Raw genomic sequence first — 55426 nt, forward strand, 5'->3', positions numbered from 1 at the left:
GAAAGAGGCGGTCTTCGGGCCGCCTCTTTTTTATTGCGCACAGGGACGAGACGCGCTGACATGACGACCAGTCATCATGTTTCGAAATCGGAGCCCTTCATGTCCTTCCGCACCGCTTCCGTCGCCCTCGCCGCCTCAGCTCTCGCTGTCAGTGCATGCGCGACCTCAGCCTCCGAGCCCGTATCTGAATTGCAGGCTCCGCCGCTGGAGTGGTCCATTGTTATTCATGGTGGAGCTGGCGTCATTACGCGCGACTCTATGAATGATGAAACTGAGGCGGCCTACACTGCAGCGCTGACAGAAGCGCTCGCGAGAGGTAGCGATATCCTGTCGAACGGTGGCGAATCTATAGACGCCGTTGAGGCGGTCATCCGCAGTTTGGAAGACAATCCGCTCTTTAATGCCGGACGCGGCGCTGTGATGACAGAAACAGGCGGCTTCTCACTCGATTCGTCCATCATGCGTGGCGACACGCTCGACGCCGGTGCTGTCGCAGGCCTCTCTAACATCCAGCACCCGATTTCCGCGGCTCGCGCAGCGATGGAGCACTCGCCTCACGTTATGCTGGCAGGTGAAGGTGCTGACCAATTCGCAGCTGAGCAAGGGCTGGCGATCGTCGATCCGTATTACTTCTTCACGGAACGTCGCTGGCAGAGCCTGCTGCGCATGCTGGAACGGCGCGGCGTAGACGCGCCGGACCGCATGCAGCCAATGGCGCCACAAGAAGCCTCTCTCTCGAATGAATGGCTGTCATCTCTGGCATTTCCTGACGACCAGAAATTTGGGACGGTTGGCGTGGTCGCTATGGATATAGATGGAAATATCGTCGCCGGCACGTCCACAGGCGGCACCACGGCGAAACGTTGGGGCCGCGTTGGTGACAGTCCTATTATCGGTGCAGGCACCTATGCTGAGAACAATGTCTGCGGCATTTCTTCGACCGGTACGGGTGAGTATTTCATCCGTCTGGCTATCGCCTATGCGATTTGCAACCGTATCGAACTACTAGGAGAAACAGCGCAAGAGGCAGCCGATCACGTCATCCATACTGAGCTCACTGGGCTCGGTGGTGACGGCGGTATTGTGATGCTCGGGCCGGACGGTTATCCGGCATGGTCGTTCAATACTGAAGGCATGTATCGCGCCTATGAGACATCTGAAGGCCGTAGCGAAATCGAGATCTACGAATACAATGAAGGCGCCTTTTAGGGCGCCTTCTAACTAAATTCGTTGTTCGAAAAATCGCTCTAGAACGCCAGTTCCATGCCTTCAATACCCGGAAGCTTCAGAAGGATGAGCAGGTCACGCAGTTCCTGACGAGCGGCGACGTGGCTCATCGTGAAGGTGATGTTTGAGCCTTCTTCTGTGAGATCAAGAAGTGTCAGGCCCATTGGGAAGAGTTCACGGTAAATCACACGCTCGGACAGGCCTGGCGCAAGACGGAAGCCAATACGGCGCGCCAGATTATCGAGGGCCTCGCCAACACGCTGTTTGTTACGTGCTTCGAGCGGCGACATGCGGTTACGCATGACAACCCAGTCAATCGGCTTACGTGTCGTCTGCGCTTTGTGCTTACGGCAAGCCCAGACCATTTCAGCATAGAAAGACGGACGAACGACTTCGAGGCTTTGCGGGTTCACATCGCCAAGAAGGTCGAAGTCAACAAAGCTGTCATTCAGAGGCGTAATCAGCGTGTCAGCCGAAGCGTGCGCTAGACGGGACAGGAATGTGTCACCCCCCGGCGCGTCTACGATGATGTAATTGCAGCTGGCTTTGAGACGCTTCAGGCTATCGAGGAAGCGTTCGCTTTCTTCCGCCTCTGCTTCGTCCAGATTGCGCGCAACGCTCGCATCCACACGCAGTGATTCTGGCATCGGGATGTTGGAGCCGGTTGATTTGACCCAGCGTGTGCGGTTCTCAAGATAGCGGGTGAAAGTGCGCTGGCGAACATCGAGGTCGATGACACCGACCTTCTTGCCCATACGCATGAGAGCCACGGAAAGGTGCATCGCAACGGTAGACTTACCGGCGCCGCCCTTCTCGTTACCAATAATGATGACACGACACTCATGTGCATCAACTGTCGTCTTGTTCGACGTCAGGTCCTGCGCACGATCCATGAGATTAAATCCTTCGGGTTTCACGAGCACGCTCCATACAACATTGGACTTACCCTCCCCGACACAGTTTCTGTCGAGCTCTGGTCTGCCCCCAGACCTTTGAGCCTTCCAGTCTGGCTGGCTGCGATAATCTGATTCTGCGAAGCTGCTTCCGAAACTCCTGGGGAAACATCAAACAGAACGGCCTCCACCGCCTCTGTTTTTGCTGCGCTGTCGAACAGAAAGTCTGAAACGACATTATCAGAAACTGGTTCAACCGCTTGCGTCTGCGCGTCGCCCTGAGGCCGCAGAAGGTTAGCGATTTGAGCTGACAGGTCTTCCAGCGCGCTACCGAGCACATCATTGCGTCCGGCTTCGCCGTTCAGTGCGGCACCCTCATGCGCATGAACAGAAAGAGATGTCAGGGACTGAGCCTTACGCGCCGTTCCAAAAAGTCTGTTCTCCAGCTCCCGGTCAACGTTGCGGAAAGCTTCGCCTTCCGCTGCATCTTGAGGAAAGCTGGCGTGAACATGGCTCTGAGAAGGACGTAAGAGTCGTGTAAACATATTACCAAATTGAATGGTTTCGGTTAACCAAGTGTTTAAGCCGATTGCCAAAATCTTAGCGCACGCTATTGCAGGGGTCGGAATTTCACACTTCGTTCACACAGGACTTCCCCATGCAGGTTGTGCGCTCTCTTGAAGAACTTCGCGGTATTGTGCGCGGCTGGAAACGCGATGGCCTGACGGTTGGCTTCGTACCAACTATGGGTGCGCTCCATCAGGGTCACCTGTCTCTCGTGGACCTGTCCGTAGCCGCATGTGACCGCACAGTGGCGAGCATTTTCGTGAACCCGACACAATTCGCACCACACGAAGATCTGGATGCCTATCCACGTCAGGAGCAGGCCGATCAGGATATGCTGGAAGCGCATAAATGCGATCTCGTCTTCACGCCGGAAGTCGCAACCATGTATCCGGAAGGCGAAGAGACGCGTGTCTCTGTGCCCGATCTGGGTGCAAAGCTTGAGGGACAATTCCGTCCTCACTTCTTTGGTGGTGTCGCGACGGTTGTCGCCAAATTGTTTAATCAGGTGCAGCCGGATAAAGCCTTCTTTGGAGAGAAAGACTTCCAACAGGTTCAGGTGATCAAACGCATGGTGATCGACCTGTGCTTCCCGATTGAAATCGTGCCTGGCGCCACGCTTCGGGCTGCAGACGGCCTCGCCCTCTCTTCGCGTAATGCCTACCTCACACCGGAAGAGCGCCGGATTGCGCCGTCTCTCCATCTGGCGATGCACCGTGCGTCCATCCGCATCAGAAACGGCGCAGACCAGACGGCAGCGATCGCCGAAGCGATCAAAACGCTTGAAGAAGCTGGCTTTAACAAGGTCGAGTACATCACAGCCGTTGACCCGTCGACGCTTGATCCGATTGAAGGCGCAATCCCTGACCGCCCATGCCGCCTGATCGCAGCGGCATGGCTCGGTAAAACACGCCTTATCGACAATATCGCGCTTTAGCGCAGGTCTTCCATCTCTGGATAAAGATCATCCATCGGAACAGACCGGCCATTCGCCTGAACAATGCGAACATGGCTGCGGCGAAGGAAGCGCGCGTGCTCCACACCGCAGCTATGCGCGATCATTTCAACATCCTTCTCCATACGCTTCACATAGAATGCGACGGATTTTGCCTTTGTCTCTGGCACGATACCGTCCTGAAGATGCGGCTTGTGTGTGGTAATGCCTGTCGGGCAATTATTTGTGTTGCACGCCATGGCCTGAATACAGCCGATGGAGAACATGAAGCCACGCGCCGTGTTTACAGCATCCGCACCCGTACAATACGCCCAGGCAACTTCGGCAGGTACAGCCAGCTTGCCTGAAGCGATGACTTTTATCCGCTCGCGCAATCCATGCTCGCGTAATGCATCCACCAGCATGGGCAGCGCTTCACGGAGTGTCAGGCCGACATTGTCCATCAGCGCCATAGGAGCAGCGCCTGTGCCGCCGTCGCCGCCATCTACCGTGATAAAGTCCGGTGCGCTTTCAGGCCCTCTGGCATTGATGCCTTTACAGAACTCATCGAGCCAGCGCTTTGAACTTACGACTGTTTTGATACCAACCGGCTTGCCGGAAACCTCTCGCAGTCGAACGATAAAATCCAGCAGATCATCGACAGAATCAATCTCGGGATGCCGGTTCGGCGACACAGAGTCTTCGCCCTCGGGAATACCGCGCACGTCCGCAATCTCGGACGTCACCTTAGACCCCGGCAGCAGACCGCCTTTGCCTGGCTTTGCACCCTGAGCCAGCTTGAGCTCTGTCATTTTCACTTCCGGATGGCCCGTCACCTCGCGGTATTTCTCCTCGGAGAACTCACCGTTCTCGTCACGAACGCCATACTTTGCCGTACCGATCTGAAAGATGATGTCGCAGCCACCTTCAAGGTGATACGGCGACAGACCGCCCTCACCGGTATTCAGCCAGCAACCAGCCAGTTTTGCACCGCGAGACAGAGACTGGATCGCTGGCTTGGAGAGCGCACCATAACTCATACCGGAAATGTTGATCAGCTGACGGATGCGATACGGCTGCGCGCAGCCTTCACCGAAAGTCAGCTCCGGGCTTTCATTCGTCTCTTCAAGAATCGGGAATGGCGCATTGGCGAATATGGGCGTGCCGACGATATTGAGCGAGCGCGTCGAACCGAAGGGCTGGGTGTTATCTTCGCCGCCCGCCGAGGTATAGATCCAGTCCCGCTCAGCGCGGTTAAATGGCATCTCCTCACGGTCAAGCGCAAAGAAATACTGGCGAAAAAACTCGCCCAGCCGCGCGAACAGATCACGAAATCGACCGACCACCGGAAAGTTGCGCCGAACGGCATTCTTCGACTGGTTTGCATCGATGAGAAACATGATCACGATGAGCAGAACGCCAAAGCCGATGGCCAACACAAAGACCGTCGAAAGGATACTGAGGCCCTGAACGGTAATGCGCGTTAGAAATTCCATAGCCTCAGTCCTTATCTAGAAATAGGTCAGCCCGACCATTGCACCCGCTGCAATCACAACAACACCCAGAAGTATCCACGGTACAATGGACAACCGTTTCAGTGTTTTCGTCATCCGGCGGAACTGGCCTTTGTCATTCGCACGCGGAAACGGTGTGTCCGGCTCAGGAACACCAAGAAACACACAGAGCGGCGCCCATCCGTCTTTGACTTCCATGACCAGAAGGCGCTCTTTCGGAATGGCCGCTTTCACGTCATCGACATGGCGTTCAAATTCAGCGCGCGCATAGGATTCGTTTTCGAAACGGCCATCGAAAAGCCCCTGCCAGACGAGCCTGTCTGCCAGCTCGGTGAGCTTTCCAATGCGAGGAAAGCACCATTGCACCCAGCGCGGCACGGAGGTTTCGACCTTATAAATTGTGTCGCGCATTGAAGCGTACCAGTCAGCGGGCGGGCGCACAGTCAGAATGACTTTTGCATCCGGATTAGCCGCCGCAAGCTCTCGAAAGTACAGACTGGACGGAAAGTCGACACACGCATCATAGCCCTGGAATACGTCATCCCAGTCCGGCGTTTCGCCTTCCATAATGTCGTGCCACTGATTAACCTGACGAGAGCTGAGCATCACATCGAACATGTGATGACATTTGCCATAGCCCAGCTGCTCGAGCGCAGCCTTGAGCGACAACGTCCCTGTCCGCGGCAAACCCGCACCAATAATTCTGAGACTCATCCCCTGCCCCGTCGCGTCCTCGACGCTTCTTTACCACACACCTGCGTCGCGCAAAGCCCGCGTCAGCTCGGGAGGCACTTCAGCAGAATGACTGCCCGTTGCATCTTTTGGAGCATCTTCAGGCTTGAGATAGCGCCAGCCCTGAAAAGCTCTACGCCCCTGCGGCTCCGTCGGGTAAATTTCAGGGTCCAGAACCAGTTCGCAATAATTACGACCGTTCATGTCCTCCATGACATTCACCTCGACGATTTCCTGTCGGGCAAGAATAACGCCTTTGATCACCCAATAGATCGAACCGCCATCCAGCAGTTCGTCTGCACGCTTTGGCGACTGACGGGTTTCGTGGACGGGGTTTGCAGACAATCCAAGCGCCTTGCGATGCGCGATAACGCGCTTCTGCCAGTTTGCCAGATCGTCCACGCTTTCCGCGCCGACACAGAGTTTAACAAGGTGAATCATACCCGTAATGTAGTGGGTCGTTGGCGTCTGGGCAGCCCGTCTGCGAAAAAAATTACTGGCGAACCATCACGCCAATCACAGGCCCGTTTCCGGCATTGCGCTGGCGCAGAAAGCGAGATTCTTCAACCGGGCTGGAAAAGAAGAAATCAATATCGGTAATGCGCGCCCGGTAAGACCGCGAAATGTCTTCCCGCAAAATCTCACCCTGCACATCGACCATGAACGCCGAGATGAAAGAGACGCCGTATTCAGGATCCTGATGCAGAATATACTGATGAGTATAGGAATCGACACGGCCACCGCCGGGCGCGTCAAACGGACCAAATGAATGGTATTCCACACGCACCAGATTCTGACCGACCGGATCAAGCCAGGTGTAGCCAATAAGGTGCTCGCTCGCCCAACGGTCGATTGGACCATCATTGCTCGACGGTTGATGCTCAAACTCGATACGCCATAAGCGGCCCAGATCGTCAGCTTCGACGACTCCGCCCATGCTGGCTTCGAGATCATCGGGGATCAGCCAGCCGTCAGGGGAAATTTCCTCACCCCATTCTTCAACGACACGGTCCAGCTCGTCGCTCGTTCCATTCGCTTCAACGACAGTCCAGCGCGGCTCAGGCAGCTGAATTCGCGGATCGTACCGGATTTCGCGGAATGCTTCGCCGTCCGTCAGCTCGACGGTAAACGCGGCACGGAGACTTGGAGGTGGTTCAGTGCGCGCCAAAGCGGTTTCGAGCGGAGGTCTCCCCGTCGAAATCAAAAACGCCGCTGCTAGCACTGCGAAACTCATCCCATCCTCTCACCGCCCCGATTTGCCGGGCCGAAGGATGTATCAAGCGATATCCCGTACGGCCATCTCAGAATCGAGGTCCACAACAAATGTGCGTGGATTATGGTATTCAAAGGCTTTACGAACCTTCAAAATTTTAAAGATTCTTGCCAATCCGGCTTTGGAATACTGCGAAAACATTCCGTCGCGCGCAATTTGAGGCGACATTCCGAAGTTTCGGCGAAGTACGCCATTCGCATAAACAGCATTCGCGCGCACGACAGATTTAAGCGTCTGGAATTCGCAAGACAGCGAGACATTCACCATGTCTTCGTTGACGATCCGGTGCGGGCCGTTTTGCGGCCATGTCGCTACCATTCCTGGCTCAAGGCGCACTTTCATGGCCGTTTCATCGAAGTTTGGTGTGAACGGAATTTCTTCTTCGGACTCTTTGAGAACAACCGTCTCAAGGTCTTCATCTGTGAGGTATGGCGCTTCAGCCGGATAGAGCCAGACATTCTTCACACCGCGGATTTGCCAGAGTGTCACGAGCGGCACATCGAAGTGATAGAAGACCTGTGCATTGGGTGAAGAAATCAGGATGGAGGTATCCTGCTTCATCGTTTTTACGCCGGGGTTCACTTCTTCCAGTGCATCAAACATCTCTGCCGTCAGATCCGCATACTCAGGCAGATACCGGTTAGACTGGCGCATATTGATCCAGATGCGGCCGTCATGAATAGCACGGAAAAGCTCTTCACCCGACAAGTCAGGCGCATCACCCGACCGGAAGGATTCCCGATCAGTGACCTCATAGCCCATGGTATAGATGCCCATGCGATCACGCGGATAACGATCAAGCAGATCAATCAATCCCTCATCAGAAAACATGTCCCGATGCTGAAGGTTGTGATGTGCAACGATGTTTTCTTTTTCAAAAGCCGCAGCTTTGTCCGCCGACCAGTCCGTCAGTACTGTCTGAGTCATAACGATCCCACTGAATCCCTCTAGATTGCGGGAAAACTAGCAGCGAAGCCTCAAATTATATCTGCCAGCGGGACCCAAATTTCTCTTTCGGCGTTAAGACTGGGCAGGATGGATGCACGTGCAAATCTGCGCGCGGAAGAGAAAGGCCCGAATTGACTAAATCAGTACGTAAATGGGTTTCACTGATCTTCTGGTGCGTAATCGCCGCAGCAGTTGTCTGGCAGGTTCTTGTCCGCCTGCCACCGCAACACAACCCGTTCACAGATTTATCTATCAATCACCCGATCGGTTTTGCGACGGCGAACAAGGTTTCAAACCTTCAGGGCAATCCGGATGTCTGTTTCGCGTTCCTAGAAGAAGCCGAGACCGCTTTCACACGGCTTGAAAACACGACGGATGATGAAAATTGCGGCTTAACAGACGCGCTAACTCTGGACCAGTCTCGCTTCCCCTATAACGCCACACTCAGCATGACATGTCCGCTCACAGCCGGTTTGATGGTATGGGAAGAGCACTCGCTCATTCCAAGAGCGCGTGAAATTCTGGGACGCGACATCGAAGAAATCAGAAGCTTTGGCAGCTATTCCTGCCGCCGGCTTTATGGCCGTGAGAGCGGCCGCTTCAGCGAACATGCAACCGGCAACGCCGTCGATATTGAAGGCATCACTTTCACTGACGGATCAACGCTGACACTTTTGAATGACTGGGATGACGATAGCGAGGAAGCCGAATTCCTCCGCGCAATCCGTGATGATGCCTGCGAAATTTTCGGCACAGTGCTGGGACCGGAATACAACGCGGCGCATGAAAACCACTTTCACTTCGACATGAGCCAGACCGGCATTTGCCGCTAAAAAAGCGCTTGTCTGAGCCGCTGCGATTGCGCGCTTCGTTAACCATAATCAGCTAATCTGACGTTCAACTGGATGATGACCGCAAATTGTTCGACCTGATGCTTAACATCACGCGCCAATTTGCGTTACGCATCACATGAACAAGTTCGAGCGTTATCTGTGTCTAATCTGGCCCGTATTCCATTTCTGAAAGACATCCCTCTGCGCACACTGCGTGCCGCAGAAAAAGAGGCTGTATGGTTCTCGGTTCCAGGCGGCGGCACACTGTTCGACGAAGGCACAAGTTCGGATGCCATTTATTTCGTACTTAGTGGAACGCTTGGCGCATTTCGCCGTGCACCTGACGGGCGCACTGACTTTGTAGGCCATATCCGCCCCGGCGAACCCGTGGGTGAAATGGCGATGCTCGCGGGAGAGCCTCACTCAAACTCTGTTCTGGCCGTCCGCGATACGGAGGTCATCAAGCTTCCCCGCACGACCTTTATGAAGATGATGCGGTCCTCACCGGAAGTGATGGAGCGCCTGTCACGCATTCTGCTGATGAGGCTTCGCCAGAATCGCCGGCAGAACAACCGCGCGGAACCAAAAGTCTTCGCACTGGCTGCCTCCTCACCGACCATTGACTTGAAGCTACGTGCCCGCGTGCTTGCCGACGCTCTGGCACGCCTTGGCATGTCGGCCGCCATTGTAGGTGAAGAAGCAGAAAATCAGGGCGCTTCCTATTTTGACGCGCTGGAAGCCTCCAATGACGTCGTCATTCTTACCTCCACCATCGGTGACAATGCGTGGTTCAAGCTCTCGCTTAGACAGGCAGACCGCGTCTGGGTGCTCGCGCGGCCTGATGCGCGCCCGTCCGTGCCTCTCCTTCCGGATGACACCTCACCGGCGAAGACCTTCCGCCTTATCGATATTGTCCTAGTCGAGCATTCGAACGGTCGCCGTGTCTCTGAACCAACAGACTGGATCGACGCTGCCGGCGCCGCGCGCTGTTTCCACTGGAAAGGCGTTCAGGGCGGAGATTGCGACCGACTAGCCCGTGTTATGGCCGGACGCTCGGTTGGCCTCGTTCTGTCTGGCGGCGGCGCGCGCGCTTATGCACACATCGGCGCGGTGAAGGCGCTGCGCGAACACAATTGCCCGATCGACTTTCTCGGCGGCGCCAGCATGGGCGGCGTTGTTGCTGCATGCGTTGCCATGGGCTGGGATGATGACGAGATCGAGTATCGCATTCGCAAAGCTTTTGTGGAAAGCAACCCGCTGGGTGACTACACCCTGCCCGTGGTTTCCATGGTCAAAGGAAAGCTGGTCGATGAGCGGCTGAAAGAGCATTTCGGCGAGACGATGATCAACGACATGCATCTGCCGTTCTTTTGCGTATCGACCAACCTGACTGCCGGAGCGGTTCACTTACATACACGGGGAAAGCTTCGCGAAGCCCTGCGTGCGAGCATCGCGCTTCCAGGTATTCTCCCGCCATTTGTCGAGAACCGCGAAGTGCTGGTCGATGGCGCTGTGTTGAACAATTTCCCCGTCGATATAATGCGTCAGGCACATCGTGGCTTTATCATTGGATCGGACGTGGCACGCGCCCCTGAAGGCCTCGCAGCAGACGACTTCATCGATCCGCCAGGTTTCCTGGGCTGGGCGTTCAAGCACGGCCTGTCAGAAGCGCCACCGATTGCGAGCCTGCTCATGCGTACAGCGACTCTGTCAGTCGACCCGAATGCCGGGCGTGAACTGACGACCATTCTCGTCGCGCCAGAGCTTCCAAAAATCGACCTGCGAGACTGGGTAGAATTCGATCGCGCCGTCGAGGAAGGCTATAACGCCACCTGTGAGGCACTTTCCATGGCGAGCGGCCCGATTGTCAGGCTAATGAAAAACAACAGCGCCTGAGGTTCAGGCCAGTCTAGAACCGTTAGGCACGGTCTTATCGGGTGAGAACATCACAATCGCACCAGCCTCATCAGCAAAGCCAAGCGTCAGCACTTCCGACATGAAGGGACCGATCTGGCGCGGCGGAAAGTTCACAACAGCGGCGACCTGTTTTCCAACGAGCGCTTCAGCATCATAATGCACGGTGATCTGTGCAGATGACTTTTTCACGCCGACCGCAGGACCGAAGTCGATTTCCAGTTTCAGAGATGGTTTACGCGCTTCAGGAAACGGCTCCACTTCGACAATCGTCCCGACACGAATGTCGACTTTCAAAAAGTCTCCGAACTCGATCTCCGGCGCTGGTGGCGCATCTGCGGTGAAATCCATATGCATTGGGCATTCCTCTGTCTTCGAGACGAAGGCATAGCCCTCACCCGCTTGAGCTTCCAGCAATCACGCTCAACAGGGCGGCGAGATATCCTCATTGCTGAAACAATTATCACGAAAAGTGATCCGTCACGCACACGTGAGCTTGAAACGGCGTGTTTTGCTAAATTGATGTCGAGCCGTCAGATAGGGTCGATCCAATGCAAGCAAGGGACGCATGCGCAATGAAAAAGATCATCGGCTTTATTCCACACGTCATCGCCGTTTTCGCAGCGGCCGTCTTTCTGGACAGTCTGCGCTACAAATTCACTGATGCACCAGAGACGCAAGAAATCTTCGGACGCCTCGATGGATGGGCTGGCACCCTTGGTTTGGGCGGATTGTTCTCTCAGACCGGTTTGTTTTCTCAATACACAATCGGAACAGCGGAGCTCTTTGCCTCGGCGCTTCTTCTCATCGGGATTATTCCGGCTCTGCGTCGCCTGCAGGCACTCGGCGCACTTATCGCGCTGGCCGTTATGTCCGGCGCTGTCAGCTTTCACCTGTTCACGCCGCTGGGCATCGATCCGAACAATGATGGCGGCGGCCTCTTCATGTCGGCGGTTATCATCTGGGCCACGTCGCTTGTCATGCTGGTCATTCGCCGCAAGGAGCTGGCAGGTCTCGTTGGCGATGTCGGTGCGGCTCTCGTTCGCAAAGACTGATTACGAGCCAATCTCACTGTAAAAATACTGGCAAAGCCTATTCCCTGGACCGAATCCGTGCGTCTAAATGCGCAAGGTTACTTGGGGCGCGCATGGCGCGCCCGAATTTACGGGGATAGAGATCATGGAAGCGATTCTGGAGAATTTGCAGAATGTGTTCGGCGGCAGTGTCGATCTTGCAGCACTCGCGTCGGGCGCAGGCTTTTTCGGCGGCAGCGCCAGCGCTATCGCCGTAGCCTTTTTCCGGGGCGCTATCATCCGGTTCGTTATCCGCACGATTTCGACGGCTCTGCTGACAGGCGTCGGCTTTCTGTTCCTGCTCGATTTCCTCGGCTTTGAAATTGTGCCGCCGGAAGAATACCGCGATCAGTTCCAGTTTGGTCAGAGCATGGATTCAACAGAGACGATCGAGAAAACAGATGAAGACGGCAACCGTCGCCGCATCATCATTCACTCACCCTATCGCCGTCACGGCTGATCAGGCTGCGATATTGTCGCCGGATGTACGGAACGCCTGAGTTTCGGCATCACGGCGAAAACGCTCATACATGCGCATTACAGCTTCAGGACGATAATTAAAGCCGAGGCTCGAAAGATCTGCGTGGACTTTTTCCACCGCAAGATCAGCGCCCGTATTCGCGATTGAGCTCACGATACGTTTGTAAGCATTCGGTTCTGTCCGGTCACCGAAATGAGCCAGCGCCCATTCTGCAAGCTGACGGCACGACCATGTGTCGATGCGGTGCTCGCGGTAGAACAGTTCCTCGGATGAAAGCGTATTATTGTTGTTATCAGTCATGCCACATCTCCAAACGGGTTTCTCTTCATTCGAACCCTGCCTGAAATGTCGCAGACCCAGCTTAGGATCAGGTGCAAAAAAGGTTACGAAACCTCGCGGTATTCGTAACCTTTCAGAAAGCTTTAGCCGGATGAACCGGCGAAGTTTTTACACGGAATTAGCCCGCTTTAACTTGCTCGACCGCAACAGGCATAAGTTCTGCAAGCTGGGCAACAATGTCTTCGCGTGAGCGTGCAACGCCCTTCGCATCGAAGTCACCAAGAACCTTACGGATCACGTCTTCATCGCCCGGTTCTTCCAGATCCGAAACAACAACAGATTTTGCATAAGCTTCCGCTTCGTCGCCCGCCAGACCGAGAACGTCTGCAGCCCAGAGGCCGAGAAGTTTGTTGCGGCGCGCAGTCGCTTTGAAGAGTGTTTCCTGATCGAGGGAGAACTTCTTTTCTTCTCCGCGCTCGCGATCCTCAAATTGTGCCATGTTCGGGTCACTTTCCTGACTGACTTCGTTACAATGATTTCTACCCCGTTCTTTGCTAGGTTTTCCACCCTATCGCAAACAGAATCTCCGGGTTTTTCGCCGCAGATATGGTATCTTGCCTCGAAACCGTGTAGTGCCTCGCAGCTTGAAACACTCTATTCCATACAGAGCGTCGTAACCGGAGAGCCGAATGATGTCTCGTCGCCGCAAAATTTACGAAGGCAAAGCCAAGATTCTTTATGAAGGTCCTGAACCAAATACACTGATTCAGTATTTCAAAGATGACGCCACAGCTTTCAATGCGGAAAAGCATGCCGTTCTTGATGGCAAGGGCGTACTGAACAACCGTCTGTCAGAATACTTTATGACACGCCTTTCAGGCATTGGTATTCCGACGCACTTCCTCAAGCGCCTGAATATGCGTGAGCAGCTGGTAAAGCAGTGCGAAATCATTCCTCTGGAAGTGGTTGTTCGCAACGTAGCTGCAGGCTCCATCTCCAAACGCCTCGGCATCACTGAAGGCGAAGCGCTGCCGCGTTCACTCGTCGAGTTCTATTATAAGAAAGACGAACTCGGTGACCCGATGGTCTCCGAAGAACATATTGCAGCCTTCGGCTGGGCAACCCCGCAGGAAATCGACGACATGGTCTCAACGACCCTGCGCGTAAACGACTTCCTCGCAGGCCTGTTTGCCGCTGTTGGCATCCGTCTCGTTGATATGAAACTGGAATTCGGTCGCCATTTCGAAGGCGATATGGTTCGCACAATCCTCGCCGACGAAATCAGCCCTGACAGCTGCCGTCTCTGGGACCTCGAAACCAACGAAAAACTCGACAAAGACCGCTTCCGTCGCGACATGGGCGGTGTTACCGAGGCCTATGCAGAAGTCGCAACGCGACTCGGTATCTTCAAACAATCCTCAGACATCGCGTCTGTGATTGATATCAACAGCGAGCGCAACGGAGGCTAACGCTCACATGAAAGCTATCGTTTATGTGGAACTGAAGAACGGCGTACTTGACCCTCAGGGCAAGGCTGTTTCTGAAACGCTCTCCCGTCTTGGCTTCGACGAAGTCAAAAGCGCGCGCATCGGCAAACGTATCGAGCTCGAACTCGAAGACGGTCTGGCGAAGGATGCTGCTGAAGCCCGCGTGAAAGAGATGTGCGAAAGCCTTCTCGCAAACACCGTGATCGAGCGCTACCAGATCGAACTGGCAGACGCGTAAAATTATCCGGCTACGGCATTTTTTTAGTGCCGCGTCGTGAAATCGTCATAGCTCCGCGATACTGGCTGACCCCAGCTAAGATCGCGGAGTTTTTTTATGCTGAAGACTGCAAACCTACTCGTCCTGTCCGGGCTTGCGCTTTGTCTGGCGGCCTGTGGAAACGACACCACCGAGACAGCGGCTGCAGACGCGCCCGTGCTGCCGCAGTTCGTCTTTCCCGGCGAAGAAATTCCTGACCCGTATCACCGCGCCTATACGTTGACTGAAAATGCGGAAGGCACCGTTCGTGTTTTCACGCGTGAAACACGCGACGACACCGACCTCTATGAGATGTTGCTTCAGGACGACGGAAGCTGGTCGGAGCCGGTCAAACTGGACTGGCCAAAGCTGCGCTCTAACGTTGCCCCGCACTTCAGCCCGTTTGACGGCCGCCTTTATTTCGCATCGGATCGCTCCGCTCCCGGCCTCCAAAACCGCGATGACATGAACATCTGGTCCATCGAACGTACCGAAGATGGCTGGGGTGAAGCCGAATATGTGCCCGGAAACATCCATTATGGTTCGGACGAGACTTCGGTAACCACAACGGCGAATGGCGACATGTATTTCGTATCGCAGCGCCGCGAAGGTCCGGGCGGCCACGACTTCTACGTCGCCCATTATGACGAAACCACCGAGGGCTGGATTTTTGACGGCCTGCTGCCTGAGGGCAATACGTCGCTCGTTGAAAGCCATATCGCGGCAACGGCTGACGGCCGCCATCTGGTGTTCTATTCCCGCATGCGTCCAATCCTCGGTAATGTGGATTTGAAAGTGCTCACCCGCGCAGATGATGGCCGCTGGATTGGCCCTTACACGCTCGGCCCGAATATCAATTCGCGCGGCATCGAATTTGGTGCGAGCTTCTCTGCAACCGGCGACACATTCTTCTATTCTCAGGAAGGCCGCCTCGTTCAGATGCCTATGGACGCCTTCATGGCCGAAATCGATGCGGCTCGAGCTGCATACCTTGCTGACGAAGAGCTTCAGTTCCTCGGTTTTTCTGACAACTAATTAATGTAAAAGCAGGCGACGGAGCAGACGGAAACCGAAACCGCCCGCGTTTTACTAACATGAACGCGGCCGAAAGCGGCTGGAGCTCCCCTTAAAGGACACCACCTGTCCGCCCCTGAAAGCTCCACGGCCCCGATACTGCGATTGGTCGCGTTCATGCGTTTAAGTTCCTCCACGAACTTACCCAGACTGAGGACGTTCGCTTTCCCCCTGCCCTTTTAAGCGAACGTCCTTTTTTTGTGTTTTCGGCCCGCCTTCGGGATTTTCATTTGCTGCAATTACGGCTAATGCGAACGCATGAAAGCAGGCGTCATCATTTTTCCCGGTTCAAACTGTGATCGCGATGCGATTACGGCTCTGAAGGACATCACCGGACAAGATCCGGTGCAAATCTGGCACAAGACAACGGAATGGCCGAAGGGTCTCGATTTTGTCGTCGTTCCGGGCGGGTTCTCTTATGGTGACTATCTGCGCTGCGGCGCGATGGCTGGTAATTCTCCGATCATTCCGGAACTGAAGGCTTTCGCAAATTCAGGTGGCCATATCCTCGGCATTTGTAACGGCTTTCAGATCCTGACGGAAACCGGTCTGCTCCCTGGCGCGCTTCTGCGAAACGCCGGCCTGAACTTTGTGTGCCGCAATGAACGTCTCATCGTCAGCCCGAACAGCTCTGCTTTCACATCAGAGTATCAGTCTGGCAGCGAAATCATCGTACCTGTTGCACACCATGACGGTAACTTCTTCGCAGATGACGCTACGCTCGACATGCTGGAAGGCGATGGCCGTGTGGCGTTCCGCTATGCGAACAACCCGAACGGTTCAGCACGCGACATTGCTGGTATCCTTTCTGAGAACCGCCGCGTCCTCGGCATGATGCCTCACCCGGAGCGCGCAATCGGCGGCCATGAAGGTGGCAGCGATGGACGTGCGATGTTCGCAGGCGTTATGAACGCTCTGGCGACTGCTTAAAGCCTAGATCAGCCCGAACCCACGCATCAGATAAACGACACCGATCGCAGTGAGGATGTATTTCGTCCAACTGCGAAAGGACACGTCTGTCATTTTGTCGAGAACCTTGCCGCCCACCCAGGTGCCCGTCATCGCCACGGGCAGCACGGCAATGCAAAGCCAGATAGGCGGCAACGCCCCCTCTTCTGCTGACATAAGAACCGGCAATGTCCAGAAACCGATTTTGGTGAGGTGGGCGATAACCTGCGTTGCGCCTTTTGTCGCGACGATCTGTTGACGCGTCATAACCGACTTCACAAAGAAAATATCGAGCACAGGCCCAACGACGCCTGCCAGCGTGTTCAGCGCCTGTGCAATGAAGCCAAGCACTTCAGCCTGAAACGGCCGGTTCACATCCAGCGCAAAAATCGTCTTGGGTATCCACGGCACAAATGCGAGCACGCCCAGCATGACGAAAACCGCCTGCTTGTCCGGCTGCCAGAACACCAGAAGCAAGCCACCAATCGCGATCACACCGCCGATCAGATAGCGGCCAACGATTCCCCACTGGATATGCTGACGGATCAGAAAGGCGCGCCACCCGTTTGCAAACAGCTGAACAACACCATGCAGCACCATGGCAAAGGATAGCGGGAAAATCGCCGTAAACACACCCATCAGGATGAGCCCGCCAGCCATGCCGAAAATACCGGATAAGAGAGACGTGACGAAAACAGCGGAAAAGACGATGACCAGTAATTTGAAGAGAGCTGCCGTACCCGTCACTCCCAACATGCCTGCCTCCAAACTTAGCTTCGCCGTCTGGGTAAGCGGCTTTCACTCGGGTCGCAATATGTAGCGATCGATATGATGCAACGTTTTGTCACACAAAAAGTATGGTTTTGAGGCATTCTGTCCAATAGGCATATTCCTCAAAAAAATTATGGTCTCTCTCAAGATTATGGGAGAAACCAGATGAAGTTCGATTTTTCAGACAGAACAAAAGACTATATTGCCCGCGTGTCCGCCTTCATGGATGAGCATATTTATCCGAATCAAAAAACCTATGAAGATCAGCACGCTGCGTTCGAAAACCCGTGGAACGTGCCTCAAATCGTAGATGACCTGAAGGCCAAAGCGAAGGCCGAAGGCCTCTGGAACCTGTTCCTGGCTCCAAGCCCTGAGCACGATGATGACGAGTTCCATGGAGCGGGCCTGTCCAATCTGGAATACGCGCCACTCGCAGAGATGATGGGGCGCGTCAGCTGGGCATCAGAAGTCTTCAACTGCAACGCACCGGACACCGGCAATATGGAGACCATCCACCGCTACGGTACGCGCGCGCAGAAAGAGCAATGGCTTCGCCCACTCATGAATGGCGACATCCGATCTGCATTCCTCATGACAGAGCCTCAGGTGGCCTCCTCTGATGCTACGAATATTGAGACCCGCATCGAGCGCGACGGCGATCACTATGTGATCAACGGCCGCAAATGGTGGTCTTCCGGTGCGGGCGACCCGCACTGCAAAGTCGCGATTGTCATGGGCAAAACCGATTTCAATGCACCGAAGCACGCGCAACAGAGCATGATCCTCGTGCCTATGGACACGCCGGGCCTCGAAATCGTTCGCATGCTGCCAGTCTTTGGATTCGATCACGCGCCACATGGCCATGCCGAAATACAGCTGACAAACGTTCGTGTGCCGGTCGAGAACATGCTTTTAGGCGAAGGCCGAGGCTTCGAAATAGCGCAAGGTCGTCTGGGGCCAGGCCGCATCCACCACTGCATGCGTACCATTGGCGCGGCAGAGCTTGCCCTTGAAAAAATGTGCAAGCGCCTCGTTGGCCGTGTCGCGTTCGGCAAATCCATCGCAGAGCATTCTGTCTGGGAACAACGCGTCGCTGATGCCCGCCTGAACATCGAAATGACGCGCCTTCTGACGCTGAAAGCAGCGTATATGATGGATACGGTTGGCAATAAGGTCGCGAAGAACGAGATCGCCATGATCAAAGTGGCCGGTCCACGAATCGCTTGTCAGATCATTGATGATGCCATCCAGGCCTATGGCGGCGCCGGTGTGACAGAAGACTTCGGTCTGGCTGATGCCTACGCCAACATCAGAACGCTCCGCATGGCGGACGGTCCGGACGAGGTGCATGCCCGGTCAATCGCCCGTAATGAATTCCGCAAGTATCGGGATGCCAATTACGGCAAATCCGTCGATTCTGAGAAATTCACTGAAAGCGTCGGCGCGCGCTAAGCCCCGCCACAATCTTCACAGAAGCAGCCCTTCGAAATCCTCGGAGGGCTGTTTGTTATAGCACGCTAGTTTCTTCGTGCTAACAGTTGAGCATGTTTACGCGCTTTGTCCGCCGGATTTCCCGGCTCCACAAAATCTTCGGCATGGTGATCGGCCTGCAGCTGCTCTTCTGGGTGGTGTCCGGCTTCTATTTCACGCTCTACCCGATCGAAACAATCCATGGGGATCATCTGCGTGAACAGATCGATCACGGCATACTTCGTCCTGAAGAGGTCGAAGTCAGCGTGCAGGATGCGATGGATGCCTCGGATATCTGGGTGTTTGAAGCGGAACTCTCCATGTTTCTCGGAGAGCCGGTCTGGAAGCTAAGCAATAGTCATGAGGTAAAGCTGGTCAGTGCGCGCACAGGCGATTTGATCTCTCCTATATCGGAAGAAACGGCGCTTGAGATTGCCCGCACAGGCGTGCCCGGCCTTGCCTCCTTCGAAGGCGAAATGCATCTCATCGAAGAGAACGCGCCTCGTGAATATGGCGGTCGTCTACCGGTCTGGGCGTTTGAAACCGCCGATAGCCATGAACGGGCCTATATCGATGTAAACACGGGTGACATTCGCGCCGTGCGAACCACGGAGTGGCGAATATTCGACGTGCTCTGGCGTTTTCATATCATGGACATCACCGGCGATGACCGAATTGATACATGGTGGATGAAGCTGGCCGCCTTCCTCGCCTTCGCGATGGTCATTACGGGCATCATCATTCTGGTGCAGCGACTTATGCGCGGAAAGCTGTTCAGCTAACCGCGCCAACGGCGTCAGACCGTATAGCTGACGACCTCAAATTCGATGCCGTCCTCATTATCGAAATAGAACCGGCTGCCTGGCTCATAGGTCTGGTGTGAATGGGTTTCATACCCCTCAGCCAGAACCGCTTTCTCGGCCGCCTCCAGATCGTCGACCAGAATGCCGATATGGTTGAGCCCTCCACGGGTGCGATAATGATCTGGCCCGTCAGATACGCCCTCTGGCGGAGCATAAATCGCCAGATATAGATCAGGTGTTCCGACATGGACGCTTTGCCCACCGTGAATGGATGGCCCCTTCCAGCGGATATACCAACTGAAGATACGTGCCAGCCGTTCTGCCGATTTCATCGGATCAGCCGCCGTAAAGTTCAGATGTTCAAGAGTTGCCAAAGACATGGTCCTCACTCCTTTTCGTTATGGATTGATATGTCGATGGGCCGGTTCTAATTTCTAAAGTTAAGTTGAGATCAAGAGATTTTTCAGAGAGGCAGATATGGCGCTGAAACAGGTATTGGCGATTGGAGACCTTGCCGCGCGTACGGGACTGTCTGTGTCAGCCATACGCTTCTATGAGGAGAAAGGCCTGATTACCCCGCACCGAAATGCAGGTGGTCACCGGCGCTATATGCGTTCCGATATCCGACGCCTCTCCTTTGTGATGATCACCCAGAAGCTCGGTTTTTCGATTGATGACATCGCAGCTGAAATGAGAACGCTGCCGAAAGGCCGCACACCAACGGCAAAAGACTGGGAGGCGATCAGCGCCCGCTTCATCACGGTGTTGGACGAAAAGATCAACGAACTCACCCGCATGAGAAATAATCTGAACGGCTGTATCGGCTGCGGCTGCCTCTCGCTGGATAAGTGCGCGCTCTACAATGCCGAGGACGAGAAAGGCGAAAATGGTCCCGGTCCACAAAACATATTCCCTTCGCGTAAGGAGAAGGCTTGATTAACGCTGCGTGACCTCCATTACTGCAATCGCAATAAGAGAGGGAGAAACGCATGGCTTACACGCCATTTGATCTGACCGGTAAGGTCGCACTCGTCACTGGTGGCAACCGCGGCATTGGTCTCGGCATGGCCGAAGCACTCGCAGCATCGAACGCTGATGTTGTGCTCTGGTGCCGTAATGCGGCGAGCGCAGATGAAGCTGTCGCAAAGCTAAAAACACTCGGCACAGGCGACGCAACCGCATTCTCGGTCGATGTGTCCGACGAACAATCTGTCGTAGACGGCATGGCACTCACGAACGCCTGGAAAGGCCGCCTCGATACCGTGATCGCAAACGCTGGCGTTTCCGCACGCGGTATTCCGTTCATCCAGCAGGACACACAAACCTATCGCGACGTATTGTCAGTGAACCTTGATGGCGCTTACTGGACTTTGCGCGAAGCGGCGAAAGTTATGGTCGAACGCGCCAAAGACGGCGACCCGGGCGGCTCTCTCATGGTGACCGCGTCTATGGCTGCTGTAGAAGGCGCGGCGCGCAATCAGGCCTATGCGGCAACCAAAGGCGGCGTGATCTCAATGGTCAAAGCGACGGCCGTGGAACTCGCCCGCTATGGCATTCGCGCAAACTCCATCCTGCCAGGCTGGATCGCGACGGATATGACATCGAATGCTCAAGGCGATGACAAGTTCGAAGAGAACGTGATCAAACGCGTACCTGTTCGCCGCTGGGGCAAGCCGGAAGACTTTGGCGGTATCGCGGTCTATCTCGCATCCGACGCGTCATCCTTCCATACGGGCGACACGCTGCTCGTCGATGGCGGGTACAGCATCTTCTAATGGCGCTCAGCGGGACCATCCGCATACAAAAAGAGCGCTGCCCTCCTCAAAGCAGCGCTCTTTTCAAGCTTTATAAGTCGCTCTTAATGCTCGGTGTGAGCTTCGACTTCAGCCTCGACATCCGCTTCAACTTCTTCAGCTTCGTCGGTCATGTCTTCAACTGCGCCTTCGACAGCTTCGACGCCTTCGTCGATCATGTCGCCAGTTGCTTCAAGCATTTCGCCAGTCGCTTCAGCAGCATCTTCGGCGCCAGCTTCGATCGCCGCGCCAGCTTCAGCTGCCATTTCTTCAGTTTCGGCAGCAACTTCAGCAGCAGCCGCTTCGATTTCTGTCGGCTCTTCGCCTTCACCGCTACAAGCCGCGAGCGCGAGTGCAGCTACCGCTGCGAATACAATGTTCTTCATCTGGTTTCCCCTAATGCAAGGTCGGGATTCGACCAGTGCCTTATATACAACCTTCGAAGAATTCGCGCCACGAAAACCTAATGCAGGTCGCCAGATATAAATATAGCGTCCTACTTTTAACCAATAAATACATGGGAAGGAAACAAGAATGGGCATCAAGACACCGCTAAATACTTTACTCGGAACCGAACACCCCATCATGCTGGCTGGCATGGGAGGCGTATCCTATGCCGAGCTAGTTGCTGCAATGTCTAACGCAGGCGGCTATGGCGTGCTCGGTATGGCGGGCACAGGGCCGGACTTCATCGAAGCCCAGATCGCCAAGGTAAAAACCCTCACAGACAAGAAATTTGGCGTAGACTTGCTCGCCGCCGATCCTGAAAGCCTGGAGCGTTCCATTGATGTGATCATTGAAGGCGGCGCAGACAGCTTTGTAGCGGGTCTTGGCGTGCCAATGCCGATCATGAAGAAGCTCAAAGACGCTGGCGTGAAAGTTATGGTCGTCGGTGGTGCAGTGAAACATGCCATTAAAGCCGAGGAAGCCGGCTGTGACGCCGTTATCCTGCAAGGCGGCGAAGGTGGCGGACACACAGGTCTTGTCGGCACCCTCCCCCTCGTCGCGCAGGCCGTAGAGGCTGTGAAGATTCCGGTGATAGCTGCCGGCGGCATTTATGACGGACGCGGCATAGCAGCCGCTCTCAGCCTTGGCGCTGTAGGCGTGTGGATGGGCACGCGCTTCATCGCGTCAGCGGAGTCCCATGCCGCAGACACCTATCGCAACGCCATTGTCGGCGCGACAGACGCCGATACGACCCGCACGCGCTGCTATTCCGGCAAACCGATGCGCGTGCGCACCAACCCTTACGTGCTCGACTGGGAAAAGCGCCCGGAGGAGATCATGCCGTTCCCGCATCAGGCTATCCATTCAAGACAGGTGGATGTGCTCAGCGGTATTGCAGGCGTTACAGACGAATCCCGTCTGGATATGGAAAAGTCGTGCTTCGCTATGGGTCAGTCCGCGGGCGGCGTGAAAGAGGTGAAGCCTGTCGCAGAGATAGTGGCAGACCTGATGAGCGAAGCTGAAGCTGCTATCCGCAAGACCAACACTCTGCTGGTCTGATCAACTCATCTCAATTCAAACTACAATCCCCCCGCGCGAGTCGGGGGGCTTTTTGTTTTTGGCTTCCGCTTCTTTGCGCATGACATAATCCATCTTCGCGCGGGCCAGTTGTTTGATTTCGTCTTCAGTCGCTGTCTTAGGAGCAACAAAACGGACCTCACGGCCCGTTTCGCTGTCTATGGCTGCGATTTCAAGCGCATGGCCGACAGGCAGGATCTCGATATAGATACTGCCCTTATCGGCCATTGGCGCTTACGCTGCTTTTGGCAGACCGAGCTGCTTCCAGATCGCAAGAAGTGCAGCGACGAGGTCATTCATCATCTCTTCTGTATGGACAGGAGACGGTGTGAAGCGCAGGCGCTCAGTACCTTTAGGAACAGTCGGATAGTTGATCGGCTGAACATAAACGCCGAAGTCGTGCAGGAGCGTATCAGAGAGCGCTTTGCAGCGTTCCGGATCACCAACCATCAGCGGCACGATGTGCGTGTCTGATTCCATCAGCGGCAGGCCCGCGTCACGGAATTTCTGCTTCAGCATTTCAGCTTTTGCCTGATGTTCGGCACGCAGACGGCGGCCTTCATCTGTGCGAAGTTTCGCGACAGATTTCAGAGCGCCAGCAGCCATGACCGGGCAAGTAGACGTCGTGAAGATGAAGCCCGGCGCCATAGAGCGGATCGCGTCGACAACTGCTTCGTCAGACGCGATATAGCCACCCATCACACCGTAAGCTTTCGCCAGCGTGCCTTCGATAATGTCGATGCGGTCCATCACGCCATCGCGCTGGGCAACGCCTGCGCCTTCATGGCCATACATGCCAACAGCGTGAACTTCATCAAGATACGTGATCGCGTTGAATTCATCTGCGAGGTCGCAGAGTTCTTTCATCGGCGCGACATCACCGTCCATGGAATAGACAGACTCGAACGCGATAACTTTCGGACGGTCAGGATCGTCATTTTCCATCAGCGCACGCAGATGACCGAGGTCATTGTGCTTGAAGATACGACGGTCGCAGCCTGAACGACGAATACCCTCAATCATGGAGGCGTGGTTCAGCGCGTCAGAATAAATGATAACGTCCGGAAGAATCTTAGCGAGCGTAGAGAGCGTCGCTTCGTTAGACACATAGCCGGAAGTGAAGAGGAGCGCTGTTTCCTTACCGTGCAGGTCAGCCAGCTCACGCTCCAGATCTACGTGGAAACGGGTTGTGCCGGAGATGTTGCGTGTACCGCCAGAGCCAGCGCCGAACGTATCGACAGCTTCGTGCATCGCGTTGATCACGTCATCATCCTGGCCCATGCCAAGATAGTCGTTAGAGCACCAGACGACGATGTCTTTCTCTTCGCCGTGCTCGAAACGCGCAGTCGCACGCGGGAAAGACCCACGGTGACGCTTCAGGTCAATAAATACGCGATACCGCCCTTCTTCGCGAATGGTGCTGATCGCTTGCTCGAAAGCCTCGAGATGCTTCATTATATTTTCCTCGCGGGTGGACGTCTGGTGGTCAGCGCCCAGTATCTGGCGAACACATTACCCAAATGATCACAAAAAGAAAAAGGCCGTTTCGCCGCATGTGACAATCTAAACGCAGCGTTTTTTGGACCCGTTTTGGGAATATGCCCGTTTCCTCCTCATAGACTACTGTTTTTTATATTCTTTTAGCCTCAAAACAGCAAGAGATACCTTACTGCACTAAAATGCATGTATGTGCAAAGAATTGCCCCGTGCGACCTTTTTACCGCTCAGAATCAGAAGTCTTCTACAAAACCGGGCGATTTTTCAGTAAAATTTGCGGTGAATACAAAGGGCGATGCAAACTTTGCATGTTACGACGTGAGCTGGAAACCCGGGTGGAGACTAAGCTATGTTCAGATTCATGACCGTGATTGCAGGTGTTGCTGCCCTTGGCCTGACGGCCTCAGCGCAGAATGCATCACAGATTGCGAGCGTTCAGGCCGGTCACTCCTGCGCCGGATGCAATCTGTTTCAGGCCAACCTCTCCTATCATGATCTGCCCGCGCTGGATCTCTCCGGCTCACGCCTGCGCCAGTCTGACCTCAGCCTCTCCACGATGAATAACGTCGATTTCGAAGCGAGCGACCTCTCCATCACGAATCTGTTTGGCGCACGCTTCACTGGCGCAAACTTTCACGATGCGAATCTCAGTCGCTCTATTATGGTTGGCGCGTATTTCGGCGGCGCAAATCTGACAGGGGCCAATCTTTCAGGCGCAAACATCTCCGGCGCTGAACTTGAGACAGCGCGCGGGCTCACCCAAAGCCAACTCAACATGGCATGCGGAGATGCAGCGACGACACTTCCAAACGGCCTGTCTGTGCCCTCCTGCGCACACTAAACCTGGATAACTGCCATTCCGCTGGTCCTTACATGGAATTAAGTCGACGGCCTTTCCCAGTATGTTATCAACAGCGCATGAAACTTTTCAGCGCTCTTGCCTGTACTGTTATTGCGGCCTCCGGGTTGCATGCTCACGCCTTCCTTTTTGATGGCGGGACAACGATCATGTATCAGCCGCGCATTGGCGGCCAGCTGAATGGAAGCAACTTCACCGGCGCCAATCTGAACGGTCGCACGATGAACAACGCGCAGTTCGTAAACTGCAATATGACCAACACATCGCTTCAGGGTGCCCATGCGCCGCGCGCACACTTCGCGGACTCACGCCTTTACCGGACAAATATGTCCCGCGCTCACCTTGAGGAAGCCCGCTTTACAGAACTCACGCTCGACGAAATTCAGGCGAACCAGATTGACGCGCCAGCGCTCAATATGATGGAAGTCGTGATAGCACGTTCGAACTTCTCAGACGCTTCGCTCGTCGCCGCGAACCTTGCTGGCGTGGACGTCTCTGAATCCAACTTCCGCAAAGTGAAGTTTATCAGCGCGCATCTGGCTGATGTCCACTTTGATACCTCGAACCTGAACGAGATCGACTTCTCGGCTGCATCTCTCACAGATGTAGGCTTTGTGAATGTCGACCTGACGCAAGCAAGCTTCATTGGCGCGACACTCGCCGATGTGGACTTCAACGCCGTTATCCTCGGCGATGTAAGCTTCCTTGATGCACGGATGTTCGACATTCGCTTTGAGAATGCCGAAGGCCTTACACAGGCCTCCTTCGAAGGCGCATGTGGCGTGAGCGTACACGGCCTGCCTGAAGGCGTGACACTGCCGGTCTGCCAGTATTCAGGCTTCAGCGCCGAAGACTAATCTTCAGGCGCTGTCCTATGCCGGACATCAAGCCCCCGACGGCCCCTCATCCAGCTTTGGAAACAATCCCACAACCGATACGCCAGAGAGGTTATCTCTTGCATACTGCCCCAGCGTCCCAATGACCTTGCGGGTATTTTGAGGCGCTGCATCGAGTTCCTTCACAAACCCGTCCAATGCAGACTTTGACTTCATTGACGCGATAGCCGCCCAATTTGCCGGGATACTCACAAAACCGCCCATAAGATTTCTCCTCTGTCAGAGCATCATGCCCTTTCGGGCTAACCACAAACCACTTGTGATCAATTGCTCACTAAATACCGGAGAATAAGGCGAAATTGCGGCAATGTGATCATTTGCTTACAAACTTTCTACTCACGGCAAAATTGACTTCAGCGGTTCGCGCAACGCGAAGAGTCTGCTACCTGTTTCGACATGTCCATTTTCGGAAGGGGTGACTAATGGCTGAACTTTTTAGCATTTCCGGGCTTTCGACCCTGCTGGTTCTGATACTGCTACAAGCCGTACTTGGCTTCGATAATCTTCTTTATATCTCGATTGAATCAAAGCGTGTCGGCGAAGAAGGCGGCAAAGCCAGCATGGTTCGACGCTGGGGCATCGGCCTGGCCGTTGCGTTCCGGATTGTGTTGCTAGTTATCATTGTGAGCCTGTTTTCAGTGCTCGCAGCGCCGTTTCTGACGATCCCTCTGACAGGTATTTTCGAAGCCGAATTCAACCTTCAGAGCCTCGTTACGCTGTTCGGCGGCGGCTTCATTATCTACACCGCGATTAAAGAGATTTCGCACCTGCTCGCGGTTGAACATATCGAGCACACTGAAGGCAATAAGAAAAAATCGGTTGTTCAGGCGATCACGATGATCGTCTCCATGAACCTGGTATTCTCATTCGATTCAATTCTGTCAGCCATGGCAATTGCGAACACCCGCAATGAGGCTGGCGACATTGAGTATCAGGTTTGGATTATGGCAGTGGCCATCATCCTGTCTGGTATTGGAATGATCCTGCTCGCAGATCGCGTCGCAGAATTCCTGAAAAAGAACCGGATGTATGAGGTTCTTGGCCTCTTCATCCTGTTTATTGTAGGCGCCCTGCTCGTATCAGAGGGCGGCCACCTGGCTCATATGAAGGTGTTTGGCTATGAAATTCACGCCATCGAGAAGTCTACCTTCTACCTTGTGATTTTTGTTCTGGTCATGACGGACATCATCTCCACTAAGTACCAGAAACGGCTTTGGGCTCAGCGGGAGGCTGAACTCCGCAGCGGAGGTAGCGAGCACGCAGCCGCCGAGGCGGCCGAGGCTGCTATGCGTGGAAAACACTGAGAGAGGTAAGATCATCAATCCGGCCTTATTTTATTATCAGATCGGCATACGCAGAATGTCCTGATAGGCCTTGATGACCTGATCACGAACGGCGACGACGGTTTCCAATGTGGCTTCGGCTGCGGCAACCGCCGTCACCACATCCACAAGGTCAGCGCGGCCTGTTGCCGCCTGCACCATAGCTGTCTCTACAGTCTGCCCGGCACCAGATGCTGCAGACACTGCCTGATCCAGCATATTTCCAAAGCCTGCGCCCTGAGCCTCCTGAGCCGAGCTACTGTTCGGTGAGTTTGCGATTGTACGCGCTGTATCGAGATAGGCGCGGGCAGCAGCTAGAGAATCAATAGCCATGAGATCTTATCAACTCCAGTTTAACCGCGACGCAGAAGGTCCAGCGCGCGATTGATCATCGCTCGTGAGCCTTCGATAATGTTCAGATTCGCTTCGTATGTGCGCTGCGCTTCGCGAATGTCAGCCATTTCGATCAACGTCTGAACGTTTGGAAGCTTCACAAATCCGTTCTCATCCGCAGCCGGATGTGTGGGGTCATACTCGACAGGAAAGTCGCTCTGATCCTGAGCCGTGCGCACAACCTGAACACCATGCGCACCGGTTTCGCGATCAACCATCTCACGGAAAACCGGCATGCGGCGCTGGTACGGGTCACCGCCTGGCGTGTCGGATGTAGAGTTCGCGTTCGCGACATTCTCGGCAGCAAGACGGATACGCACAGTTTGCGCACGAAGCCCCGTAGAGGCAGCGGAAAGTGCAGAAAAAAGATCAGCAGACATGTGTTCTAACCTTCACCTTAAACCGTCATCAGGTCGGAGACCGTGATGCGAGCCGAATGAGTGAGAGCCCTTTCTGATAAAGGCTCAGTGCCGTGTCGAAATCAGCGCGTGTCTGATTGAGACGCAGCATTTGTTCTTCAACCACAACCGCGTTGCCATCCATTGTGACTTCGCTGTCAGGTGTCGACAGAGTACGCACGAGCGGTCCTGGCGCAGCGGTGCCCTGAATGTGACCGTTTTGCGTGGTCGCCAGCCCTACACTTCCGACCGATGGCTGGCTGTAGCGACTCAGCGAACGTTCGAACGCAGCCTGATCGACATCGTTGGGGACGTAACCCGGCGTGTTCGCGTTCGCGACGTTCTCAGCAACGGTCTTCTGGCGCGTCTCAAGCATGTTGAGGCGGTTGTTCAGAAGCTGGAAAACAGAAAGATCGCTCGGCAATATCATTCCGGTAAATTATGCCGAGTCAGTTAATACCTGATTAAACCTACTTAACGGCGCTCCCGCGCAACCGGTTAACAGCCCGTTAACCAATGCGCCCCAGAACTCTTAACAAAGCTTAACGGCCAGAACGGCTTATAAGAGGCGTGGTATGGATACTGTTACCGCAATGCGGGCACTCGCGGCACTGGTATTAGTGCTTGGCCTGATCGGCGGCCTCTATTGGGGCCTGCGCCGTTTCACCTCTCTCACACCCGGCGTTTCAGACAGCGGAGAGCTGCGCGTCAAATCCTGGCGCCCATTCGACAGCCGCAAAAAGCTCGCCGTCGTTCAGTGGGGGGATGAAGAGTTTCTGATTCTTACCGGCCAGACGCAGGACACGCTGATCTCCAGCCGCAAGGTTCCGGGCGACGTATCCGCCGAATCCGGAGAAGAGAACTGATATGTTGCGTATCGTTGGTCTTCTGATTCTCGGCTTGATTGCTGCTGCGGGGCTTCCGGCTCTTGCACAGGAAGTCACTGTCGATCTTGGCACCGGTGCGGGTCTGAACCGCAATATCGTTCAGCTGATCGCAATCATCACTGTCCTTAGCCTTGCGCCGAGCATTCTGGTAATGACGACCAGCTTTGTACGTATCGTTGTTGTTCTGTCTCTTCTGAGAACAGCTATCGGCCTGCAACAAAGCCCGCCAAATGCTGTCATCATTTCGCTCTCGCTGTTCCTGACTGGCTTCGTCATGGCGCCGACATTTGGCGAGGCATATCAGTCTGGTATCGCGCCTTACATGTCCCAGGCTATCGATGTTGACGACGCCATTCCGCGTACGCTCGCGCCTGTAAAAGCCTTCATGGGTGAGCATGTAAACGAGACTGATCTGGAACTTTTTGTAGGCTTTGCGAATCTCGAAACCCTTCCGGATACGGCCGCCGAAATGCCGTTCGAAGTGCTGGCCCCTGCGTTCATGATTTCAGAACTGAAGCGGGCGTTTGAAATCGGCTTTATGATCTTCCTGCCCTTCCTCATCATTGACCTTGTTGTCGCTTCGATCCTGATGAGTATGGGTATGATGATGCTGCCGCCAGTGACGATTTCACTACCGTTCAAACTGATATTCTTCGTGCTGGTCGATGGTTGGCGATTGCTGACGGGATCTCTCGTTGAAAGCTTTATCGCGGGGCCGCCCGTTCCCTAAACGGACTTCCAGAACGCTTGAATGATAGCGCCGGCCTGTTCCGGCGCTTCGACGATGCCCCAATGTCCGCAGTCTCTGAGGATATGTAGCGGGTATCGCCACTCCCGTTTAAAGCGTTCGGCAACCTCAATCCCGACGAACGGATCATGTTCGCCCCAGATCACGCATCCCTTTTTCGGTAGATTGCGAAGGTCTGCCACCCAGTCGCCGGAGAATTTCAACCCCGTTGCCGAGCGATACAATTTCAAAATGGAGTTACGCATTCGCGCATCAATCGCGCTGGCTTCGTCGTCGACAATGCTTTCCGGCATGCCGGCTTTTTGCAGCACTTCGCCCAGCTTCATAAATCGCCAGGACGCCATTGAGGCTTCACCCAGAACAGGTGTCGCCCAGAGGCGTGCCATACGATGCCCCTTATACTGACCATCAATCAGTGCGTTCGCGACAACAAAGCTTTTTACGAGATCAGGTCTGAGACTGGCCGCGCGCAGGGTCAGAAGCGCGCCCCAGTCATGACCGACGAGGCGGACCTGACCGCCCTCGCCTGCATGGTATGCCATCTGCTCTATGAGCCAGTCTGCATACTCGTCTTTAGTACACCCAAAGCCATCTGGAATGGGCGCAGCAAACCCGGGTAAAGACAATCGGACCGTTAGCGCCTCTTCCAGCCCCAGATGAGGCAGAAGCGGCGACCACATATTCGCAGTGTCCGGGACACCATGAACGAACAGGGTCTTCATGCTTATTGTGCCGGGTTATATCCTCGTTATTCGAGGTCTTCCTTCAGAATAGTCATCTGGAACTGGTAAGACGTCTCGCCTTCTTCTTCGATACGGAAGAGCAGCGCGATGAACTCGTTGTCGAGATATACCTCAAGCGAGTCAGACGTTTTTTCACGCGACTCGACCCGAATAGCCGGATTGAGCTGGGCTTTGAGATAAGCCTCTACGCGGGATGTTTCTTCTGGGCTCATTAGAGAATCCTTTTTTTGAATCTGGGCGACACAATAGTCCGGTTTGCGTCATAAAAAAAACCAGCTGGCAGCGGATAATTTCCGCTTTCCAGCTGATTTTGAGCTTGTTTCGATGGAGTTCAGAGCCTGCGATCAGGCTTCGTCATAAAAGTTCTGGTTCATGCTCTCGGCTTTGCCGCAGCACGGACCACCAACCGGACGCGCAGGGACACCTGCAACTGTACAGTTCTCACTGACCGGTTTCAGTACCACGCTGCCTGCACCGATAACGGCGCCATCACCGATATTGATATTGCCGAGCACTTTTGCGCCAACGCTGACGAGTACGCCATTGCCAATTTTCGGGTGACGGTCATCAATCTCTTTGCCTGTGCCGCCAAGCGTCACGCCTTGCATGATGGAGCAATCGTCGCCAACGACGGTCGTCTCACCGATCACAATACCGGTCGCGTGGTCGAACATTACGCCCGAACCGATCTGCGCCGCAGGATGAATATCTACGCCAAAAAGCTCCGACACACGCGACTGGAAGAAAAACGCCAGCGTGTCGCGGCCTTCATTCCAGAGCCAGTGCGCAACGCGATGCGTTTGCAGCGCCTGAAACCCTTTGAAGAAGAGAAACGGCTGAAGGAAAGAACGGCATGCAGCATCTCGATCCAGAACCGCGACCATGTCGCGTTCGGCCGCCGCTTCCAGAACCGGGTCGGCATTATAGGCATCATCAAAGATTTCGCGGATCTGCAGCGCGTTCATTTCAGAACCGGCAAGCTTCTGCGCGAGAAAGTAGGATAGCGCATCGCGAAGATGGTCATGGCTGAGAATTGCCGCGTTCAGCAGACTGGCGAGCGTTGGCTCTTCAGCCGCACTTGCTGCAGCTTCAAATCGAAGCCGCTTCCACACAGGCGGCATAGCCCCCGTCGTTTCAGGCATTGCGGGGCTGATTTCGGTCTCAATAGTCATAGACCTCTCCTATCGGTTCAGACACGGAATGCCTGTTTGTCATGACAGTTTGCCTATGTGGTGACTCAATTTCAATAAGGCAAACCTAAACAAGTCTGTGAGGTTTAAGTGAATTAACCACCCAGCGATCACGCTGACCCTGGCAGGTATTCACCTTTTCCGTCACTCTCGGGAACGTTTTTTCCGCCCATCATGTTCCGCAGCTTCATACCAAGCGAGAACATGGCTGGCGAGAAATAGAGCGCCAGCAATGCCGATCCGCCGACACCCACAGCAATAGAACTCGCCAGAGGTAGCCAGAACATATCCTTGGTGAGAATAAGCGGCACGAACCCGCCCATCGTGGTGAGCGTTGTCGCCACAATATGACGGCTCGCCTGCACCACAGTATCCACCTGCGCATCAATATCGCCTGCACGTGCGGCAGGATTTACCTGCAGCGCAGACAAAACGACAATCGTACCGTTGATGGCGATCCCCAATAGTCCCATAGCGCCGATAATGGCGTTGAAGCCCATTGGCAGACCAAACGCCCAGACACCAATGAACGCGATCCCAATGGACAGGAAGCCAGACAAGAGAACCAGAAATGACTTGCGGAACGAGTTGAACACCAGTGCGACACACCCGGCCATGGCGATAACCAGCGGCAACGCTGCACCAAAGAGATTACCCATCGCATCGCCGCGCTCTGCTGCCTCACCGCCCAGCACAATCTCATAGCCTGGTGGCAGCTCAAAACCTGCCTCATCGAGTTGAGCCTGAAACTCGGTAAACACCGGCGCTGGCAGAGCATAAGGCTCGATAGACGCGCGAATGATATTTGAACGCACGCCATTCCGATGCGTGATCACCGCGATTTGGGGGGCAAGCTCAAGATCGCCTAGCGCAGCAATGGGCGTTCCCATCGGATTATCTGGCCCAACCCCGACACGCGCATCTCGCAGACTGGACAGTGTGCCCCGACGTTCTTCCGGTGCGATCACGCGGACAGGAATCTCTTCCACGCCTTCAAGTACACTGCCCGCACGAACCCCTTCGAGTTCGGCATTCATATCAGCGGAGATATCCTGCAGACGCACTCCTGCGAGGTCAGCCGCCGCTTCGTCTGCCATCAGACGAATGGTTGGCGCCCCTGTCTCAATCGTAGACCAGGAGTAGGTCACGCCGCGCACATCATTCAGAATACGGCGCGCCTCCTCACCCAGTTCGTTGAGCGTCATGATATCGGGGCCGTTCACGAAGAACTCGATCGGCGCGTTTACCGGCGGCCCCTGCTCGAATGGCAGCGACAGGAAACGTGCCTCCGGAAATTCGTCGCGCAACTCCATTTGCAATGTCGGTACAATCTGACGGGTCTGGGCCGCTGACGATGTGGTCACCCACCCCGCCGCAAAGCCGGACACTCCGCTCTGAAAATTGAACGCGTTATAGTAGACCCGCGGCGCACCTTCACCGATGGTCCAATGCACATCCTCTATGCCCGGGTAGCTGCGAATGATCTGGGTCGCGCGTTCGGTGAGCGCCTCGGCTTCGTAAATCGTCGCGCCAGGGGGCAATTGCACATCCAGCTGGAACTGATCGCGCTCTGTCTGCGGGAAGAATTGCGATGGCATCACCGCAGCCACGAGATACATGCCAAAGCCGAACAGAGCAAAGCTCAGGAATAATGGCCCGATCGGAAAACGAAGTGATTGGCGCAGCGTCCAGCGATAGCCTTCGCTGAGGATCGGGAAGCTGAAACCGTCCCGCCACCAAACTGACTTTTCACCTTCAACGCGGTCGCGGTCGAACCAGCCTGCAAATGCTGGCACGACGGTCATAGCCAGGAAGAAGGACGAGCAGACAGCGAAGATCACCGACACGCCAATCATGCCTACGAATTCGCCCGCCCCGCCCGGTAGCATCGCGATCGGCGCAAACGCCAACGCCGTCGTCAGCGTGGATGCAAACAGCGGACCAAAAAGGTGATGAAGTGACTGCTCGATAGCTTCAGAACGACCAAGGCCATGCGCCCGCTTTTGTTCAATCTCGTCAACAACGACAATGGCGTTATCGATCAACAGGCCAAGCGCAATGACCAGTCCGGTCACGGACATCTGGTGCAGCGGCATATTGAACATCTGGAATAGGATCAGAACCAGACAGACCGAGAGCGGCAGCGCCGTTCCAACGATCAAAGCGGCACGCCAGCCCATAGACACGAACAGCACGACAAACACGATCAATGCGGACACAAGAAGGTTCTTCGCGAGACCTTCCAACCGCTCTGTCGTGTAGCCGCTCTGGTCGAACAGAACATTCACCTCAATGCCGCGCGGCGCGTTTGCTGCGAATTCCGCGACAAGCTCGCGTGCACCTTCCGCCCACTGGTCCACCCGGTTGTTCGGCTCGATATAGGCAGACACCATGATTGCAGGCCGGTCATTCCGACGCGCCAGCACACCCGGTGGCGACTGTTCGGTTTTCACGACGTCTGCGACATCTCCCACACGAATGGCCGAACCATCTGCACGCTGGATCAATGGCACTTCGCGGATGCGGGAAATCGACGTGAACTCGCCCCCCACTTCGAGGCCGAGATTGATCTCGTTATTGCGAACCTGACCGGCAGGCGCTTTTGAATCAGCCTGCGCAATAAGACCGGCGACCTGACGCACGCTAAGCCCAGCCGCAGATAGCGCTTCAGTGTCTACAACAACGCGTATCTCTTCGGTGACGAGACCAAAAACTTCGGTCTCTTCTGTCCCCGCATAATTCTGGAAACGCTCTTCCAGATCACGCGCCATACGGTTCATCACAGCGAGAGGCGCCTCACCTTCTCCGGTCCACTCAATACCTGCTGTAAGCGTTGATGCGCCGACATACTGGCGTCGTACCGTTGAGGGTTGCACGCCCTGAGGCATGTCTGCTGCGGCAAGGCCAACCTGTTGACGGATAAGCGTCCAGGCCTCGTCCACACGAGACGGGCTCAAATCTTCGCGAATGCTCAGACGGATCTGTGAAACGTTACCGCGCGATGTGGAGATCAACTCATCAATTTCAGTGAGTTCCTGAAGCCGCGTTTCAATCGGGTCGGTGACTAGCGCTTCAACACGCTCGGCATCAGCACCCGGAAAATATGTGAGAACGAAGCCGTAGCGCTCAACCAGCGTCGGATCTTCCTGCCGACCGAGATTGAGCAGCGCGCCAATGCCTGCCGCGACGATTATCAACACCATCAAAGCGGTCAGACGCGGGGTCCTGAAAAACAGCGTAGCGAGGCGCACAGTCTCAGCCCCCCATTGCGAGGTCTGTGTGGACGACAGGCGTGACATTCATTCCCGGCACCAGACGGTGAAGCCCATCCATAACGAACATGTCACCGTCATGAAGCGCACCACGAACGAAAACGCGATCTGATTCTGAATGAATGATGTCGACCAGCTGTCGGTCAATCTGATGCGCGCCACCTTCGGCCTCACGCACAACATAAACAGCCCACAGACCGCGGCTCGCCTCTGTCAGCGCCGAAATCGGCACCCACACGCCGCGCTGGTCCAGCTCTTCGCTCATATTCAGGCGTGCTGTCGCACCCGGCGCGATACCGGTTGCTTCGGGAAGCTCGAAAATCGCGGTCACCGTACGGCCATTGGTCTCAATTACACCGGTGATTGCCTTGAGACGCGCAGACACCGTGCGCCCCTGTATGCTGATCGAATAATCGTCATCAACTGAAAGGCGGGACGCGACGTCAGGCGGCAAGCCAATACGCACTTCAGGAACGCCAATTTCGACAAGCTCGAGCATTGGCTGCCCCGGCGCTGCGATAGCTCCCTCATCCACGCGGCGCTCTGTAATTACGCCGGCGAATGGCGCACGGATGGACGCCAGCTCGATCTGTACCCGCAAAGTTTGCGCCTGGGCCTCGGCGGCTGCCAGACGCGCATTCGCAGCATCGACCTGCGTCTGCACTTCATCGAAGCTCTGGCTGGAGAGGAGATCGCGCTCAATCAGGAAGGCCTGACGCTCTCTGGTCGTTTCAGCGAGTTGAACGGCCGCCTGTGCCTCGGAGGTCTGCGCGTTAGCTGCGCGAAGACGCGCATTCAGAGCACGCGTATCAAGACGGGCAAGCACCTGATTTTCTGTGACAGAATCGCCAATATCGACATTGATCGACGTGATCCGGCCACCCGTCTCAAAGCCAAGGGCGCTGGAACGGCGGGCAAGCACAATGCCGGTGAACTGCTCATCAAGCACCAGCGTATCGCGATACACGACAGGCGCAGCATTCACACTCAGTGCACGGGCACGTTCGGTCGGAATATTGACCGGACTTTCCTCACCACGCTGAACGTAGATAAACCCCGCAACCGAGAGAACCGCCACACCGATGACAGCAAGAAAGATTAGCCCACGGGCAAAAGAAGGCTGCTTCGCCCCATCCTGTGACATCGCACAGCTCCTCAGAAATTTCTGAAGAACATATATACCACTGAACACCGTTAGAAAAGTGAACAGTGTTCTTTTTTGTTTGAAGAAAAGGGTATTACGCCTGCATTTTTGCCGGGTTTTGAATGCCGCGAACCAGCTGGTCTGCGGAAAATTCCAGCACTTCCTCAACGGTCATCTGAGAGCCGTCCGCACGCGTCATGAACACAGCAGGTTGATGTATAAGCGCTTTTGCAATGCCGTGCATAGACATAGCAATCGAGATAGCCGCCATATGACAGTCCAGATCAGGACGGAAAACACCCTGCGCGACGCCATCACGCAAACCGTCACATAAAAAACGGAAAGCGACTGCACTTGGCGTGTTTTCATCCTGCATCAGCTCCGACTCGTCGGCGCAGTCGTCAACCGGACCGGACGTTGGCGTGAAGGCCGCAACATAATGGTGTGGCTTCTCCATCGCCGTACGCACATATGCTTTCGTGCAGTCTTTCACGAAAACCCAGCTGGACGGCTCGTCGCCAATCGCAGTTTCGATGTTACGCACGAGACGCATGAAGAACGCCTCTTTGAGACATCCAACAAGTTCGGTTTTGGAAGCAAAATACTTATAAATTGCGGAAGGCGAATAATCGATCTCGTCCGCAAGACGGCGAATCGACAGGCCTTCATAGCCCTCTTCCGCGAAGACGCGCTCTGCCGCTTCGAGGATCGTCTGACGGACTTTTTCGCGGCGGCGCTCTGCCGGCGTTTCCAGTTTTCTCTCTTGGGAATCAGGTGCAAATGTTGAGATATCTGAGTTCATTCCCAAGTGTGTAACTCAGTTTCAGGCGTAAAAACAGCCTTCACGCGCACGACAACACAGCACCGCAAGGAATTTCAATGAGCGATCCGGTCTTCCATCTTCCAGAAGCAAACGCCTGCCTCAGCACAGCCAGCACACCGGAGACCAGCGCAAAAACCTTGCTTAGCCAGCGACGCTCGACGCCCGTGAAGCTGATGAAGCCAGATGCGAACGGCCCCGACGCTGAAACGCTGGAAAACATCATTTCAACGGCGCTGCGTGTGCCTGACCACCGAAAGCTTGAGCCGTGGCGACTGCTGGTCATCAAAGGCGACGCACGTGAAAAACTGGGTGCATTGCTTGCCGAGAGATACGCAGAACTCAATCCTGACGCCAGTGATGCAGCACTCGCAGAAGAACGAAACCGGCCAATGCGCGCACCGCTTTGCGTGACTGTTATTTCCAGCCCCGATCACACACACAAAACACCGGTCTGGGAACAGGAATTGTCTGCAGGCGCCCTGTGCATGAACATGCTCTATGCGACGCACGTTGCGGGCTTTTCTGCGAGCTGGATATCAGAATGGTGGGCGTTCGACGAAAAAATCGACCGGGCGCTGGGCCTGCAAACAGGCGAACGCATCGCCGGACATATCTTCATTGGGCAGGCGAGCGTCAGCGAACTGTCTGAGCGCCCTCGCCCGTCCTACGCACATAAGGTCTCAACCTGGGGCTAAGCCCGCTCAACCGCGACCGCGATATGGCGCAACACCCGTTTCAGGCACCCAAAGGCCTGGCGGAATTTCGCCAGACTGCCAGAACACGTCGATAGGAATGCCACCGCGCGGATACCAGTATCCTGCGATACGGAACCATTTGGGCGCGAGCAATTCTGTAAGTCGCTTCGCAATGTAGAGCGTGCAGTCTTCATGGAACGCGCCATGGTTGCGGAAAGACTGCAAGAATAGCTTCAAGCTCTTTGATTCTACGAGGAATTCACCCGGCGCATAGTCGATTACGATATGGGCAAAATCAGGCTGGCCGGTTACCGGACAGAGCGACGTGAATTCTGGCGCAACAAAACGCGCGCAGTACAGCATGTCAGGATGCGGGTTCTGAACACGCTCCAGCTCAGCCTGTTCTGGCGTCGCCGCTGCATCAACCTTTTCACCGAGCTGATCCAGCCCTGTATAAATATCGTTCTGGCCCATTACGCCGGTCCCATAAGAAGCAAGTAAATATAGACGCAATAGCCGAGCAGCAGCACACCGCCCTCCCATCGCGCGAGTTTGCGCCCTGTAAATGCAAACAGGACGAGGAAGAACATAGATAGGATCAGGCCGCCGAGATCCCGGCTCACACTGATCTGATCAAGCGGAACGTTAAATGGCATAATACCTGACGTAATACCGAGAATACCGAACACGTTGAACGTGTTGGAGCCAAGCACGTTGCCAAGCGCGACATCCGGCTTTTTCTTGAGCGCCGCCATGACGCAAGTTACGAGCTCTGGCAGGCTCGTACCAATCGCAATAATGGTGATACCGATCACGGTTTCAGACAGCCCGACCATGCGCGCAAGCTGCACACTGCCGTCGATAAGAAACTTCGCACCCAATACGATACCAAGAAGCCCACCAATCGCCATCGGAATGGCGATCATCAGAGGAACATGCGCATCCATGATCTCTGCTTCGTCGCGGTGCAGCTCGGCAGTATCGCTATGACCGCCCTGTTTGCGGTCACTGTAGAAGCTGTAAATGATGATGCCGACAAGCGTGAGGAAGAGCGCAACGCCGGTCAGACGAGAGGCAAACCCGTTGAAGTAAATAAGCGCCGCGAGCGCCAGTGTCGCAGCAATCGCAAAAACGCCATCACGCGCCAGCGCCTTCGGATTTGTCGCGATCGGGTAGATGACCGCCGCCGTACCGAGCACAAGAAGGATGTTCGCAATATTGGATCCGAGCACGTTACCGACAGCGATACCCGGGCTATCGGACGAGACTGCGTTCAGAGACGCAACAAGTTCAGGAGCCGATGTTCCAAAGCCGACAAGCACGGCACCGATAAACAGATCAGAGACCCCGATACGGCGCGCCAGAGCCACCGATCCGCGGACAAGAAACTCTCCGCCCAGGATCAGGCCAACAAGCCCTCCGATGATCATCAACCACATCATGCTTTCAAACCCACGCTAATTGGGCTTCCTTATGGACGACTCGGTCGTCGGTTCCAAGGTTAGCCGCAGCGATTACAAATGGTATGTTCAGGGGAGAAACGCAAATGTCCATTTCAACAGATTTATCAGGTCGCGTTGCAATTGTTACAGGCTCGGCAACAGGGCTTGGCGCAAGCATAGCGAAGCGTCTTGCCGAGGCTGGCGCCAATGTCGTGATCAACTATTCACGCAGCAGCACAGAGGCTGAAGCCACCGCAGACGAATGCCGCGCCTTCGGAGTGGACGTCCACTGCGTTCAGGCCGATGTGTCCGAAGACGCCGACTGCCGCAAACTGGCTCAGGTCGCGTCGCAATACGGGCGGCTGGATGTACTCGTCAATAATGCAGGCATCACAAAACAGGTGCCGAACCATGCTGACCTTGGCGGTCTGGATAAGGATGACTTCCTGCGTCTGTATTCGGTAAATGTCGTCGGCCCGTTCATGATGGTGCGCGCAGCTGAAGACCTGCTACGCGCAGCGCACGAGAAAACCGGCATCGCAAGCGCCGTTCTCAACACCTCCTCTATTGCAGGCGTGACAGGGATAGGATCATCGGTCGCGTATGCTGCGAGTAAGGGCGCATTCAATACGATGACGTTATCTCTCGCACGCGCGCTCGCGCCCGCAATCCGTGTCAATGCAATCTGCCCGGGCTTTATCGGTACGCGCTGGTTCAAGGATTATATGGGCGAAGAGAAATATAACCGGATGGAAGCATCGGTTCGCGCCGCGACCCCGCTGCAACATGCCTGCGATGCGGACGACATTGCGGACTCGGCAATGTTCTTCCTGACAGACGCATCCAGGCACGTCACGGGCGAAACACTTTTAACCGATGCGGGAACCCATTTGGGGTTTGCGCCGTTGAAGGCGCGATAGACGAATAATACGGCATTCACCTGAAATGCCGATTCGCAATCGTTGCAAGAAAGCAACACAAAATCACCTGAAAGCGGTCACTCACAACACTCTTTTCATTACATAAATTACAGAAACGCCGGATATTTTGTGTCAAATTTGCAACGATTTGACACAAAATATTCACCAAAATTCTGAAAGGTAAATGCGCACGATCTGTGACCAATTCGAATTTTTGGTGCTTACGTCTTGTGCACACTGAATATTTTCAATCAGGCAGCAACAAACGTACTTGCTGAACAGGCCCCCGATTAACAATTTGCGTTCAGGCATCGAGGTATCACGCGGTGACTTTAGCGCAGTTAAGGTTATTGTCCGTGCCACATGCTTGTGCGTCTAGGCGTGCGGTTTGTAAAAACATGGGGAAACATAATGATCCGTAAAATTCTGCTTGCTGGCGCTGCCAGCCTCGCAATCGCAGCACCTGCTGTTGCACAAGAAGTTTCCGTAAGCGGTAACGTTGCTATTTCTACTGACTACGTTTGGCGTGGTGTATCCCAGACGAATGGCGACATGGCTATCTCTGGCGGCTTCGACCTCGAGTCTGGTGGCTTCTATGCCGGTACTTGGGTTTCTAACGTTGATTTCAACGACTCTGCAGACACAAACATCGAGTGGGACTTCTACGCAGGTTTCGCTGGTGATCTGACAGAAAACGTCGGCTTCGACATCGGTCTGATCTACTACGCTTACCCAGACTCCTCTGGTCTGGACTATGACTTCGTAGAACTCTACGGCGGCCTCTCTACTGAGCTCGGCGCAGGCGTTGGCCTCTCTGGTTACATCTACTGGGATCCAGACAACGAAAACATCTACGTCGAAGCAGCAGCTGGTTACGCTCTGACAGAAACACTCGGTGTTGACGCAACTGTTGGTAACTACTCCTTCGATGGCGGTGGCGACTACACAACATTCTCTGTTGGTGCGACTCTCGCAACTTCAGTTGGTCTCGACCTCGACTTCCGTTACTGGGACACAGACATCACTGGTGCTGACGACGCATTCGTCTTCACAGTGTCTAAAGCTCTGTAATTTCTTCCTGCACACGCAGGTTTGAAACAGAAGGCCGGGTTCTTATGAACCCGGCCTTTTTGTTGGCGTTATTATATGAAACAAAGACTTACACTCTAAGAAATCAGGATCATCCATGACACCAGTTGAAGCGCTACAGCCTGTTATTGCCCTTTTAGGAGCAGGTACCGTTGCCGCTTTAACGTCCAGAGCTCTGAAGCTCAGCCCTATGGTTGGCTACATTGTCGCCGGCATGGCAATCGGCCCGTACGGCCTGAATGCCATAGAAGAAGGCGACGTGACCCATCTGCTCGCTGAAATGGGCGTTGTCTTTCTGCTTTTTGATATCGGCCTGCACTTCTCATTGAACGAAGTGAAGAACAGCCGGCGAGATATATTCTTCCTCGCTCCGCTTCAAATGGCCATTTGCGCGCTCGTATTTATCGGCGGCGCAATCATGCTAAACATCAGCATACCTGTAGCCATCGCCATAGGCGTATCGCTAGCTCTCTCCTCCACCGCCGTGGTCACACAGATTTTGGGCGAGCGGGATTTGAACACCTGTCCGGCAGGCAGGTCGTCGGTCGCCGTGCTCGTCTTTCAGGATGTCGTCGCGATCTTCCTTTTGATTTTCGCAAACTCGTTGGAATCAGACCCTGCACGCCTCGCAACGGCTATGGGCATCGCCGCAGGACAATCCATTCTGGCCTTCATAGCCGCCGCATTGATCGGCCGTTACATGGTACGCCCACTCTTTCGCATTCTGGCATCGGCTCAGGTGCCGGAAATCTTCACCATGACAACGGTATTGATTGTGGTGGCTGCTGCGACGGCGACCGGCGCGATCGGGCTATCATTGACGCTGGGTGCGTTTCTCGCAGGGATGGCCATCGCTGATAGTCCATTCCGTCACTCCATCCAGACGGAAGTCTCTCCGTTCCGTGGCCTGCTGATCAGCTTCTTCTTCGTGAATGTCGGCATGATGATCGATCTGCCTTCAGTCGGTTCGAACATACTTCTGGTCATTGCCGTCGCACTGGGCATCATGCTGATCAAAACCGTGATGATCTTCCTGGCGGCGCGCATCAATAAGTGGAACCTGCCGGGCGCGACCCGCCTCGCATTCCTATTGCCTCAGGCGTCGGAGTTCACGCTCGTTGTCCTGTCGCTCGCCGCAGTTCGTGTCGGCACGCCTGGCAACTGGATTTCCATTCTGGTTGGCGCGACGGCACTCTCACTGGCACTGGCGCCGGCATGGGCAGGACTTGGCATTAAACTTTCCCGACGCATCGCGAAAAAGCTTGCCGAAGGCATTATCACGGGCACGACCCGCAACGGGGCTCAGGAGGTGCAGGAAAAGCCTGAAGCCATCCTGTTTGGCATGACACCAAGCAACCGGATCATCGCTGACGCTCTGTTGCATCTGAACATTCCTCATGTCGCGCTCGACAATGATCCGAAACGGTTCATCGCGGCCGCATCCGACGGATATAAAGTGACCTTCGGGATCGCATCCGATTTTCGTATGCTGAGCACGCTGGATGCCATGCAGGCAAAAGCTCTCGTGCTAGGCCTTCCAAACTACACCGTCTCCAAAAGCCTGACGACTGAGGTGAATGAACGCTTCCCGAAACTTAAGCGCTTTGTTGTCGTGGAAACGGTCGAGGACCATGCACGTCATATGTCGTTGGGTATGCACCCCCACCTTGGCAGCACCTCCATGGATTCCATCGCCCTCGCGGGCGAAGTCCTTCGTACTCTGGATGTCTCCGAAGAGCGCATTGACGAATGGACAAGTGCAGAAATCGAACGGCTTGGGCGTGACGAAGCCACTGCGAGCACGCCGGAAACCACCGAAGCAGCTTAGATTTTCTGCTGTTTCTGAAATCCTCTTCCCACCCTCACGCGTAGTAAGAGTGGAGAGGATACTGGAATGCTGGAAAAACTACCCGAAGGGTACAATGCCGTTGTGATCGGAAGCACGGGAGAGATTGGCGCAGCCATTCTTAAACAGCTGAAATCGGATAAACGCTGCGCGAACGCGGTAGGTCTCTCACGAACCACACAGCTGTCCGTCGATTATAGTGCTCCGGCATCTCTTCAGGATGCGGCCTCGCAGCTAAAAGCCGAACTGGGCGACATCCATTTTCTGTTTATCGCCACCGGAATCCTTGCCTCATCAGATGGCGCCTCACCTGAGAAAGCCTTCAGTCAGCTAACGCCGGAAAGTCTGTCAGAAGAGTTTGCAATTAACGCAGCGGGACCGGCTCTGGCCCTCGCTGGTTTCATGCCCCTCCTCCCACGTAATGCGCCATGCACCGTCGCATCTCTATCTGCACGCGTAGGCTCGATAGGTGATAACGGGCTTGGCGGCTGGATCAGCTATCGAGCCTCGAAAGCCGCCCTCAACCAGATCATGCACACTGCGGCAATCGAACTTGGACGGAAGAACGACCAGGCCGTTTGTGTGTCGCTTCACCCCGGCACGATTGAAAGCGACCTATCGCGTCCGTTTGCGCGCGACCGCTTCACCCATACCGCAGACGAATGCGCGGCGAATCTTCTCAGCGTGCTCTCAAACCTGACGCCCGCTCAGAACGGTGGCTTCTTCGATTATGCCGGCGAGGAGATCGTCTGGTGAGCACGCGTAATCTGATCCTTATTCTCGGCGACCAACTCTCACCTGAGATATCGTCTCTACGAAATGCCGATCCGGAAAAAGACACCATCCTTATGTGCGAGGTCATGGATGAAGCGTCTTATGTGAAACATCATAAGAAGAAGATTGCCTTCATCTTTTCTGCCATGCGCCACTTCGCAGCGGAGATGCGCGATGCAGGATGGACCGTCGAATACACAGAGCTGAAAGACGCCGATAATGCGGGAAGCCTTTCCGGCGAACTGACCCGCGCCGTCGAACGTCTGTCCCCGGATAAAGTCATCATGACAGAGCCTGGCGAGTGGCGGGTTCTTAAATCCATACGCGGCTGGGGCGCGCAGGCAGAATGCGCCTTTGAGATGCCAGATGACGACCGTTTCGTCTGTTCGACCGCAGAGTTCCAGAACTGGGCTAAAGGGCGAAAATCCCTGCGCATGGAATACTTCTATCGCGAGATGCGCAAAAAAACCGGCATTCTGATGGAGGGAGATGATCCTGCCTGCGGGCGCTGGAACTTCGACTCAGAGAACCGCAAGCCCGCGGCAGATGACCTCTTCATCCCAAAGCGCATGAGGTTCAAGCCGGACGGTATTACACAAGACGTTATGGAGCTCGTGGAAGAAGAATTTCCGGACAATTTCGGCAAGCTTGAGGGCTTCTGGTTTGCCACCACCCGCGACGATGCTGAAAAGGCCCTCGATCACTTCATATCAGACGCCCTATCCTGCTTTGGCGACTATCAGGACGCGATGCTGATCGAGCACAAATTCCTCTATCACAGCCTGATCTCTTTCTACATCAATGTCGGGCTTCTGGACCCGCTGGAAACCTGCCGCCGGGTTGAGAAGGCCTTTCACGACGGCAAAGCGCCGATCAATGCGGTTGAGGGCTTCATCCGTCAGATCATCGGCTGGCGCGAATATGTGCGCGGCATCTATTGGATGGTGGGCGATGACTATGTAAAAAAGAACGGCTTCAGCGCGACACGGTCCCTGCCCCACTTCTACTGGAGCGCTGATACAAAGATGAAATGCGTGGCTTCCGTTGTGAGCCAGACGCGCGATGAAGCCTATGCGCACCACATCCAGCGCCTGATGGTGACCGGCACATTCGCGCTTCTTGCCGGTATCGATCCATTCGAAGTCCATGAATGGTATCTGGCGGTCTATGCAGACGCCTTTGAATGGGTAGAAGCCCCGAACGTCGTCGGCATGGCGCTTTACGCTGATGGCGGCTTTCTGGCGTCGAAACCGTATGCAGCCAGCGGCTCTTACATCAATAAGATGTCGAATTATTGCGGCGACTGTCAGTACGCAGTCTCAAAAAAGACCGAAGAAGGTGCCTGCCCCTTCAACTCGCTCTACTGGCACTTCCTGATTGAGAACCGTGAGACTTTGAAAGACAATGGCCGTATCAACCGCGCCTATTCCACATGGGATCGCATGAGCGCCGAGAAACGAAGTGCATATCTGGAACGGGCCGAGCACTATCTGTCGTCTCTCGACACGTTGTAGTTATGCTCAAGTGATCACAGCCCATTCGATTGACGTTAGGTAAGCAAAAATTTCCTCCAGATTTATTCCTGGAGGGAATTTCAGACATTCTATTCCGGTATGTTATGCCTCGCGCGCATTTTTCTTGCGTTTCCTGCGATTTTCTTCCAAAGCCCTAGTTAACGCGAGCGGCAACTAGTCATGCCTGTTTTCAGGCTGTAGGGTCGCGCCATAACTCGAGGGAGAAAACTATATGCGTGACGCAGTAATCCTTTCCACCGCACGTACTGGCCTTGCGAAGGCCGGTCGTGGTTCTTTCAACAACACACACGGCATCACAATGGCCGGTACAGCGATCAAAGGCGCTATGGAGCGTGCTGGTATTGATCCTGGTGTTGTAGAAGACGTTTACCTCGGCTGTGCGCAGCCAGAAGGCGCAACAGGCCACAACGTTGCACGCAATGCTGCACTCTGGGCTGGTTGCCCGTCCACAGCGTCTGGCGCAACAATCAACCGCTTCTGCTCTTCAGGCCTGCAAGCTATTGCAAACGCTGCATGGACAATCAAAAGCGAAGGCGCTCCGGTTGCTATCGGCGGCGGCGTTGAATCCATCTCTCTCGTGTCCGGTTCTGGCAACATGAACCGCTCTAACTACACAGAAGAGAAGCTGATGAAAGAATGGCCAGCCATCTGGATGACCATGATCGAAACAGCTGAAATCGTTGCAGACCGCTACGGCGTTTCCCGTGAGTATCAGGACGAATACTCTGCCCTGTCTCAGGCGCGTACAGCTGAATTCCAATCTTCTGGTAAAATGGCTGAAGAGATCGTTCCGCTCACAACGATGATGAAACTCGTCAACAAAGAAACAGGCGAAGAAACATTCCAGGAAGTCACTTGTGACCGCGACGAATGTAACCGTCCGGGTACAACTGCTGAATCTCTGGCTGGCCTGAAGCCTGTCTTCAAGAACGGCCAGGTCGTTAAAGAAGGCAAGTACGTCACAGCGGGTAACGCATCCCAGCTTTCTGACGGTGCTGCTGCGCTCGTTCTGATGGAAGCGAAAGAAGCTGAACGTCAGGGCAAAGAGCCACTCGGCCGCTTCGCTGGCTTCAACGTTGCTGGTTGCGATCCTGACGAAATGGGTATCGGCCCTGTCTTCGCCGTTCCACGTCTCCTCGAGCGTCACGGCCTGACAGTTGACGACATCGACCTGTGGGAGCTCAACGAAGCTTTCGCGTCCCAGTGTCTCTACTCCCGTGACCGTCTCGGCATCGACCCAGAGAAATACAACGTCAATGGCGGGTCTATTTCTATCGGTCACCCGTTCGGCATGACTGGCGCACGTTGCACAGGCTCTCTCCTTCTCGAAGGTAAGCGCCGCGGTGCGAAATGGGGTGTTGTCACCATGTGTATCGGTGGCGGTATGGGTGCTGCTGGTCTCTTCGAGATCTTCTAAGCCCTGCGCTTCATATGAAGTTCAAAAGCCCGGAGCATCTGCTCCGGGCTTTTTTATTCTGGTGACCATCGAATTCGAAACGTCTGCCTTTCCAGAATGAAGAGTATCATCCTACTCGCACCGCGACACAAAATGTGTCACTAGCCACTGGCGAAATTTCTGATTTCCATCGATCTTCTCTGAAAACATAAAGGGAAGAAACATGACAGCCCTCAAACTCAGACACCTCCTCCTTCCTGCCCTCGTCGGCGCAATGACAACCGCCCCGCTCGCGGCTCAGGAAGCCACGGACGCGACCCGCGCCTATAATGAGGCATTTGCCGAAACCTTACCTTTTTCCGATGATGCTGACTTCGAACGCGCAGCGCGCGGCTTCATCGCGACGCGCGAAAACCCGCTCATTACAACAGAATCGGGCCAGACAGTCCTTGATCTTTCTGCCTATGACTTCGCTGAGGGCGACGTCCCCGACACAGTCAATCCAAGCCTTTGGCGCCATCTTCAGCTGCTCCGTCAGCATGGCCTGTACGAGGTTGTTCCGGGGCTTTGGCAGGTTCGCGGATTCGACTTATCAGTCATGTCTGTCATCCGGACCGACACAGGATTTGTCATTGTCGATCCCCTCCTATCGCGGGAAACCGGCGCTGCAGCGATGGAGCTCGTTCGTCAGGAACTCGGTGACCTACCGGTCCATGCCGTCATCTACACCCACAGCCATGTCGACCATTTCGGCGGCGTCAAAGGCGTTGTGACAGAAGAAGACGTTTCATCCGGACGTACCCAGATTATCGCACCGCATGGATTTATGGATCATGCCGTGTCTGAAAACCTGCTCGTCGGCCCTGCCATGCGACGCCGCGCTGTTTATCAGTTCGCCCGCCGCATCCCTGCTGGTCCGACAGGCCATGCCGGGAATGGCATTGGCGCGGGCATCGCAAACGGTAACCGCACCCTTATCCCTCCGACCATTTCCATCAACGACACCGGTGAAACACTAACCATTGATGGCATGGAGTTCGTCTTTCAGGTGACACCTGGCGCCGAAGCACCGGCAGAGATGAACTTCTTTCTCCCGTCACTCAATGCGCTTTGCCTCGCTGAGAATGCCAACCCGACCATGCATAATGTGCTCACACCACGTGGAGCGCTTGTTCGCGATTCGCTGGCCTGGGCCGATTACCTCACAGAATCTCTGCGCCTGTGGGGCGATGAAGCAGACGTTGTCTTCACCTCGCATGGCTGGCCGCGTTGGGGACACGAAGACATTTACGACTACATGTCCTCCCACCGCGACGCGTATAAATTTCTACATGACCAGAGCGTGCGCCTGATGAATCAGGGCCTGACCGAAATGGAAATAGCAGAGCAGATCGAGCTGCCTCCGTCTCTGGCGCGCCAATGGTTCAATCGGGGTTATTACGGCACGATGAGCCACAACTCCAAAGCCGTCTATCAGCGCTATATGGGCTGGTATGATGGCAATCCGGCGAACCTCAACCCTCTGCCTCCTGAACAAGCGGGCTCTCGCTATGTGGAAGCAATGGGCGGGGCAGATGCAGCACTCAACATTGCTCAATCCGCCTATGAAGATGGCGATTATCGCTGGGCAGCACAGCTCGCCAGTCACATTGTATTCGACGATGCCTCCAACATGCCTGCACGCGAGCTGCTGGCCGAAGCCTTTGAGCAGATGGCTTATCAGGCAGAAGGTATGCTGTGGCGGAACATGTATCTAACCGGCGCTCAGGAAGTGATCACGCCTCCACCGGCGAGCGCAGCGATTGCTATGTCCGGTGACTTCCTCGCAGCGACGCCGAGCGGAGACTTGTTCGACATCCTCGCCGCAAAGATCGATCCGGCCCGCGCCGGCGAGCGCGCCGTGTCCGTTCGCTTCAACTTCACCGATCGCGAGGAATCACACCTGCTGAGCCTCAGAAATTCGGTTCTCGTGCACGAAACCAGCGTAGATGATGACGCCAACGTCACCCTGACAATGCCGCGAATGGCATTCATGGCTATCCTGTTCAATGGCCAACCGGCCGCACCATTCATCGAACGAGGCACAATCTCTGTAGATGGTGACCTGTCCGCCTTTGAAGGGCTCATGGACAGCATGGAAGTTGTTGGCAATCCCGAACCATTCAGTATCGTTCTCCCTTAAGGAACCAGAGAGCCGGCCCTTCAAGCCGGCTCTTTTCAAAAGGACGCGATGCGATGGCCACCGGTAAGCTCAATGTCGATCAGGACGTATTGGATGAAAAACTGCGGTTTGCCGGATATCACGTGATGAACGTGTTCCTGGAAATTGCCCGCCAGATGGGCCAGAATACGGGCCTAGATGCTGCGTCCATTCTGATCCTGGCGACCATCAATAATGCTTCGGTCCAGCGCCTGATCCGTCACCCCGGAGAGATAGATATTCACTCGACCAAGGTCGGCGCCAACATTGACGCCTCACACTTCCATTCCATCTCCCGCCGTGCTGTTGCCGACGCGACCGGCCTCAACCGCGAACTCGTGCGTCGTAAGATCAACAAGCTGATCGAAGCCGGGATTGTTCAGGAGGACGAACACGGCGTGAAGACGATGAATGTCGTGCTCAACCCCCTCGTGGGAAAGTCTGTTCGCAGCTTTGTAGGAGCCCATGCGCACGCCACCAACCAGCTGATTTCAGAAGGTATCCTTCGTTAGAAGACATTCATAATTCCCCTCCCGACTTTACCTTTTGCGCCAAACCGTGCAGGAAGCGCCAAAAGATAAATTGAGGAAGCACTTATGAGTAATCCTGATCTCGACTATCTGGATGAGAATGCAAAAAAAGACGGCGTAACTGTCACCGCTTCAGGTCTTCAGTACCGCGTACTGGAAGAAGGCACAGGCTATAAGCCGGGCCCTCGCGACAAAGTAAAAGTTCACTATGCTGGTCGCCTCGTAAACGGCAAAGAATTCGACAGCTCTTACAAGCGCGGTCAGCCGATTGAGTTCCCGCTCAACGCTGTCATCGCAGGCTGGTCTGAAGGCGTTCAACTGATGCAGGAAGGCGCGAAGTACGAATTCGTGATCCCGTCCCAGCTCGGTTATGGCGCACGTGGCGCACCGGGCGCGATCCCGCCAAACGCGACCCTCGTCTTCGACGTCGAGCTGATCAAAGTCGGCTAAGCCCGATTGATCCGGAATTCAGAAGGCGACCTCTCATAGGTCGCCTTTTTTATTATCTTAGCGCTTGCGCGTTGATGAGATCAGTATAACGCGCCGCGACCTGCCCCAGATCAATCTGGTTGAGGAAGGTCGAGTACGATAAATACGCCAGCAGATAACGCGCATCTTTCGCCCATGGCGGCATGAACTGCGGACGTTTGATCAATTCCTGATGAGCTAAAACATCCATAGCCTCAAGGTCTTGCAGGTCGATCTTACCAACAAACAATAACTCTATCAGGCGCGTATCACCGGCGCGGATCGCCGCTCTCAAATAAGAGTGCACCTCTACCAGTCCGGAGAGATAAACACCGTCTTTCGTGAAGGGTGCACCGCCGTCGACAAGGCCACCACGCACAATACGGCGCGCGCTCTCAAAAGCCTCAAACGGCGCGTCGCGCGTCGATTTCTCCCGGAAGAAATTATAGAGGTCGATAAAGTCTGCGCCATTCGCCGACATATCAATCGCGATGACGCGGTCAGCCAGACGGCGGAAACGGCGTGGATCGATTGAGCCGGTAATAAACTCGGCGAACACCGCCAGCCCTTCCTGAGTGCGCGCATTGCCCGGATGGCTTTCACCCAGAATCTGGAAACGGTCATGCCTGCTGCCGTTAAAGCCTGTCGCAATGTGGATCAGCGCTTCATGCTGAAGCAACTGCGAGCAATCGAGATCAGAAAAGCTGGCATCCTCACGAAGCTTCACATAGTCGCGCCCCGCTGCTGCCTTGGCAGAGACCTCGCTTGTTACGATCACTTCAGGCGTATCTTTGCCAAAATGCTCAGGCAGCTCGGCGTCCAGCTGCGCTTTTAATTGCTGCGCGGTAAGGACGACCGGCTTTTCCAGCTTCAGCGTGCCTTCGTCGAACTCAGACAGCAGCCCATCAAGGCGGCGCGCAAGATCAAGCGTAGTGACATTGCCATCGGCAATCGGCTGCTGCGGAGATCCATACAGCTCGTTGGAGAACACGCAGAAGCCGGCAGTGCCGATAGACGCCAGCATGGCAGCCGTCTGCTCGCCTGTCTCACACAGGCGCAAAAGCCACTCATGGACAGCACTATCACCGTCGATCAGCTCACGCGCAGCCTTAACGCGCTCGACCGATGGATGCGGATCAATGCGAGTGTATGTAGGCTTGGGAAGCTCCTTAGCATCTGCCGCGAAGAATGCGTCGGCTACGCTGCGATCCCAGTTCGTAGACTTGAGAACAGGAAGCCGGTCCTCGGCCTCAAATAGCAGGGTCGCGGCCCGGTCGAGCCGGTCCAGTTCTTTTTCGGAAAACTCAGGCAATCAATGCAAATCCCAAATGAGCCGCTTCATGGTCAAAGCTGAATCGGCATTTAGGGTAGCAAAGGGTCCGCCGCAATCAGAAATTACGCAATGACACCAGTCGACAGACCTTCAAACCAGGCCCCGAGCGCGAGCGAGTCACGGCGGTGACCACCAATCCTCTGAAGCGCTTCTTCGTCTTCGCCCCATTGCTCCATTTGCCAGAGCTCATCAATGATGGAGATGTCGTAGGCATCAAGCGCTGTAAGCTCTTGCTCGGCAACAGCCATAGACAGTATTGCGGACCCGTAGAGACCAAGCGCCATGCCAAGACCGGTAAGTGCGAAATCGTTCTTGCCTGCAGCATAAGCGCCAATCGCCTCAATGCTGGCAGGCGGCTGAGGTGCATTCATAACGCCCTCAGTCGGCATCAAAAGCACACCATGTTCACGGCTTGCCCAATCACGCAGCGGACGGAAATGCCCTTCCTGACGGTCACGGAGCTCTGTAGGGCCCTCCGCGAGGTAACAGACCAGATCAGTACCGGCATACTTCTGCACTTCAGCGATCAAGGCATCGCGCGTGTCAGGCGTACGGTCGAGCGCAACATTGGCCATGCGAGTGAGCGTCATGGTTGGAAGATCGATCTCTTCAATCTGCCCCTCCCACTCTTCCGCAACGGAAACAGCGAGCGCTTGCGTCGGCAGCGCCAGCTTGCGCTTGGCAGGCGTTACAGGCGTGCGACCGTCGAGTTCAACGTGCCAGCCGGTTTCGCCTTCAGAGACAGAGACAGTTTTATAAAAGCGCTTCGGCTTTTTGAGAGCAGATCCATTAGTCATGCGCGCCTCTATACAGAATTCTGAGCAAGGGTCACCCCCTCACTCTGTCACGCCTCGACGCGGGCAAATGTCAGCAATGCGTCAGACAGGCTGTCCATCTCATGGTGGATGTGATGCGCTTCAGCGGCTTCTAGCTCATGCGTTTCACCAAAGCCCCAGCTTACGCCGTGTGTGACCACGCCAGCAGATCGGCCCATATGGATGTCGTGAATGGCATCGCCTACCATAACAGTCTGCTGAGGCTCTACGCCGACCGCTTTCATGGATTCGGCGACCATGAAAGGGTTCGGTTTGCCCGGCCCATCATCAGCGCACCAGATCGTATCGAAATACCGGCCAAGATCATGCATACCGAAGACAGCCTCTACACCGCGACGGGATTTGCCGGTCGCAACCGCCATGAGGCAATTCTGATTGGCAAGCGCCTCGAGAAGCTCCACCGCGCCGTCATAGAGCGGTTCGCGGAAATCAGGGTTCTGCGTGCGATGCGCCACAAAGGCGTTCTTATAAGCCTCAGCCAGCGCAGCAACGTCTCTGTCGGACATGCCCTCTGGCGCAAGAATGCGACACCCATCCTCAAGCCCGAGCCCGACAATCTGGCGGGTGCGGTCATATTCGGGGGGCGTCAGACCAAAATTCTCGAACGCGGCGGTCATCGCATTCTGAATGACCTTCCGACTATCAACAATGGTCCCGTCAATATCCCAGACAACCAGCCTCAGGCTCATTCAAACGGTTCCCACGGGTCCTTGCCTGCTTCTTCCAGCAGGAAGCCCAGCGTCTTGAAGGTTTGCATCATGTGAGGCGGCAGGGGCGCGGTCAGGGTCAGGTCCTTTCCGTTCTTACGCGGAATAACGAGCGCCCGCGCGTGAAGGTGCAGACCGTCCGCCAGACCGTTCAGCGGCTCGCGGCGGCCCGGATATTTCGGATCGCCGATGATCGCGTTCTTGGTCTCTTCCATGTGGAAGCGGAGCTGGTGGGTGCGCCCTGTCAACGGAGACAGCGCCATCCAGGCTGCTTTCTGACCTGCCGTCGAAATCACCGAGTATTCTGTAATGGCGTGCTGGGACCCTCTCTCGGACTGGACAGCCGGGACCATACGCTCTTTGTCAGCGCCTTCAGTGCCTTTGACCATCCAGCTACGAATCTGCCCGCGGATCGGATGCGGTACGCCTGCACACACCGCCCAATAGACTTTCTTGAGCGTGCGGTCGCGGAACATGTCACCGAGTTCAGACGCTGCACGTGGATGTTTGGCGATCAGCAAGACGCCTGACGTGTCGCGGTCCAGACGGTGTACCAGACGCGGGCGATGCTCGCCTTTCATCAGTGCATCCAGCATCCCATCAATATGGCGGTTCGTATTTGTTCCACCCTGCACGGCCAGCCCCATCGGCTTGTTCAGCGCAATGATGTCGTCATCTTCATAGATGAGCATGTCACGAATGAAGGCTGCGTCCTTGGCAGACACCGTCTTGGCGCGTCTCTCTTTCGCCTTGTCGAGATCTTCTTTGGTCGGCAGAGGCGGCACACGAACCATCTGGCCTTCTTCAAGCCGAGTGTTCGCTTTCGCGCGCGCGCCATCAACACGGATCTGTCCCGTGCGCAGGAATTTCTCGACCTGCCCCTGTGTCACGCCCGCATAGCGACGCTTGAACCATTTATCGAGACGGGCGCCCGATTCCTCGTAGCTCACCTCGATGAGCTGAACCTCTCCGCTCACATCAGAACCTTTCGTATGATGAAGAGGCCGGCGAATACCATAAGGACACCAAGAATGACAGAACTTCCGGCATAAAGCGCAGCCTGAGTGTAAGCCTTACTTTCTACCATGCGTGCCGTTTCCAGCGAGAACGCGGAAAAGGTGGTGAAACCGCCCAGAATTCCAGTCGCCAGAAATATCTGTGCGCCACCTGCGCCAGCAGCGCTCTTATGCGCAAACCATCCGATCACCAGCCCCATGAGCAGCGATCCGACGATGTTCACGGTGTAAGTGCCCCAGGGCCAGCCCGGCCCCATAAATCGCAGCATCGCGGCCCCTACGCTGAAGCGCAGCGCAGAACCGATTGCGCCGCCAACCGCCGCAAATATGAGATGCTGTATAAACATGGTGTCTCTCTGCCCCAGTCTGCAGGATTGAGCAATGAGATCAACACCACTTCACCCCTCGCGGAAGAAGCCTTTCGGGAATAGCGACATAAATATCCGCCTTCTCGTCAGATAGGCAGACGTGTCCGACAGCACATCTGCAAGACGCCGCGTCACGGTTGCCGTGATTGCGTCGCCCGACGTGTGCACATCAAAGCCTGCAGCACGAAGACTGGTTGCGGGCATATATCGCTTCAAATCACCGCCCAGCGTCAGCGCCCATCCCGCTCCTGACGCCACGGGAAACTCATCCGGTTTGAAGGGCGGAGAATTCAGATAACAGGACAAGCCTGAAATGCTGAGGCTCAACTCTGCTGCGACGACCAGCCCCGCCCGCAAAAGTCCCTCATAATACGCCTCATAATCAGTCGATGCAGAATAGTTGCCCTCCATCGCCCAGTTTGACAGAGACGACGCCCCTTCTGAATGCATGACGAAGCTATCGAGGTAAGGGCTCGAGCGCTGCAAGCTTGGATGGTACAACGCGCCAGTGTCTTGGCTGCCCATGATGATCGGCCGCGCCCACTGGTCCGCGATGAAGGTCCCCTCGTCTCTGAAAGGCCCCTGATCATCGTCATATGGCTCGTGAGAGGTGTCGCAGTCAGTCAGCGTCACGTTGAACGCAGAAAGCGGCGCAAGCGTCTCTGTGAGGCGCAGAAACGCTTCTGCGTGCTTTGCAGTTGCCATTGGACCGGAGAAATATGCACCGGCCGATACGATCATGCGTGGCCGCCACCCACAAAGCCCTCAAACTCGGGCGGCGCTGGCGCAGTGTAATCAAACTGTCCGCCAATCGGGTGTGGCCCCTGAATTCGGTGCGCATGGAGCATGAGACGAGAGGCGCTGTCGCCATCGCCATAAATACTGTCGCCAAAGATCGGGAAGCCGGCATGTGCCAGATGAATACGGATCTGGTGCATACGACCGGTCTCCGGACGACATTCGATCAGACTGACACCATCCTGCACTGCAAGCGTGTGGAAGCGAGTCAGTGCCGGTTTAACGTCCTTCACGTCCGCCTGCCCGCCAATGCCTGAAATCTGCATACCGTGCTCAAGACGGATGGTTCCAATCGGGCTATCGACCCGCGTCATGCGCTTGGCATTGCCCGGCACGAGAGCCAGATAGGTTTTCTTGATCTCACGGTTTTCAAATGCACGCGACAACGCGGCCGCTGCCGGCTGTGTTTTCGCCGCGATGATGATGCCTGAAGTCTCCGCATCAAGTCGGTGCACCATGCGCGGTCGCTTGCCGTTGGACTTCGCAAACGCCCAGAGAAGCTTGTCGAAT

At 55.2% G+C, this 55426-nt stretch carries 64 protein-coding genes (1 of these 64 cut by a window edge); 30 read left to right on the plus strand and 34 right to left on the minus strand.

Annotated features, from left to right (window positions below):
- Positions 1-99: 99 nt before the first annotated feature.
- Entirely contained in the window at positions 100-1209 is a 1110-nt protein-coding gene (locus P1U45_RS15905) for an isoaspartyl peptidase/L-asparaginase family protein (protein ID WP_301059937.1), read from the plus strand.
- A gap of 38 nt (positions 1210-1247) precedes the next feature.
- Here the strand turns inward: P1U45_RS15905 and P1U45_RS15910 are convergent, their stop codons facing one another.
- Together P1U45_RS15910 and P1U45_RS15915 are read right to left on the minus strand one after the other, a co-directional pair.
- Positions 1248-2120, minus strand: a complete 873-nt coding sequence (locus tag P1U45_RS15910; RefSeq protein ID WP_022695760.1) for a division plane positioning ATPase MipZ — start codon at positions 2118-2120, stop codon at positions 1248-1250.
- A 20-nt stretch (positions 2121-2140) separates the two neighbouring features.
- Positions 2141-2716, minus strand: coding sequence for a hypothetical protein (locus P1U45_RS15915; RefSeq protein WP_301059938.1), 576 nt, complete (start codon positions 2714-2716; stop codon positions 2141-2143).
- Positions 2717-2778: 62 nt separating this feature from the next.
- Here P1U45_RS15915 and panC point away from each other — a divergent pair, with 62 nt between their 5' ends.
- Positions 2779-3621: a pantoate--beta-alanine ligase gene (panC, locus tag P1U45_RS15920; RefSeq protein WP_301059939.1), complete on the plus strand. Its 843-nt coding sequence runs from the start codon at positions 2779-2781 to the stop codon at positions 3619-3621.
- Here the strand turns inward: panC and P1U45_RS15925 are convergent.
- The 5 genes from P1U45_RS15925 to P1U45_RS15945 are packed head-to-tail and all read right to left on the minus strand — an operon-like array spanning position 3618 to position 8064.
- Positions 3618-5114, minus strand: a complete 1497-nt coding sequence (locus tag P1U45_RS15925; protein WP_301059940.1) for an FMN-binding glutamate synthase family protein — start codon at positions 5112-5114, stop codon at positions 3618-3620. The genes panC and P1U45_RS15925 overlap by 4 nt on opposite strands.
- Positions 5115-5129: 15 nt before the next feature.
- Positions 5130-5846, minus strand: coding sequence for a sulfotransferase family protein (locus P1U45_RS15930; RefSeq protein ID WP_301059941.1), 717 nt, complete (start codon positions 5844-5846; stop codon positions 5130-5132).
- 30 nt (positions 5847-5876) lie between these two features.
- Positions 5877-6305, minus strand: coding sequence for a DUF1489 domain-containing protein (locus tag P1U45_RS15935; RefSeq protein ID WP_301059942.1), 429 nt, complete (start codon positions 6303-6305; stop codon positions 5877-5879).
- 52 nt (positions 6306-6357) lie between these two features.
- Entirely contained in the window at positions 6358-7098 is a 741-nt protein-coding gene (locus P1U45_RS15940) for a hypothetical protein (RefSeq protein WP_301059943.1), read from the minus strand.
- 42 nt (positions 7099-7140) lie between these two features.
- Positions 7141-8064 (minus strand): hypothetical protein, encoded by a 924-nt coding sequence (locus P1U45_RS15945; RefSeq protein ID WP_301059944.1) that lies wholly within the window; start codon positions 8062-8064, stop codon positions 7141-7143.
- 152 nt (positions 8065-8216) lie between these two features.
- On the opposite strand from P1U45_RS15945, the gene P1U45_RS15950 reads away from it, so the two are divergent.
- A complete protein-coding gene (locus P1U45_RS15950; protein WP_301059945.1) occupies positions 8217-8918 on the plus strand; it encodes an extensin family protein in 702 nt (233 codons plus the stop codon).
- 159 nt (positions 8919-9077) lie between these two features.
- Positions 9078-10814, plus strand: a complete 1737-nt coding sequence (locus tag P1U45_RS15955) for a patatin-like phospholipase family protein (RefSeq protein WP_301059946.1) — start codon at positions 9078-9080, stop codon at positions 10812-10814.
- 3 nt (positions 10815-10817) lie between these two features.
- Here P1U45_RS15955 and P1U45_RS15960 read toward each other — a convergent pair whose 3' ends face one another.
- The gene (locus P1U45_RS15960; RefSeq protein ID WP_301059947.1) at positions 10818-11189 is read right to left on the minus strand and encodes a tRNA-binding protein; all 372 of its coding nucleotides are present in this window, start codon (positions 11187-11189) and stop codon (positions 10818-10820) included.
- Between the two features lie 218 nt (positions 11190-11407).
- Here P1U45_RS15960 and P1U45_RS15965 point away from each other — a divergent pair, with 218 nt between their 5' ends.
- Positions 11408-11887 (plus strand): hypothetical protein, encoded by a 480-nt coding sequence (locus tag P1U45_RS15965; RefSeq protein ID WP_301059948.1) that lies wholly within the window; start codon positions 11408-11410, stop codon positions 11885-11887.
- Positions 11888-12011: 124 nt separating this feature from the next.
- A complete protein-coding gene (locus tag P1U45_RS15970) occupies positions 12012-12365 on the plus strand; it encodes a hypothetical protein (protein WP_022695772.1) in 354 nt (117 codons plus the stop codon).
- Here the strand turns inward: P1U45_RS15970 and P1U45_RS15975 are convergent, their stop codons facing one another.
- Both P1U45_RS15975 and P1U45_RS15980 read right to left on the minus strand, forming a co-directional pair.
- Positions 12366-12686 carry a hypothetical protein gene (locus tag P1U45_RS15975; RefSeq protein WP_022695773.1) on the minus strand — a complete coding sequence of 107 codons (321 nt, stop codon included), beginning with the start codon at positions 12684-12686 and terminating at the stop codon, positions 12366-12368.
- A 157-nt stretch (positions 12687-12843) separates the two neighbouring features.
- Positions 12844-13164 carry a DUF1476 domain-containing protein gene (locus tag P1U45_RS15980; protein ID WP_293608323.1) on the minus strand — a complete coding sequence of 107 codons (321 nt, stop codon included), beginning with the start codon at positions 13162-13164 and terminating at the stop codon, positions 12844-12846.
- A 193-nt stretch (positions 13165-13357) separates the two neighbouring features.
- On the opposite strand from P1U45_RS15980, the gene purC reads away from it, so the two are divergent.
- From purC to purQ, 4 genes are all read left to right on the plus strand, one after another.
- Positions 13358-14134: a phosphoribosylaminoimidazolesuccinocarboxamide synthase gene (purC, locus tag P1U45_RS15985; protein WP_293608389.1), complete on the plus strand. Its 777-nt coding sequence runs from the start codon at positions 13358-13360 to the stop codon at positions 14132-14134.
- Between the two features lie 7 nt (positions 14135-14141).
- Positions 14142-14390: a phosphoribosylformylglycinamidine synthase subunit PurS gene (gene purS, locus P1U45_RS15990; protein ID WP_022695776.1), complete on the plus strand. Its 249-nt coding sequence runs from the start codon at positions 14142-14144 to the stop codon at positions 14388-14390.
- Positions 14391-14486: 96 nt separating this feature from the next.
- A complete protein-coding gene (locus P1U45_RS15995; RefSeq protein WP_301059949.1) occupies positions 14487-15443 on the plus strand; it encodes a sialidase family protein in 957 nt (318 codons plus the stop codon).
- 297 nt (positions 15444-15740) lie between these two features.
- The gene (gene purQ, locus P1U45_RS16000; protein ID WP_301059950.1) at positions 15741-16412 is read left to right on the plus strand and encodes a phosphoribosylformylglycinamidine synthase subunit PurQ; all 672 of its coding nucleotides are present in this window, start codon (positions 15741-15743) and stop codon (positions 16410-16412) included.
- 3 nt (positions 16413-16415) lie between these two features.
- Here the strand turns inward: purQ and P1U45_RS16005 are convergent, their stop codons facing one another.
- Positions 16416-17186, minus strand: a complete 771-nt coding sequence (locus P1U45_RS16005) for a TSUP family transporter (RefSeq protein ID WP_301059951.1) — start codon at positions 17184-17186, stop codon at positions 16416-16418.
- A 180-nt stretch (positions 17187-17366) separates the two neighbouring features.
- On the opposite strand from P1U45_RS16005, the gene P1U45_RS16010 reads away from it, so the two are divergent.
- Together P1U45_RS16010 and P1U45_RS16015 are read left to right on the plus strand one after the other, a co-directional pair.
- Positions 17367-18653, plus strand: a complete 1287-nt coding sequence (locus tag P1U45_RS16010; RefSeq protein WP_301059952.1) for an acyl-CoA dehydrogenase family protein — start codon at positions 17367-17369, stop codon at positions 18651-18653.
- 92 nt (positions 18654-18745) lie between these two features.
- Entirely contained in the window at positions 18746-19453 is a 708-nt protein-coding gene (locus P1U45_RS16015) for a PepSY domain-containing protein (RefSeq protein WP_301059953.1), read from the plus strand.
- Positions 19454-19467: 14 nt separating this feature from the next.
- Here P1U45_RS16015 and P1U45_RS16020 read toward each other — a convergent pair whose 3' ends face one another.
- Positions 19468-19854, minus strand: a complete 387-nt coding sequence (locus P1U45_RS16020; protein ID WP_301059954.1) for a VOC family protein — start codon at positions 19852-19854, stop codon at positions 19468-19470.
- Positions 19855-19951: 97 nt separating this feature from the next.
- Between P1U45_RS16020 and soxR the strand changes: the two genes are divergently transcribed.
- Together soxR and P1U45_RS16030 are read left to right on the plus strand one after the other, a co-directional pair.
- Positions 19952-20410 carry a redox-sensitive transcriptional activator SoxR gene (soxR, locus tag P1U45_RS16025; protein ID WP_301059955.1) on the plus strand — a complete coding sequence of 153 codons (459 nt, stop codon included), beginning with the start codon at positions 19952-19954 and terminating at the stop codon, positions 20408-20410.
- 53 nt (positions 20411-20463) lie between these two features.
- Positions 20464-21249: an SDR family NAD(P)-dependent oxidoreductase gene (locus P1U45_RS16030; protein ID WP_293608331.1), complete on the plus strand. Its 786-nt coding sequence runs from the start codon at positions 20464-20466 to the stop codon at positions 21247-21249.
- Between the two features lie 83 nt (positions 21250-21332).
- Here the strand turns inward: P1U45_RS16030 and P1U45_RS16035 are convergent, their stop codons facing one another.
- Positions 21333-21653: a lipoprotein gene (locus P1U45_RS16035; RefSeq protein WP_301059956.1), complete on the minus strand. Its 321-nt coding sequence runs from the start codon at positions 21651-21653 to the stop codon at positions 21333-21335.
- Between the two features lie 148 nt (positions 21654-21801).
- Here P1U45_RS16035 and P1U45_RS16040 point away from each other — a divergent pair, with 148 nt between their 5' ends.
- A complete protein-coding gene (locus P1U45_RS16040) occupies positions 21802-22773 on the plus strand; it encodes a nitronate monooxygenase (RefSeq protein WP_301059957.1) in 972 nt (323 codons plus the stop codon).
- 15 nt (positions 22774-22788) lie between these two features.
- Here the strand turns inward: P1U45_RS16040 and P1U45_RS16045 are convergent, their stop codons facing one another.
- Both P1U45_RS16045 and hemA read right to left on the minus strand, forming a co-directional pair.
- Positions 22789-23019 carry a hypothetical protein gene (locus P1U45_RS16045; protein ID WP_293608334.1) on the minus strand — a complete coding sequence of 77 codons (231 nt, stop codon included), beginning with the start codon at positions 23017-23019 and terminating at the stop codon, positions 22789-22791.
- Between the two features lie 6 nt (positions 23020-23025).
- Complete coding sequence (gene hemA, locus P1U45_RS16050) at positions 23026-24246, minus strand: 5-aminolevulinate synthase (protein WP_022695788.1); 1221 nt, start codon at positions 24244-24246, stop codon at positions 23026-23028.
- Positions 24247-24637: 391 nt separating this feature from the next.
- Here hemA and P1U45_RS16055 point away from each other — a divergent pair, with 391 nt between their 5' ends.
- Together P1U45_RS16055 and P1U45_RS16060 are read left to right on the plus strand one after the other, a co-directional pair.
- Positions 24638-25129, plus strand: a complete 492-nt coding sequence (locus tag P1U45_RS16055; protein WP_301059958.1) for a pentapeptide repeat-containing protein — start codon at positions 24638-24640, stop codon at positions 25127-25129.
- Between the two features lie 167 nt (positions 25130-25296).
- Positions 25297-26004 carry a pentapeptide repeat-containing protein gene (locus P1U45_RS16060; RefSeq protein ID WP_301059959.1) on the plus strand — a complete coding sequence of 236 codons (708 nt, stop codon included), beginning with the start codon at positions 25297-25299 and terminating at the stop codon, positions 26002-26004.
- A gap of 27 nt (positions 26005-26031) precedes the next feature.
- Here the strand turns inward: P1U45_RS16060 and P1U45_RS16065 are convergent, their stop codons facing one another.
- Positions 26032-26247 carry a hypothetical protein gene (locus P1U45_RS16065; protein WP_301059960.1) on the minus strand — a complete coding sequence of 72 codons (216 nt, stop codon included), beginning with the start codon at positions 26245-26247 and terminating at the stop codon, positions 26032-26034.
- 218 nt (positions 26248-26465) lie between these two features.
- On the opposite strand from P1U45_RS16065, the gene P1U45_RS16070 reads away from it, so the two are divergent.
- The gene (locus tag P1U45_RS16070; protein ID WP_301059961.1) at positions 26466-27347 is read left to right on the plus strand and encodes a tellurium resistance protein TerC; all 882 of its coding nucleotides are present in this window, start codon (positions 26466-26468) and stop codon (positions 27345-27347) included.
- Between the two features lie 36 nt (positions 27348-27383).
- Here the strand turns inward: P1U45_RS16070 and fliE are convergent, their stop codons facing one another.
- Genes fliE through P1U45_RS16085 form a run of 3 tightly spaced genes read right to left on the minus strand, consistent with a single transcriptional unit; the run spans position 27384 to position 28580 of the window.
- Entirely contained in the window at positions 27384-27698 is a 315-nt protein-coding gene (gene fliE, locus P1U45_RS16075) for a flagellar hook-basal body complex protein FliE (RefSeq protein WP_022695793.1), read from the minus strand.
- A 20-nt stretch (positions 27699-27718) separates the two neighbouring features.
- Positions 27719-28138, minus strand: coding sequence for a flagellar basal body rod protein FlgC (gene flgC, locus P1U45_RS16080; RefSeq protein WP_293608339.1), 420 nt, complete (start codon positions 28136-28138; stop codon positions 27719-27721).
- A 28-nt stretch (positions 28139-28166) separates the two neighbouring features.
- Positions 28167-28580 carry a flagellar basal body protein gene (locus P1U45_RS16085; protein WP_301059962.1) on the minus strand — a complete coding sequence of 138 codons (414 nt, stop codon included), beginning with the start codon at positions 28578-28580 and terminating at the stop codon, positions 28167-28169.
- A 151-nt stretch (positions 28581-28731) separates the two neighbouring features.
- On the opposite strand from P1U45_RS16085, the gene P1U45_RS16090 reads away from it, so the two are divergent.
- Positions 28732-29022, plus strand: a complete 291-nt coding sequence (locus P1U45_RS16090) for a flagellar biosynthetic protein FliO (protein WP_301059963.1) — start codon at positions 28732-28734, stop codon at positions 29020-29022.
- A 1-nt stretch (position 29023) separates the two neighbouring features.
- Positions 29024-29773, plus strand: coding sequence for a flagellar type III secretion system pore protein FliP (gene fliP, locus P1U45_RS16095; RefSeq protein WP_301059964.1), 750 nt, complete (start codon positions 29024-29026; stop codon positions 29771-29773).
- On the opposite strand, the gene P1U45_RS16100 is transcribed toward fliP, so the two are convergent.
- The 6 genes from P1U45_RS16100 to P1U45_RS16125 all read right to left on the minus strand — a co-directional run bounded on the left by P1U45_RS16100 (position 29770) and on the right by P1U45_RS16125 (position 36942).
- On the minus strand, positions 29770-30513 hold the full coding sequence (locus tag P1U45_RS16100) for an alpha/beta hydrolase (protein ID WP_301059965.1): 744 nt from the start codon (positions 30511-30513) through the stop codon (positions 29770-29772). The genes fliP and P1U45_RS16100 overlap by 4 nt on opposite strands.
- Positions 30514-30539: 26 nt before the next feature.
- Positions 30540-30746, minus strand: a complete 207-nt coding sequence (locus P1U45_RS16105; RefSeq protein ID WP_022695799.1) for a DUF3126 family protein — start codon at positions 30744-30746, stop codon at positions 30540-30542.
- A gap of 132 nt (positions 30747-30878) precedes the next feature.
- Positions 30879-31706, minus strand: coding sequence for a serine O-acetyltransferase (gene cysE / locus P1U45_RS16110; protein ID WP_301059966.1), 828 nt, complete (start codon positions 31704-31706; stop codon positions 30879-30881).
- Between the two features lie 128 nt (positions 31707-31834).
- Positions 31835-35023 (minus strand): efflux RND transporter permease subunit, encoded by a 3189-nt coding sequence (locus P1U45_RS16115; protein WP_301059967.1) that lies wholly within the window; start codon positions 35021-35023, stop codon positions 31835-31837.
- Positions 34980-36140: an efflux RND transporter periplasmic adaptor subunit gene (locus P1U45_RS16120; protein WP_301059968.1), complete on the minus strand. Its 1161-nt coding sequence runs from the start codon at positions 36138-36140 to the stop codon at positions 34980-34982. The genes P1U45_RS16115 and P1U45_RS16120 overlap by 44 nt, the downstream gene beginning before the upstream one ends.
- Before the next feature lie 94 nt (positions 36141-36234).
- A complete protein-coding gene (locus P1U45_RS16125) occupies positions 36235-36942 on the minus strand; it encodes a TetR/AcrR family transcriptional regulator (RefSeq protein WP_301059969.1) in 708 nt (235 codons plus the stop codon).
- 77 nt (positions 36943-37019) lie between these two features.
- Here P1U45_RS16125 and P1U45_RS16130 point away from each other — a divergent pair, with 77 nt between their 5' ends.
- A complete protein-coding gene (locus P1U45_RS16130; RefSeq protein WP_301059970.1) occupies positions 37020-37658 on the plus strand; it encodes a nitroreductase in 639 nt (212 codons plus the stop codon).
- A 6-nt stretch (positions 37659-37664) separates the two neighbouring features.
- Here the strand turns inward: P1U45_RS16130 and queF are convergent, their stop codons facing one another.
- Positions 37665-38132: a preQ(1) synthase gene (gene queF, locus P1U45_RS16135; protein ID WP_301059971.1), complete on the minus strand. Its 468-nt coding sequence runs from the start codon at positions 38130-38132 to the stop codon at positions 37665-37667.
- Complete coding sequence (locus P1U45_RS16140; RefSeq protein WP_301059972.1) at positions 38132-39100, minus strand: calcium/sodium antiporter; 969 nt, start codon at positions 39098-39100, stop codon at positions 38132-38134. Before P1U45_RS16140 ends, queF begins: the two co-directional genes overlap by 1 nt.
- 104 nt (positions 39101-39204) lie before the next feature.
- On the opposite strand from P1U45_RS16140, the gene P1U45_RS16145 reads away from it, so the two are divergent.
- The 9 genes from P1U45_RS16145 to P1U45_RS16185 all read left to right on the plus strand — a co-directional run bounded on the left by P1U45_RS16145 (position 39205) and on the right by P1U45_RS16185 (position 49840).
- Positions 39205-40020: a glucose 1-dehydrogenase gene (locus P1U45_RS16145; RefSeq protein ID WP_301059973.1), complete on the plus strand. Its 816-nt coding sequence runs from the start codon at positions 39205-39207 to the stop codon at positions 40018-40020.
- A 411-nt stretch (positions 40021-40431) separates the two neighbouring features.
- The gene (locus P1U45_RS16150) at positions 40432-41091 is read left to right on the plus strand and encodes a TorF family putative porin (protein ID WP_301059974.1); all 660 of its coding nucleotides are present in this window, start codon (positions 40432-40434) and stop codon (positions 41089-41091) included.
- Between the two features lie 115 nt (positions 41092-41206).
- Positions 41207-42937 (plus strand): cation:proton antiporter, encoded by a 1731-nt coding sequence (locus tag P1U45_RS16155; RefSeq protein WP_301059975.1) that lies wholly within the window; start codon positions 41207-41209, stop codon positions 42935-42937.
- A 66-nt stretch (positions 42938-43003) separates the two neighbouring features.
- Entirely contained in the window at positions 43004-43711 is a 708-nt protein-coding gene (locus P1U45_RS16160; protein ID WP_301059976.1) for an SDR family NAD(P)-dependent oxidoreductase, read from the plus strand.
- Positions 43708-45243, plus strand: coding sequence for a cryptochrome/photolyase family protein (locus P1U45_RS16165; protein ID WP_301059977.1), 1536 nt, complete (start codon positions 43708-43710; stop codon positions 45241-45243). Before P1U45_RS16160 ends, P1U45_RS16165 begins: the two co-directional genes overlap by 4 nt.
- Positions 45244-45475: 232 nt before the next feature.
- Positions 45476-46681: an acetyl-CoA C-acyltransferase gene (locus P1U45_RS16170; protein ID WP_301059978.1), complete on the plus strand. Its 1206-nt coding sequence runs from the start codon at positions 45476-45478 to the stop codon at positions 46679-46681.
- A gap of 202 nt (positions 46682-46883) precedes the next feature.
- On the plus strand, positions 46884-48842 hold the full coding sequence (locus tag P1U45_RS16175; protein ID WP_301059979.1) for an alkyl sulfatase dimerization domain-containing protein: 1959 nt from the start codon (positions 46884-46886) through the stop codon (positions 48840-48842).
- A 53-nt stretch (positions 48843-48895) separates the two neighbouring features.
- Positions 48896-49372, plus strand: coding sequence for a hypothetical protein (locus P1U45_RS16180; protein WP_293608356.1), 477 nt, complete (start codon positions 48896-48898; stop codon positions 49370-49372).
- 84 nt (positions 49373-49456) lie between these two features.
- On the plus strand, positions 49457-49840 hold the full coding sequence (locus tag P1U45_RS16185; protein ID WP_293608357.1) for an FKBP-type peptidyl-prolyl cis-trans isomerase: 384 nt from the start codon (positions 49457-49459) through the stop codon (positions 49838-49840).
- A 52-nt stretch (positions 49841-49892) separates the two neighbouring features.
- Here P1U45_RS16185 and P1U45_RS16190 read toward each other — a convergent pair whose 3' ends face one another.
- The 7 genes from P1U45_RS16190 to P1U45_RS16220 all read right to left on the minus strand — a co-directional run.
- Positions 49893-51170, minus strand: coding sequence for a flavohemoglobin expression-modulating QEGLA motif protein (locus P1U45_RS16190; protein ID WP_293608358.1), 1278 nt, complete (start codon positions 51168-51170; stop codon positions 49893-49895).
- Positions 51171-51253: 83 nt separating this feature from the next.
- Positions 51254-51988, minus strand: a complete 735-nt coding sequence (locus P1U45_RS16195; RefSeq protein WP_301059980.1) for an ATP12 family protein — start codon at positions 51986-51988, stop codon at positions 51254-51256.
- A gap of 47 nt (positions 51989-52035) precedes the next feature.
- Complete coding sequence (locus P1U45_RS16200; protein ID WP_301059981.1) at positions 52036-52716, minus strand: HAD-IA family hydrolase; 681 nt, start codon at positions 52714-52716, stop codon at positions 52036-52038.
- Positions 52713-53711 carry an RluA family pseudouridine synthase gene (locus P1U45_RS16205; RefSeq protein ID WP_301059982.1) on the minus strand — a complete coding sequence of 333 codons (999 nt, stop codon included), beginning with the start codon at positions 53709-53711 and terminating at the stop codon, positions 52713-52715. Before P1U45_RS16205 ends, P1U45_RS16200 begins: the two co-directional genes overlap by 4 nt.
- Complete coding sequence (gene crcB / locus P1U45_RS16210) at positions 53708-54091, minus strand: fluoride efflux transporter CrcB (RefSeq protein ID WP_363258652.1); 384 nt, start codon at positions 54089-54091, stop codon at positions 53708-53710. The genes P1U45_RS16205 and crcB overlap by 4 nt, the downstream gene beginning before the upstream one ends.
- Before the next feature lie 57 nt (positions 54092-54148).
- A complete protein-coding gene (locus P1U45_RS16215; RefSeq protein ID WP_301059983.1) occupies positions 54149-54859 on the minus strand; it encodes a hypothetical protein in 711 nt (236 codons plus the stop codon).
- Positions 54856-55426 carry the 3' portion of an RluA family pseudouridine synthase gene (locus tag P1U45_RS16220; RefSeq protein ID WP_301059984.1) on the minus strand. Its footprint extends 143 nt past the window's final position, so the window shows 571 of its 714 coding nt (coding positions 144-714); its start codon lies off the right edge, out of view; the stop codon is at positions 54856-54858. Before P1U45_RS16220 ends, P1U45_RS16215 begins: the two co-directional genes overlap by 4 nt.

This window comes from Ponticaulis sp. (assembly GCF_029210165.1).
Classification (GTDB): domain Bacteria; phylum Pseudomonadota; class Alphaproteobacteria; order Caulobacterales; family Hyphomonadaceae; genus Ponticaulis.

Excerpts from the sequence above, each read along its gene's own strand:
- P1U45_RS15980 (WP_293608323.1), bottom strand. The coding sequence starts at position 13,164 with ATGGCACAATTTGAGGATCGCGAGCGCGGAGAAGAAAAGAAGTTCTCC.
- P1U45_RS15935 (WP_301059942.1), bottom strand. The coding sequence starts at position 6,305 with ATGATTCACCTTGTTAAACTCTGTGTCGGCGCGGAAAGCGTGGACGAT.
- P1U45_RS16105 (WP_022695799.1), bottom strand. The coding sequence starts at position 30,746 with ATGAGCCCAGAAGAAACATCCCGCGTAGAGGCTTATCTCAAAGCCCAG.
- purS (WP_022695776.1), top strand. The coding sequence starts at position 14,142 with ATGAAAGCTATCGTTTATGTGGAACTGAAGAACGGCGTACTTGACCCT.
- fliP (WP_301059964.1), top strand. The coding sequence starts at position 29,024 with ATGTTGCGTATCGTTGGTCTTCTGATTCTCGGCTTGATTGCTGCTGCG.
- P1U45_RS16015 (WP_301059953.1), top strand. The coding sequence starts at position 18,746 with ATGTTTACGCGCTTTGTCCGCCGGATTTCCCGGCTCCACAAAATCTTC.
- P1U45_RS16180 (WP_293608356.1), top strand. The coding sequence starts at position 48,896 with ATGGCCACCGGTAAGCTCAATGTCGATCAGGACGTATTGGATGAAAAA.
- P1U45_RS15910 (WP_022695760.1), bottom strand. The coding sequence starts at position 2,120 with ATGGATCGTGCGCAGGACCTGACGTCGAACAAGACGACAGTTGATGCA.
- P1U45_RS16145 (WP_301059973.1), top strand. The coding sequence starts at position 39,205 with ATGTCCATTTCAACAGATTTATCAGGTCGCGTTGCAATTGTTACAGGC.
- P1U45_RS15930 (WP_301059941.1), bottom strand. The coding sequence starts at position 5,846 with ATGAGTCTCAGAATTATTGGTGCGGGTTTGCCGCGGACAGGGACGTTG.
- hemA (WP_022695788.1), bottom strand. The coding sequence starts at position 24,246 with ATGAAGCATCTCGAGGCTTTCGAGCAAGCGATCAGCACCATTCGCGAA.
- P1U45_RS15970 (WP_022695772.1), top strand. The coding sequence starts at position 12,012 with ATGGAAGCGATTCTGGAGAATTTGCAGAATGTGTTCGGCGGCAGTGTC.
- P1U45_RS15995 (WP_301059949.1), top strand. The coding sequence starts at position 14,487 with ATGCTGAAGACTGCAAACCTACTCGTCCTGTCCGGGCTTGCGCTTTGT.
- cysE (WP_301059966.1), bottom strand. The coding sequence starts at position 31,706 with ATGACTATTGAGACCGAAATCAGCCCCGCAATGCCTGAAACGACGGGG.
- soxR (WP_301059955.1), top strand. The coding sequence starts at position 19,952 with ATGGCGCTGAAACAGGTATTGGCGATTGGAGACCTTGCCGCGCGTACG.
- P1U45_RS16055 (WP_301059958.1), top strand. The coding sequence starts at position 24,638 with ATGTTCAGATTCATGACCGTGATTGCAGGTGTTGCTGCCCTTGGCCTG.
- P1U45_RS16120 (WP_301059968.1), bottom strand. The coding sequence starts at position 36,140 with ATGTCACAGGATGGGGCGAAGCAGCCTTCTTTTGCCCGTGGGCTAATC.
- P1U45_RS15945 (WP_301059944.1), bottom strand. The coding sequence starts at position 8,064 with ATGACTCAGACAGTACTGACGGACTGGTCGGCGGACAAAGCTGCGGCT.
- queF (WP_301059971.1), bottom strand. The coding sequence starts at position 38,132 with ATGGGCCAGAACGATATTTATACAGGGCTGGATCAGCTCGGTGAAAAG.
- panC (WP_301059939.1), top strand. The coding sequence starts at position 2,779 with ATGCAGGTTGTGCGCTCTCTTGAAGAACTTCGCGGTATTGTGCGCGGC.
- P1U45_RS16115 (WP_301059967.1), bottom strand. The coding sequence starts at position 35,023 with ATGTCACGCCTGTCGTCCACACAGACCTCGCAATGGGGGGCTGAGACT.
- P1U45_RS16010 (WP_301059952.1), top strand. The coding sequence starts at position 17,367 with ATGAAGTTCGATTTTTCAGACAGAACAAAAGACTATATTGCCCGCGTG.
- P1U45_RS16170 (WP_301059978.1), top strand. The coding sequence starts at position 45,476 with ATGCGTGACGCAGTAATCCTTTCCACCGCACGTACTGGCCTTGCGAAG.
- P1U45_RS16195 (WP_301059980.1), bottom strand. The coding sequence starts at position 51,988 with ATGACTAATGGATCTGCTCTCAAAAAGCCGAAGCGCTTTTATAAAACT.
- P1U45_RS16060 (WP_301059959.1), top strand. The coding sequence starts at position 25,297 with ATGTATCAGCCGCGCATTGGCGGCCAGCTGAATGGAAGCAACTTCACC.
- P1U45_RS15940 (WP_301059943.1), bottom strand. The coding sequence starts at position 7,098 with ATGAGTTTCGCAGTGCTAGCAGCGGCGTTTTTGATTTCGACGGGGAGA.
- P1U45_RS16160 (WP_301059976.1), top strand. The coding sequence starts at position 43,004 with ATGCTGGAAAAACTACCCGAAGGGTACAATGCCGTTGTGATCGGAAGC.
- P1U45_RS16070 (WP_301059961.1), top strand. The coding sequence starts at position 26,466 with ATGGCTGAACTTTTTAGCATTTCCGGGCTTTCGACCCTGCTGGTTCTG.
- P1U45_RS16030 (WP_293608331.1), top strand. The coding sequence starts at position 20,464 with ATGGCTTACACGCCATTTGATCTGACCGGTAAGGTCGCACTCGTCACT.
- P1U45_RS16005 (WP_301059951.1), bottom strand. The coding sequence starts at position 17,186 with ATGTTGGGAGTGACGGGTACGGCAGCTCTCTTCAAATTACTGGTCATC.
- P1U45_RS16200 (WP_301059981.1), bottom strand. The coding sequence starts at position 52,716 with ATGAGCCTGAGGCTGGTTGTCTGGGATATTGACGGGACCATTGTTGAT.
- P1U45_RS15975 (WP_022695773.1), bottom strand. The coding sequence starts at position 12,686 with ATGACTGATAACAACAATAATACGCTTTCATCCGAGGAACTGTTCTAC.
- flgC (WP_293608339.1), bottom strand. The coding sequence starts at position 28,138 with ATGTCTGCTGATCTTTTTTCTGCACTTTCCGCTGCCTCTACGGGGCTT.
- fliE (WP_022695793.1), bottom strand. The coding sequence starts at position 27,698 with ATGGCTATTGATTCTCTAGCTGCTGCCCGCGCCTATCTCGATACAGCG.
- P1U45_RS16100 (WP_301059965.1), bottom strand. The coding sequence starts at position 30,513 with ATGAAGACCCTGTTCGTTCATGGTGTCCCGGACACTGCGAATATGTGG.
- P1U45_RS16175 (WP_301059979.1), top strand. The coding sequence starts at position 46,884 with ATGACAGCCCTCAAACTCAGACACCTCCTCCTTCCTGCCCTCGTCGGC.
- P1U45_RS15905 (WP_301059937.1), top strand. The coding sequence starts at position 100 with ATGTCCTTCCGCACCGCTTCCGTCGCCCTCGCCGCCTCAGCTCTCGCT.
- P1U45_RS16130 (WP_301059970.1), top strand. The coding sequence starts at position 37,020 with ATGAGCGATCCGGTCTTCCATCTTCCAGAAGCAAACGCCTGCCTCAGC.
- purC (WP_293608389.1), top strand. The coding sequence starts at position 13,358 with ATGTCTCGTCGCCGCAAAATTTACGAAGGCAAAGCCAAGATTCTTTAT.
- P1U45_RS16090 (WP_301059963.1), top strand. The coding sequence starts at position 28,732 with ATGGATACTGTTACCGCAATGCGGGCACTCGCGGCACTGGTATTAGTG.
- P1U45_RS15960 (WP_301059947.1), bottom strand. The coding sequence starts at position 11,189 with ATGCATATGGATTTCACCGCAGATGCGCCACCAGCGCCGGAGATCGAG.
- P1U45_RS16125 (WP_301059969.1), bottom strand. The coding sequence starts at position 36,942 with ATGAACTCAGATATCTCAACATTTGCACCTGATTCCCAAGAGAGAAAA.
- P1U45_RS16065 (WP_301059960.1), bottom strand. The coding sequence starts at position 26,247 with ATGGGCGGTTTTGTGAGTATCCCGGCAAATTGGGCGGCTATCGCGTCA.
- P1U45_RS16040 (WP_301059957.1), top strand. The coding sequence starts at position 21,802 with ATGGGCATCAAGACACCGCTAAATACTTTACTCGGAACCGAACACCCC.
- P1U45_RS16045 (WP_293608334.1), bottom strand. The coding sequence starts at position 23,019 with ATGGCCGATAAGGGCAGTATCTATATCGAGATCCTGCCTGTCGGCCAT.
- purQ (WP_301059950.1), top strand. The coding sequence starts at position 15,741 with ATGAAAGCAGGCGTCATCATTTTTCCCGGTTCAAACTGTGATCGCGAT.
- P1U45_RS16215 (WP_301059983.1), bottom strand. The coding sequence starts at position 54,859 with ATGATCGTATCGGCCGGTGCATATTTCTCCGGTCCAATGGCAACTGCA.
- P1U45_RS15925 (WP_301059940.1), bottom strand. The coding sequence starts at position 5,114 with ATGGAATTTCTAACGCGCATTACCGTTCAGGGCCTCAGTATCCTTTCG.
- P1U45_RS16155 (WP_301059975.1), top strand. The coding sequence starts at position 41,207 with ATGACACCAGTTGAAGCGCTACAGCCTGTTATTGCCCTTTTAGGAGCA.
- P1U45_RS15965 (WP_301059948.1), top strand. The coding sequence starts at position 11,408 with ATGAAAAAGATCATCGGCTTTATTCCACACGTCATCGCCGTTTTCGCA.
- P1U45_RS16150 (WP_301059974.1), top strand. The coding sequence starts at position 40,432 with ATGATCCGTAAAATTCTGCTTGCTGGCGCTGCCAGCCTCGCAATCGCA.
- P1U45_RS16020 (WP_301059954.1), bottom strand. The coding sequence starts at position 19,854 with ATGTCTTTGGCAACTCTTGAACATCTGAACTTTACGGCGGCTGATCCG.
- P1U45_RS16185 (WP_293608357.1), top strand. The coding sequence starts at position 49,457 with ATGAGTAATCCTGATCTCGACTATCTGGATGAGAATGCAAAAAAAGAC.
- P1U45_RS16035 (WP_301059956.1), bottom strand. The coding sequence starts at position 21,653 with ATGAAGAACATTGTATTCGCAGCGGTAGCTGCACTCGCGCTCGCGGCT.
- P1U45_RS16140 (WP_301059972.1), bottom strand. The coding sequence starts at position 39,100 with ATGATGTGGTTGATGATCATCGGAGGGCTTGTTGGCCTGATCCTGGGC.